The 55129-nt window shown below is 65.7% G+C and carries 59 protein-coding genes (2 of these 59 only partly in view); 27 read left to right on the top strand and 32 right to left on the bottom strand.

Annotated features, from left to right (window positions below; translation table 11 throughout):
* From GSH16_RS15235 to GSH16_RS15260, 6 genes are all read left to right on the top strand, one after another.
* Positions 1-962, top strand: the 3' portion of a protein-coding gene (locus GSH16_RS15235) for an MBL fold metallo-hydrolase (RefSeq protein WP_160856474.1). The gene continues 106 nt to the left of window position 1, outside the view; only the last 962 of its 1068 coding nucleotides appear in the window; the start codon falls outside the window, past its left edge; the stop codon is at positions 960-962.
* A 152-nt stretch (positions 963-1114) separates the two neighbouring features.
* A complete protein-coding gene (locus GSH16_RS15240) occupies positions 1115-1249 on the top strand; it encodes an aa3-type cytochrome c oxidase subunit IV (protein ID WP_160856475.1) in 135 nt (44 codons plus the stop codon).
* Between the two features lie 49 nt (positions 1250-1298).
* Positions 1299-2438, top strand: coding sequence for a Re/Si-specific NAD(P)(+) transhydrogenase subunit alpha (locus GSH16_RS15245; RefSeq protein ID WP_160856476.1), 1140 nt, complete (start codon positions 1299-1301; stop codon positions 2436-2438).
* Entirely contained in the window at positions 2438-2863 is a 426-nt protein-coding gene (locus GSH16_RS15250; protein ID WP_160856477.1) for a proton-translocating transhydrogenase family protein, read from the top strand. Before GSH16_RS15245 ends, GSH16_RS15250 begins: the two co-directional genes overlap by 1 nt.
* 12 nt (positions 2864-2875) lie before the next feature.
* Complete coding sequence (locus GSH16_RS15255; RefSeq protein WP_160856478.1) at positions 2876-4273, top strand: NAD(P)(+) transhydrogenase (Re/Si-specific) subunit beta; 1398 nt, start codon at positions 2876-2878, stop codon at positions 4271-4273.
* An 87-nt stretch (positions 4274-4360) separates the two neighbouring features.
* Complete coding sequence (locus tag GSH16_RS15260) at positions 4361-4990, top strand: hypothetical protein (protein WP_160856479.1); 630 nt, start codon at positions 4361-4363, stop codon at positions 4988-4990.
* 147 nt (positions 4991-5137) lie between these two features.
* On the opposite strand, the gene rpsU is transcribed toward GSH16_RS15260, so the two are convergent.
* Entirely contained in the window at positions 5138-5344 is a 207-nt protein-coding gene (gene rpsU / locus GSH16_RS15265) for a 30S ribosomal protein S21 (RefSeq protein ID WP_160856480.1), read from the bottom strand.
* Positions 5345-5450: 106 nt separating this feature from the next.
* Here rpsU and GSH16_RS15270 point away from each other — a divergent pair, with 106 nt between their 5' ends.
* Genes GSH16_RS15270 through GSH16_RS15285 form a run of 4 tightly spaced genes read left to right on the top strand, consistent with a single transcriptional unit; the run spans position 5451 to position 8317 of the window.
* The gene (locus tag GSH16_RS15270) at positions 5451-6185 is read left to right on the top strand and encodes a COQ9 family protein (protein ID WP_160856481.1); all 735 of its coding nucleotides are present in this window, start codon (positions 5451-5453) and stop codon (positions 6183-6185) included.
* Positions 6186-6203: 18 nt separating this feature from the next.
* Positions 6204-7061, top strand: coding sequence for a branched-chain amino acid aminotransferase (locus GSH16_RS15275; protein WP_160856482.1), 858 nt, complete (start codon positions 6204-6206; stop codon positions 7059-7061).
* Between the two features lie 15 nt (positions 7062-7076).
* The gene (locus GSH16_RS15280; RefSeq protein WP_407941079.1) at positions 7077-8090 is read left to right on the top strand and encodes an NAD(P)H-quinone oxidoreductase; all 1014 of its coding nucleotides are present in this window, start codon (positions 7077-7079) and stop codon (positions 8088-8090) included.
* 20 nt (positions 8091-8110) lie between these two features.
* Positions 8111-8317, top strand: a complete 207-nt coding sequence (locus GSH16_RS15285; protein ID WP_160856483.1) for a hypothetical protein — start codon at positions 8111-8113, stop codon at positions 8315-8317.
* 74 nt (positions 8318-8391) lie between these two features.
* Here the strand turns inward: GSH16_RS15285 and GSH16_RS15290 are convergent, their stop codons facing one another.
* Positions 8392-9042 carry a ribonuclease T2 family protein gene (locus GSH16_RS15290; protein ID WP_160856484.1) on the bottom strand — a complete coding sequence of 217 codons (651 nt, stop codon included), beginning with the start codon at positions 9040-9042 and terminating at the stop codon, positions 8392-8394.
* Positions 9043-9142: 100 nt separating this feature from the next.
* Here GSH16_RS15290 and GSH16_RS15295 point away from each other — a divergent pair, with 100 nt between their 5' ends.
* A complete protein-coding gene (locus GSH16_RS15295; protein ID WP_160856485.1) occupies positions 9143-9898 on the top strand; it encodes a DUF1013 domain-containing protein in 756 nt (251 codons plus the stop codon).
* A gap of 72 nt (positions 9899-9970) precedes the next feature.
* On the opposite strand, the gene GSH16_RS15300 is transcribed toward GSH16_RS15295, so the two are convergent.
* From GSH16_RS15300 to GSH16_RS15315, 4 genes are all read right to left on the bottom strand, one after another.
* On the bottom strand, positions 9971-10777 hold the full coding sequence (locus tag GSH16_RS15300) for an SDR family NAD(P)-dependent oxidoreductase (protein WP_160856486.1): 807 nt from the start codon (positions 10775-10777) through the stop codon (positions 9971-9973).
* A 71-nt stretch (positions 10778-10848) separates the two neighbouring features.
* A complete protein-coding gene (locus tag GSH16_RS15305; protein WP_160856487.1) occupies positions 10849-11865 on the bottom strand; it encodes a class I SAM-dependent methyltransferase in 1017 nt (338 codons plus the stop codon).
* A gap of 15 nt (positions 11866-11880) precedes the next feature.
* Positions 11881-12231 (bottom strand): ATP-dependent Clp protease adapter ClpS, encoded by a 351-nt coding sequence (gene clpS, locus GSH16_RS15310; RefSeq protein WP_160856488.1) that lies wholly within the window; start codon positions 12229-12231, stop codon positions 11881-11883.
* Positions 12232-12356: 125 nt separating this feature from the next.
* Positions 12357-12806, bottom strand: coding sequence for a phasin family protein (locus GSH16_RS15315; RefSeq protein ID WP_160856489.1), 450 nt, complete (start codon positions 12804-12806; stop codon positions 12357-12359).
* Positions 12807-13049: 243 nt separating this feature from the next.
* On the opposite strand from GSH16_RS15315, the gene GSH16_RS15320 reads away from it, so the two are divergent.
* Entirely contained in the window at positions 13050-14609 is a 1560-nt protein-coding gene (locus GSH16_RS15320) for a D-alanyl-D-alanine carboxypeptidase family protein (RefSeq protein WP_160856490.1), read from the top strand.
* A gap of 15 nt (positions 14610-14624) precedes the next feature.
* On the opposite strand, the gene GSH16_RS15325 is transcribed toward GSH16_RS15320, so the two are convergent.
* The 13 genes from GSH16_RS15325 to ffh all read right to left on the bottom strand — a co-directional run bounded on the left by GSH16_RS15325 (position 14625) and on the right by ffh (position 24536).
* Positions 14625-15929: a UDP-glucose dehydrogenase family protein gene (locus GSH16_RS15325; RefSeq protein WP_160856491.1), complete on the bottom strand. Its 1305-nt coding sequence runs from the start codon at positions 15927-15929 to the stop codon at positions 14625-14627.
* A gap of 39 nt (positions 15930-15968) precedes the next feature.
* A complete protein-coding gene (locus GSH16_RS15330; RefSeq protein WP_160856492.1) occupies positions 15969-16778 on the bottom strand; it encodes a division plane positioning ATPase MipZ in 810 nt (269 codons plus the stop codon).
* Positions 16779-16871: 93 nt separating this feature from the next.
* Positions 16872-17093 carry a 50S ribosomal protein L31 gene (gene rpmE, locus GSH16_RS15335; RefSeq protein ID WP_160856493.1) on the bottom strand — a complete coding sequence of 74 codons (222 nt, stop codon included), beginning with the start codon at positions 17091-17093 and terminating at the stop codon, positions 16872-16874.
* 376 nt (positions 17094-17469) lie between these two features.
* A complete protein-coding gene (locus GSH16_RS15340) occupies positions 17470-18810 on the bottom strand; it encodes a hypothetical protein (protein WP_160856494.1) in 1341 nt (446 codons plus the stop codon).
* 209 nt (positions 18811-19019) lie between these two features.
* On the bottom strand, positions 19020-19406 hold the full coding sequence (gene rplS / locus GSH16_RS15345; RefSeq protein ID WP_160856495.1) for a 50S ribosomal protein L19: 387 nt from the start codon (positions 19404-19406) through the stop codon (positions 19020-19022).
* Between the two features lies 1 nt (position 19407).
* A complete protein-coding gene (gene trmD, locus GSH16_RS15350) occupies positions 19408-20277 on the bottom strand; it encodes a tRNA (guanosine(37)-N1)-methyltransferase TrmD (protein WP_160856496.1) in 870 nt (289 codons plus the stop codon).
* Positions 20274-20870, bottom strand: coding sequence for a ribosome maturation factor RimM (gene rimM / locus GSH16_RS15355; protein WP_160856497.1), 597 nt, complete (start codon positions 20868-20870; stop codon positions 20274-20276). Before rimM ends, trmD begins: the two co-directional genes overlap by 4 nt.
* A gap of 1 nt (position 20871) precedes the next feature.
* Positions 20872-21015: a hypothetical protein gene (locus GSH16_RS15360; protein WP_160856498.1), complete on the bottom strand. Its 144-nt coding sequence runs from the start codon at positions 21013-21015 to the stop codon at positions 20872-20874.
* The gene (gene bluB, locus GSH16_RS15365) at positions 21016-21663 is read right to left on the bottom strand and encodes a 5,6-dimethylbenzimidazole synthase (RefSeq protein WP_160856499.1); all 648 of its coding nucleotides are present in this window, start codon (positions 21661-21663) and stop codon (positions 21016-21018) included.
* Positions 21664-21683: 20 nt separating this feature from the next.
* On the bottom strand, positions 21684-22085 hold the full coding sequence (rpsP, locus tag GSH16_RS15370) for a 30S ribosomal protein S16 (RefSeq protein ID WP_160856500.1): 402 nt from the start codon (positions 22083-22085) through the stop codon (positions 21684-21686).
* Positions 22086-22120: 35 nt separating this feature from the next.
* Complete coding sequence (locus tag GSH16_RS15375) at positions 22121-22426, bottom strand: chorismate mutase (RefSeq protein WP_160856501.1); 306 nt, start codon at positions 22424-22426, stop codon at positions 22121-22123.
* Between the two features lie 32 nt (positions 22427-22458).
* Positions 22459-23028, bottom strand: a complete 570-nt coding sequence (locus GSH16_RS15380; RefSeq protein ID WP_160856502.1) for a GNAT family N-acetyltransferase — start codon at positions 23026-23028, stop codon at positions 22459-22461.
* 5 nt (positions 23029-23033) lie between these two features.
* Positions 23034-24536, bottom strand: a complete 1503-nt coding sequence (gene ffh, locus GSH16_RS15385) for a signal recognition particle protein (RefSeq protein ID WP_160856503.1) — start codon at positions 24534-24536, stop codon at positions 23034-23036.
* Between the two features lie 208 nt (positions 24537-24744).
* Between ffh and trhO the strand changes: the two genes are divergently transcribed.
* The 3 genes from trhO to GSH16_RS15400 all read left to right on the top strand — a co-directional run bounded on the left by trhO (position 24745) and on the right by GSH16_RS15400 (position 27066).
* Positions 24745-25647 carry an oxygen-dependent tRNA uridine(34) hydroxylase TrhO gene (gene trhO / locus GSH16_RS15390; RefSeq protein ID WP_160856504.1) on the top strand — a complete coding sequence of 301 codons (903 nt, stop codon included), beginning with the start codon at positions 24745-24747 and terminating at the stop codon, positions 25645-25647.
* Positions 25648-25751: 104 nt separating this feature from the next.
* A complete protein-coding gene (locus GSH16_RS15395) occupies positions 25752-26315 on the top strand; it encodes a peptide-methionine (R)-S-oxide reductase (protein ID WP_160856505.1) in 564 nt (187 codons plus the stop codon).
* Positions 26316-26811: 496 nt separating this feature from the next.
* Positions 26812-27066, top strand: a complete 255-nt coding sequence (locus tag GSH16_RS15400) for a hypothetical protein (RefSeq protein WP_160856506.1) — start codon at positions 26812-26814, stop codon at positions 27064-27066.
* 59 nt (positions 27067-27125) lie between these two features.
* On the opposite strand, the gene GSH16_RS15405 is transcribed toward GSH16_RS15400, so the two are convergent.
* Entirely contained in the window at positions 27126-28370 is a 1245-nt protein-coding gene (locus GSH16_RS15405) for an MFS transporter (RefSeq protein ID WP_160856507.1), read from the bottom strand.
* A gap of 127 nt (positions 28371-28497) precedes the next feature.
* Here GSH16_RS15405 and zapE point away from each other — a divergent pair, with 127 nt between their 5' ends.
* Positions 28498-29616, top strand: a complete 1119-nt coding sequence (gene zapE / locus GSH16_RS15410) for a cell division protein ZapE (RefSeq protein ID WP_160856508.1) — start codon at positions 28498-28500, stop codon at positions 29614-29616.
* Here the strand turns inward: zapE and GSH16_RS15415 are convergent.
* The 7 genes from GSH16_RS15415 to tldD form a co-directional block, all read right to left on the bottom strand.
* Complete coding sequence (locus tag GSH16_RS15415; RefSeq protein WP_160856509.1) at positions 29601-30026, bottom strand: thermonuclease family protein; 426 nt, start codon at positions 30024-30026, stop codon at positions 29601-29603. The two genes, zapE and GSH16_RS15415, sit on opposite strands and share 16 nt — an antisense overlap.
* A 217-nt stretch (positions 30027-30243) precedes the next feature.
* Positions 30244-31503 carry a lytic murein transglycosylase gene (locus GSH16_RS15420; RefSeq protein ID WP_160856510.1) on the bottom strand — a complete coding sequence of 420 codons (1260 nt, stop codon included), beginning with the start codon at positions 31501-31503 and terminating at the stop codon, positions 30244-30246.
* 207 nt (positions 31504-31710) lie between these two features.
* Positions 31711-33981: a ribonuclease R gene (gene rnr / locus GSH16_RS15425; RefSeq protein WP_160856511.1), complete on the bottom strand. Its 2271-nt coding sequence runs from the start codon at positions 33979-33981 to the stop codon at positions 31711-31713.
* 41 nt (positions 33982-34022) lie between these two features.
* Complete coding sequence (locus tag GSH16_RS15430; RefSeq protein WP_160856512.1) at positions 34023-34451, bottom strand: hypothetical protein; 429 nt, start codon at positions 34449-34451, stop codon at positions 34023-34025.
* Between the two features lie 81 nt (positions 34452-34532).
* Positions 34533-37163, bottom strand: a complete 2631-nt coding sequence (topA, locus tag GSH16_RS15435; protein ID WP_160856513.1) for a type I DNA topoisomerase — start codon at positions 37161-37163, stop codon at positions 34533-34535.
* Between the two features lie 145 nt (positions 37164-37308).
* Positions 37309-38478 carry a DNA-processing protein DprA gene (dprA, locus tag GSH16_RS15440; RefSeq protein WP_160856514.1) on the bottom strand — a complete coding sequence of 390 codons (1170 nt, stop codon included), beginning with the start codon at positions 38476-38478 and terminating at the stop codon, positions 37309-37311.
* Positions 38479-38542: 64 nt separating this feature from the next.
* Positions 38543-39970 carry a metalloprotease TldD gene (gene tldD, locus GSH16_RS15445; RefSeq protein ID WP_160856515.1) on the bottom strand — a complete coding sequence of 476 codons (1428 nt, stop codon included), beginning with the start codon at positions 39968-39970 and terminating at the stop codon, positions 38543-38545.
* 188 nt (positions 39971-40158) lie between these two features.
* Between tldD and coxB the strand changes: the two genes are divergently transcribed.
* The 10 genes from coxB (at position 40159) to GSH16_RS15495 (ending at position 49115) form a co-directional block, all read left to right on the top strand.
* Entirely contained in the window at positions 40159-41028 is an 870-nt protein-coding gene (coxB, locus tag GSH16_RS15450; RefSeq protein ID WP_160856516.1) for a cytochrome c oxidase subunit II, read from the top strand.
* 71 nt (positions 41029-41099) lie between these two features.
* Positions 41100-42056 carry a heme o synthase gene (cyoE, locus tag GSH16_RS15455; RefSeq protein WP_160856517.1) on the top strand — a complete coding sequence of 319 codons (957 nt, stop codon included), beginning with the start codon at positions 41100-41102 and terminating at the stop codon, positions 42054-42056.
* Between the two features lie 3 nt (positions 42057-42059).
* Positions 42060-42245 (top strand): hypothetical protein, encoded by a 186-nt coding sequence (locus GSH16_RS15460; protein ID WP_160856518.1) that lies wholly within the window; start codon positions 42060-42062, stop codon positions 42243-42245.
* Complete coding sequence (locus GSH16_RS15465; RefSeq protein WP_160856519.1) at positions 42242-42823, top strand: cytochrome c oxidase assembly protein; 582 nt, start codon at positions 42242-42244, stop codon at positions 42821-42823. Before GSH16_RS15460 ends, GSH16_RS15465 begins: the two co-directional genes overlap by 4 nt.
* 28 nt (positions 42824-42851) lie before the next feature.
* The gene (locus GSH16_RS15470; protein WP_160856520.1) at positions 42852-43658 is read left to right on the top strand and encodes a cytochrome c oxidase subunit 3; all 807 of its coding nucleotides are present in this window, start codon (positions 42852-42854) and stop codon (positions 43656-43658) included.
* A gap of 73 nt (positions 43659-43731) precedes the next feature.
* Positions 43732-44406: an SURF1 family protein gene (locus tag GSH16_RS15475; RefSeq protein WP_160856521.1), complete on the top strand. Its 675-nt coding sequence runs from the start codon at positions 43732-43734 to the stop codon at positions 44404-44406.
* A 23-nt stretch (positions 44407-44429) separates the two neighbouring features.
* Positions 44430-45824 carry a threonine synthase gene (gene thrC / locus GSH16_RS15480; protein ID WP_160856522.1) on the top strand — a complete coding sequence of 465 codons (1395 nt, stop codon included), beginning with the start codon at positions 44430-44432 and terminating at the stop codon, positions 45822-45824.
* A complete protein-coding gene (locus GSH16_RS15485; protein WP_160856523.1) occupies positions 45821-47080 on the top strand; it encodes a M16 family metallopeptidase in 1260 nt (419 codons plus the stop codon). Before thrC ends, GSH16_RS15485 begins: the two co-directional genes overlap by 4 nt.
* A 4-nt stretch (positions 47081-47084) precedes the next feature.
* Complete coding sequence (locus GSH16_RS15490) at positions 47085-47672, top strand: GNAT family N-acetyltransferase (protein WP_160856524.1); 588 nt, start codon at positions 47085-47087, stop codon at positions 47670-47672.
* 24 nt (positions 47673-47696) lie between these two features.
* Entirely contained in the window at positions 47697-49115 is a 1419-nt protein-coding gene (locus GSH16_RS15495; RefSeq protein ID WP_160856525.1) for an FAD-binding oxidoreductase, read from the top strand.
* 28 nt (positions 49116-49143) lie between these two features.
* On the opposite strand, the gene GSH16_RS15500 is transcribed toward GSH16_RS15495, so the two are convergent.
* The 4 genes from GSH16_RS15500 to GSH16_RS15515 all read right to left on the bottom strand — a co-directional run bounded on the left by GSH16_RS15500 (position 49144) and on the right by GSH16_RS15515 (position 52351).
* A complete protein-coding gene (locus GSH16_RS15500) occupies positions 49144-49683 on the bottom strand; it encodes an adenine phosphoribosyltransferase (RefSeq protein ID WP_160856526.1) in 540 nt (179 codons plus the stop codon).
* Between the two features lie 56 nt (positions 49684-49739).
* The gene (locus GSH16_RS15505) at positions 49740-50756 is read right to left on the bottom strand and encodes an AAA family ATPase (RefSeq protein WP_160856552.1); all 1017 of its coding nucleotides are present in this window, start codon (positions 50754-50756) and stop codon (positions 49740-49742) included.
* 86 nt (positions 50757-50842) lie between these two features.
* A complete protein-coding gene (locus tag GSH16_RS15510) occupies positions 50843-51727 on the bottom strand; it encodes an S-methyl-5'-thioadenosine phosphorylase (RefSeq protein ID WP_160856527.1) in 885 nt (294 codons plus the stop codon).
* A 12-nt stretch (positions 51728-51739) separates the two neighbouring features.
* Positions 51740-52351 (bottom strand): flavin reductase family protein, encoded by a 612-nt coding sequence (locus GSH16_RS15515; protein ID WP_160856528.1) that lies wholly within the window; start codon positions 52349-52351, stop codon positions 51740-51742.
* Between the two features lie 161 nt (positions 52352-52512).
* Here GSH16_RS15515 and GSH16_RS15520 point away from each other — a divergent pair, with 161 nt between their 5' ends.
* Positions 52513-53034 (top strand): GNAT family N-acetyltransferase, encoded by a 522-nt coding sequence (locus GSH16_RS15520; protein ID WP_160856529.1) that lies wholly within the window; start codon positions 52513-52515, stop codon positions 53032-53034.
* 12 nt (positions 53035-53046) lie between these two features.
* Here the strand turns inward: GSH16_RS15520 and ptsP are convergent, their stop codons facing one another.
* Positions 53047-55129: the 3' portion of a phosphoenolpyruvate--protein phosphotransferase gene (gene ptsP / locus GSH16_RS15525; protein ID WP_160856530.1), read on the bottom strand. 185 nt of this gene lie beyond the right edge of the window; the window shows 2083 of its 2268 coding nt (coding positions 186-2268); its start codon lies off the right edge, out of view — the gene reads right to left on this strand; it ends in the stop codon at positions 53047-53049.

Genomic DNA, 55129 nt, shown 5'->3' on the forward strand with positions numbered 1-55129 from the left:
CGATGGCGCTCGATCATGTGAACATCTACGCGCTCGACGATGGCGACGGCTGGACGGTGATCGACACGGGCATGTCCTCACGCCGGTCCAAGGCGATCTGGCAGGCGCTCCTGGTCGGGCCGCTTGGCGGCAAGCCGGTGCGGCGGCTCGTGGTCACCCATCACCATCCGGATCATGTCGGGCTTGCGGGATGGTTCCAGACCGAACTGGGGGCCGAGCTTCTGACCAGCCGCACGGCATGGCTGATGGCGCGGATGCTGGTGCTCGACGAACAGGCGCTGCCGACCCCCGAGGCGATGCGTTTCTATCGTGCGGCCGGCACGCCGGAGGCGGTGCTGGCAAAACGCAGCACGGAACGGCCTTTCAACTTTTGCGACATGGTCGACCCGATGCCGCAGGGTTACACGCGGCTGGCCGGGGGCGACCGCCTGTCCATGGGCGGGCGCGACTGGATCGTGCGCACCGGCAACGGCCACGCGCCCGAACATCTGACCTTCTGGAGCGCGGACGGCGACCTCGTCATCGCGGGCGACCAGATTCTGCCGGGCATCTCGCCCAATCTGGGCGTCTATCCCAGCGAGCCGGAAGCCGATCCGGTGGGCGAATGGCTGGAAAGCTGCACCGCGCTGAAGGCCCATGCGACCGAGGCGCATCTGGTGCTGCCCGGCCACAAGCTGCCTTTCACAGGCCTGCCGGCGCGGCTTGGCCAGCTGATCGACAACCATCATGGCGCACTGGAGCGCCTGCGGTCCCATCTGGCAACGCCACGGAGCGCCGTGGACTGTTTCCCGGCGCTGTTCCGTCGCGAGATCGGCGAAGCGGAGTTCGGCCTCGCGCTGGTGGAGGCCGTGGCGCATCTGAACCACCTGCACCGTCTGGGGCAGGCCGCTTTCGAGACCGACATGAAAGGTGCGCGGATCTGGCAGGCAACGGATGCCTGCCTCCGGGCGGCAGCGTCTTGATCCGGCGCGTTTCCAGCTGGCCCGGCAGGAGCGTCTGGCCTGCCAAAACGGGCTGCGGCGCACCCTGCGACAGCGTCGGACCTTTGCAATTCGACCGGAGTTGACTATACGTCACCCCAAAAAAACAACCCACCATCCCGAGGACGAAAGACATGAGTGACTACAAACCTGGTGAAATGGACATCACCGAGCAGGAGAAAACCTTCGTCGGCTTCATCAAGGTCGGCATCTGGACCGGAGCAGCGGCGATCGGCGTTCTGATCTTCCTCGCCCTCTTCAACTCCTGACCACCGGCCCGCGTCGCAGCGCGGGCCATTTCAAAAACCGGGACATATCATGAAAATAGCGATTCCGAAGGAAACGCGCGCTGATGAAACGCGCGTGGCGGCCGTGCCTGAAACGGTCAAGAAATTCCTGAAACTCGGCGCAGAAGTGACCGTGCAGGCCGGGGCAGGCGCGAGCGCCAGCATCCCCGATGCGGCGTTCGAAGATGCCGGTGCGACCATTGCCAAGACCTACGCCGCGACGCTCAAGGGCGCGGATGTGGTGCTCAAGGTGCTCGCTCCGACCGAGGCCGAGGTGAAATCGCTGGCGAAGGGCCAGAAGCTCTTCGCGATCATGGCGCCCTATGGCGACCCCGAAATCATGCAGGCCTGCGCCGACAAGGGCGTGGATGCGTTCGCCATGGAGTTCATGCCGCGCATCAGCCGCGCCCAGTCGATGGACGTGCTCTCGTCACAGTCGAACCTTGCGGGCTACAAGGCGGTGATCGAGGCGGCCAACAGCTACGGCAAGGCAATGCCGCAGATGATGACGGCCGCGGGCACGGTTGCGCCGGCCAAGGTCTTCGTCATGGGGGTCGGCGTGGCCGGCCTTCAGGCCATCGCCACCGCCCGCCGTCTCGGAGCAATCGTCACGGCAACGGACGTGCGCCCCGCGACCGAGGAACAGGTGGCTTCGCTCGGTGCGAAATTCATCGCCGTGAAGAACGAGGAATTCGAGCAGGCCCAGACTTCCGGCGGCTATGCCAAGGAAATGTCCGACGATTACAAGCGCCAGCAGGCGGACCTGGTCGCCGGTCACATCGCCAAGCAGGACATCGTCATCACCACCGCGCTGATCCCGGGCCGCAAGGCGCCGGAACTGGTCAGCGCCGACATGGTCGCGTCGATGAAGCCGGGTTCGGTGCTGGTCGATCTGGCTATCGAGCAGGGCGGCAATGTCGCGGGCGCGAAGCTGGGCGAAACCGTCACCACCGACAACGGTGTGTCGATCATCGGTTATCCCAACATGGCCGGGCGGCTTGCGGCGGATGCTTCCGCGCTCTTTGCCCGCAACCACTACAATTTTCTGGCCCAGTTCTTCGGCGAGGAGGGCTTTGCCTTCGACCCGGAGGACGAGCTCGTCAAGGGCATCCAGCTCACCGGCGGCGGCGCCGTCATCCACCCCAATTTCGCCGAGAAGGAGGCTGAGTGATGGCCGGACCCCTTGATCAACTGACCGAAGCGGCCAATGCGGCCGCGGACGCGTCCGAGCGGGTTGCGGAACTCGCGCAGGAACTGGCCGTCGCCGCTCCGGAACTGGGTAGCGCCATGGGCCACGGGGCGGGCGTCTCGCCCTTCCTCTACCTGTTCGCCGCCTTCGTTCTGGCCTGTTTCGTGGGCTATTACGTCGTCTGGTCGGTGACGCCCGCGCTGCACACGCCGCTCATGTCGGTGACGAACGCCGTGTCGTCGGTGATCGTCGTGGGCGCGCTTATCGCGGTCGGCGTCGATACGGACCTCGCATCGGGCTGGACGCCGCTTTTCGGCTTCATCGCCACGGTGCTGGCCTCGGTCAACATCTTCGGGGCCTTCATGGTCACCGAGCGGATGCTGGCCATGTACAAGAAAAAAGACTGAGGGGGCTGAGATATGGCCAATTTCGCAGCCTTCGCCTACCTCGTTGCAGGCATTCTTTTCATCCTGACGCTCCGTGGTCTGTCGCATCCGACGACCTCGCGGCAGGGCAACAAGTTCGGCATGGCCGGCATGACCATCGCCGTGCTGACCACGCTCATCGCCCACCCGCCCGCGGGTATCGGCGTGCTTCTGGTGCTGCTCGCGATCGCGCTGGGCGGCGGTGTCGGCTTCGTCATCGCCAAGCGGATCGAGATGACCAAGATGCCGCAGCTGGTGGCCTTCTTCCACTCGCTCGTGGGTCTGGCCGCGGTCTTCGTGGCGGCGGGCGCCTTCTATTCGCCCGAAGCGTTCGGCATCGGCTCGGTCGGTGACATCAAAGCCGGGTCGCTCATCGAGATGAGCCTCGGGGTCGCCATTGGTGCGATCACCTTCTCGGGGTCGGTCATCGCCTTTGCCAAGCTCGACGGGCGCATGTCCGGCGCGCCGATCCTGCTGCCCTCGCGGCACATGATCAACATCGCGCTGGCCGCGGCCATCGTGATCATGGTGATCCTGATGATCACGACGCAGGCGACGATCTGGTTCTGGCTCATCGCGATTGCCGCGATCGTGCTCGGCGTGACGCTGATCATCCCGATCGGCGGCGCGGACATGCCGGTGGTTGTCTCGATGCTGAACTCCTATTCCGGCTGGGCCGCCGCGGGGATCGGCTTCACGCTTGGCAACCTGGCGCTGATCATCACCGGCGCGCTCGTGGGCGCATCGGGGGCGATCCTGTCCTACATCATGTGCAAGGGCATGAACCGGAGCTTCATCTCCGTCATCCTCGGCGGTTTCGGCGGCGACGATGCTGCCGCGGCCGCTGCGGGCGGCGGCGAGCAGAAGCCGGTCAAGCGCGGCTCGGCCGATGATGCGGCCTTCATCATGCAGAATGCCGGCTCCGTCATCATCGTGCCGGGCTACGGCATGGCGGTGGCGCAGGCCCAGCATGCGCTGCGCGAGATGGCCGACAAGCTGAAGGAAGCCGGTGTGGACGTGAAATACGCGATCCATCCGGTGGCCGGGCGTATGCCGGGGCATATGAACGTGCTGCTGGCAGAGGCCAACGTGCCCTATGACGAGGTGTTCGAGCTGGAAGACATCAACGCCGAGTTCCCGCAGGCCGACGTGGCCTTCGTCATCGGCGCCAATGACGTCACCAACCCGTCTGCCAAGACCGACCCGAATTCGCCCATCGCGGGCATGCCGGTGCTCGACGTGGAAAAGGCCAAGACGGTTCTGTTCGTCAAGCGCTCGCTCGGCTCGGGCTATGCCGGAATCGAGAACCCGCTCTTCTTCATGGACCAGACGATGATGCTTCTGGGCGACGCCAAGAAGATGTGCGAGGACGTCGTCAAGGCGATGGATTAGGGCCACAGGTCACGGAAAATTCACGAGGGCGGGCTGGTCATCAGCCCGCCCTTTTGCATACCAATTCACATACTGGAAACTTTTTGCATGACGAATTTAGGGGGACTGCCGATGATCCGCGCCATAGCCGCGATTGTCCTGCTGACGCTTCTGGGGGCCTGTGCCGACAATACCGCCTCGCCGCCCGAGGAGATTGCCCGCGCCGCTTATCAGAGCGGCGAACCGCCCTATATCGAGGTCCTGTCGATGGTGTCGGAGAAGACCGGCCAGTCGGACCATACCGGGGTGGTCGTCAACGCGCCCTCGCAGCGTGTGCTCTATGATCCGGCCGGCAATTTCAAACATCCGTCCATGCCCCACAAGGGCGATGTCTTCTACGGCGCGTCGGACCGGATGGTCGATTATTACAAGCGGTTCCACGCGCGGTTCGGCTTCTATGTCCAGTCCCAGAAAGTCTATGTGAGCGCGTCTGAGGCGGAACAGTTCCTGCGCGAGATCGAGTCCCGGCCGCCGACCCGCAACGTTTTCTGCGGAGCATCGACGGCGTCCGTGCTGCGCACCGCGCCCAGCTTCTCGGACTATATGAGCGCCTGGTTCCTGCCCGAGACGGTGCGGATCAACGTGTCGCGCATGCCCAATGTCGTCACGACAGACTTCTACGAGAATGACCGCGGGAAGAACCTGGTCATCTCCAGCGCCGATACGGCAGCAGAGTAGCGCGCGCCATGGGGTGGGGCATATCGGATGTGATGCCCCGCCTGCCGGACATTCGCTCATTCTTGTCCCTGAAAATGACAAACCCCCGGGCCAGGCCGCGGGGGTCGTCGTCGTTCAACGGGGCGGGGCCCCGGTGGCACGCATGTCTTACAGAAGACCTTCGCGCTGCAATTTCTTCCGCGCCAGCTTCCGCGCACGGCGGACGGCTTCGGCCTTTTCACGGGCCTTTTTCACGGACGGCTTTTCGTAATGCTGCCGAAGCTTCATTTCACGAAACACGCCTTCGCGCTGCAGTTTCTTCTTCAGCGCACGGAGCGCCTGATCGACATTATTGTCGCGAACCATTACCTGCATGTGGTGTCACCACCTTTCTAAGTTGGATTTGCAAGAATTGCAGGAACGCGCTGTATAGCAACCGCGGGGCGGCTTGTCTATACTGCCCGCCCGAAGGGAGCCGGACATGACCGACACGCCACAGACGCCTGAAAACAAAGGGCCCGCGGGCGATGCGCCCGGGGCGGACATCCGCGACCGCATCTTGGACGCGGCGCTGGTCCATGTTGCGTTCGACGGCTGGTCGGCCGACGCGATCGCGGCCGCCGCGTCCGATGCCGGTGTCGAGCCCGCGGCCGCGCGCGCGGCCTTCCCGCGCGGGGGCGTCGATCTGGCCCGCGCCTTCCACCTGCGCGGCGATGCGCAGTTGCGCGCCGATCTGGAAGCTACCGATCTGGGCACGATGCGGTTCCGCGATCGTGTCGCCTATGGCGTGCGGCACCGGCTGGAACTGATCGAGGGGGACAAGGAGATTGTGCGCCGCGCCGCCGCGCTCTTTGCGCTGCCACAGAATGCGGCCGACGGGACCGCGCTCGTCTGGAACACGGCGGATGTGATCTGGTCGGCGCTCGGCGACACATCACAGGATGTGAATTGGTACACGAAGCGGGCGACGCTGTCGGGCGTTTATTCGGCAACGCTGCTCTACTGGCTGGGCGACGATTCGGATGGCCATGCCCGCAGCTGGGCCTTCCTCGACCGGCGGATCGAAAATGTCATGCAGTTCGAGAAATTCAAAGCAAAGTTGCGCGAGAACCCGATCGCGCGGCGCTTTGAAAAAAGCCCCTTCAACCCGCTTGAATTGATCCGGGCGCCTCGCCAATCTGCCGCGCAAAACCTGCCGGGGTCACCCCGGCGCTAAGGCCGGGAGGGACCACGCATGGCTTTGGGATCGCAGATCGTCACCTTTTACGAGGGGCGCTGGCACGAGGGCAACGCACCGATCATCGGGGCCGCGGACCATGCGGCCTGGCTCGGCAGCCAGGTGTTCGACGGGGCCCGCCAGTTCGAGGGCGTGCGCCCGGATCTCGACCTCCATGCAGAACGGATCATCCGGTCCGCCCGCGCGATGGGCATGGTGCCGAAGGTGACCGCCGACGAGGTTCTCGGCCTGATGGAGGAGGGGGCAAAGAAATTCGCCCCCGATCAGGCGCTCTATATCCGGCCGATGATGTGGTCGCGTGAGGGCACGCCCGGCATCATCGACATCGATCCCGACAGCACCGGCTTCGCGCTCTGCCTTGAAACCCTGCCGATGCCCGAGCCGGGCAATTTCTCGCTCACAGTGTCGCCCTATTGCCGCCCGCGACAGGACATGGCGATGACCGAGGCCAAGGCGGGATCGCTCTATGCCAATAACGGGCGGATCATGGCCGATGCGCGCGCGCGTGGCTTTTCCAATGCGCTCTCGCTCGACATTGACGGCCATGTCGCGGAAACCGCCTCCACCAATGTGTTCATGGTCCGCGACGGGGAGATCCTCACCCCGGTGCCGAACGGCACATTCCTGAACGGGTTGACCCGCCAGCGGGTGATGAAACTTCTGGCGGCCGAAGGCCATCCGGTCACCGAGGCGTCGCTGACGGTCGAGGATTTCGCGAAGGCCGACGAGATCTGGGTGACCGGCAATATCGCCAAGGTCATGCCGGTCGCGCGGTTCGAGGAGCGCACCCTGCCGCAGGGGCCGATGACGACGCTGGCCCGCGAGCTTTACTGGGCCTACGCCCACGGCAACTGAACGGGGGAGGGACCCATGCTGCCAGCCACGATGCGTGCCATCGAGATCACCGCACCGGGCGGGCCGGAGGTGCTTCGCCCGACCGAACGCCCGGTGCCGGAACCGGCCGCCGGGGAGATCCTGATCCGCATTTCGGCTGCGGGTGTGAACCGGCCCGACGCGCTGCAGCGCGCGGGCGCCTATGATCCGCCGCCCGGCGCCTCCGACCTTCCTGGGCTGGAAGCGGCGGGTGAGGTCGTGGCGGTCGGGGGCGGCGTGTCGCGCTGGTCTGTGGGCGACCGGGTTTGCGCGCTCCTGCCCGGTGGCGGCTATGCGGAATATGCGACAACGTCCGCCGACCATGCATTGCCGGTTCCGGACGGGCTCGGGATGGAGGAAGCCGCCGCGCTTTGCGAGACCTATTTCACCGTCTGGACGAACGTGTTCATGCGCGGGCGGCTGAAAGCGGGCGAGGTGTTTCTGGTCCATGGCGGCAGTTCGGGCATCGGCACCACGGCGATCCAGTTGGCGCGGGCCTTCGGGGCGCGGGTCTTCGCCACCGCCGGCAGCGCGGAGAAATGCGCCTTCTGCGAGACATTGGGGGCCGAGGCCGCCTTCAACTATCGCGAAACGGATTTCGGGGACGCGATCCGCAAGGCCACGGACGGGCGCGGAGCGGACCTGATCCTCGACATGGTGGGCGGCGACTATATTCCGCGCAATCTGAAGGCGCTGGCGCTTGACGGGCGGCTGGTGATGATCGCGTTCCTCGGCGGGGCGGTGGCGAAAGTGAATTTCGCCCAAGTGATGGTCAAACGCCTGACCGTGACCGGATCAACCTTGCGTCCGCAGTCGGTGCAGGCCAAGGCCGAGATTGCCCGCGCCCTCGAAGAGCAGGTCTGGCCGCTCCTGTCGTCCGGTGCGGTCGCGCCGGTGATGGACAGCCGCTTTCCCTTCGACCGCGCGGCGGACGCGCATGCGAGAATGGAAAGCTCGGACCATATCGGTAAGCTTGTGCTCAGCGGTTGGCAGTCCGCCGATTCGCAATGAGCAGCAAGAAAGGACTATCCATGAGATTGACTTTAGCCGTTGCCGTCCTGGCCTCAGGGGCCATCCTCAGCGCCTGTTCGGAGCCCGAACCGGTCGACCCGCTCGTCGCGGCCTGCGAGGCCAAGGGCGGAACGCTTGAATATCGTGTCGGCAAGACCGGCACTGCACCGGTCTGCACGCTGGCCGACGGGTCCGAGGTGATCCTGCGCGCCGTGCCCTCGTCCTGACCGGCACATCCATAGATCGAACGGATAACGGCGCTCCATCGGGGCGCCGTTTTGGGTTTCAGGGGGGGCGCCAGTCAGCGAATCGCGGGGAAGAGCGCCTCTCTCATCCGGCAGGCACGGGTGGCGGACGCCCCGCAGTCGACCGGTGCGCGCCCGTCCCGTGACAGGCAGACCCGCACCTCCGCGATGCGCCCGTCCCGGCAGGTCACCCACAGGTTTTCCGGCGCAAGGTCCGGATTGGCCTCCAGAAAGGCCTCCTCGACCAGATCGGCGGGCAGGCGGATGTCACGGTCGAGGTCCCGCAACAGCCCCGGCCGTGTGATCCGGCCAAAGGCATCGCGCGCCAGATCGAAATAATCCGCCGGATCGAGCCCCGCGCAGCGGCCATGTTTCTTCCACTGGTACCAGGCCTGTCCGGCGCCGCCCATGAGCGGCCCCATCGCACCGGTTTCCGCCCGGGACGGATCGCGGGTCACGCGCGGGCAATGCTGCGGCCAGCGTCCATCATCATATTGCGGCCAGAGCCCGTGAAGGATGAAGCCTGTCCCCGCGCCGGGGGCGCATTGATCGGCCCCGCGCGCGGCGCCCTCGGCGGCGCACCAACTGGGCGACCAGGACAGGGCGAGCACGTAGAAATCGAAGTCGCCGGGCCGTTCACCATCGGCAAGGGCCGGTCCCGCGAGCAGCGTGAGCAGGCAAGAAAAGGACTTTAACAATCGCCGCATCTGGCCTATATACGGCGCGGAATTCCCCGCGAAAACCTCTAACAGCGCATGGCGCAACCGAGTTTTCGGACCGGGATGGATATGCGTAAGGAGATGTCTCATGGCACTGCCCCTGATGGCGAAAGCGACTGCGGTCTGGCTGGTGGACAATACGACCCTGTCCTTCAAGCAGATTGCCGAATTTTGCGGTCTGCACGAACTGGAAGTGAACGGCATCGCCGATGGCGAGGTCGCGGTGGGCGTCAAAGGGTTCGACCCGATTGCCAACCGCCAGCTGACGGCGGAGGAAATCGAACGCTGTGAGGGCAACCCCAAAGCGTCGCTGAAGCTGATGTACAACCCCGCTGCCGAGGGCGAGACCAAGCGCAAGGGGCCGCGGTACACGCCGCTGTCCAAGCGTCAGGACCGCCCGGCCGCGATTGCCTGGCTGGTGAAGTTCCATCCGGAGCTGACCGACGGCCAGATTTCCAAGCTGGTCGGCACCACCAAGCCGACCATCCAGTCGATCCGCGAGCGGACGCACTGGAACATCGCCAACATCTCGCCCATCGATCCGGTGGCGCTCGGCATGTGCCGGCAGACGGAACTGGATGCCGCCGTTGCCAAGGCCGCGAAGGCCAAGGCCAAGGACGGCACGCTCATGTCGGATGACGAGCGGATGAAGCTCGTCTCCACCGAACAGTCGCTGCAAATGGATGCCGAGCCGCGCGTGCCCTCCAATCTCTCGGGGCTGGAAAACTTCACGCTGGGCGAGTCGGAGCCGGAGAAGAGCGAAGAGACACCCGTCGATGCGGAAAGCCTCTTCAACCTGCCGTCGAGCAGCGACGAGGATGAAGATACGGACAAGGACAGCTGAGCGGCTGCGCTCACCTGACACGCTAAAGGGCCCCGCGGGGCCCTTTTTCATGGGTAGCGACCGGCCGGGCTGTCAGTAGGCGGGGCCGTCGAGCGGATCGAGCAGGGTGCGTCCGCCATCCACCGCGAGAATCTGCCCGGTGACGAAACTGGCCTGCGGCGAGGCAAGAAACAGCGCGGCTTCGGCCGCTTCCACCGGCTCGCCGATCCGGCCGAGCGGGGTCACGTCTCGGACCTGATCATGCAGGTCCTCATGGGTCGAAAGCGCATCCTTCAGCGATGTCGAGAGGACCGAGCCAAGCGCCACCGCATTGACCCGGATCCCGTGACCGGCCAGCGAGACGGCGAGCGCGCGCGTCAACTGGTCGACGGCCGCGCAGGCCACCGAATAGGACATGAGCGAGGGCAGGGTGCGTTCCGCGGCGATCGAGGTGATGTTGACGATAGAGCCGATACATTCCCCGTCCTTGGCGTCGGGGCATTGCTTGATCATCTTGCGTGCCACAGCCTGACTGAGCCGCAGAGGCGCGATCACGTTCTGCTGCATGAGCGGCTCGAAAATATCCGTCTCCGCATCCAGCGGATCGGCGGACATGACGGTCCGGCTCGCATTGACCAGAATATCGATCCTGTCGAACGCATCGGTAGCCGAGGCGATGAGATTGGCAACCGCCAGCTTCTCGCGCAGATCGGCGGAGAAGACCTGAACTTCCGCCCCGTCTTCCGTCAGCTGTTCGGCCTCGGCCTTCAGCTGCGCCTCGTCGGTTCCGGCCATCACGACGCGGGCGCCGGCTTCGGCAAATCGCCGCGCCGTGGCCAGGCCGACGCCCGATGCGGCGCCGGTAACAATGGCGGTCTTGCCGGTAAGTGGGGGGGTCATGTCGGCTCCTGTCGGCTCATATGGGCGCATGGTAGGGGAGTTTGGTGCGCGAGGCGAGCCATGGCCGTCTGTCAGACCTTGGATCGCGGGCGGATCGCCTCGATCACCTTGTAGGTGCCAGTCTGTTCCAGCACCTGTGTATGGCGGAAACAGCGGTCGAGTTCGGCCTCGTAGGGCAGCTGCCGGTTGGCAACCATCAGGAATTTGCCCTGCGGTTTGAGGATGCGCGCAGCGGCAAGAATGAATGCCTGGCCGAGGCTCGGGTCGGGCTTGCGGCCGGTGTGGAAAGGCGGGTTCGAGATCACCCGGTCATAGGCCGGATCGGGCGCGCTGAGGCTCGTCGCATCGGCCCAGATCACCGTCGCGCGCGGATCGGTCACGTTGGCGCGGGCCGCCTGCACCGCCTGATGCTCGGCCTCGATCAGGTCAATGGCGGTGATCTCGGGATTGCTGTCGAGCGCCTGCAAAGCCAGCCAGCCCCAGCCGGCGCCGAGATCGGCAACCTGCCCGCGCAGTCGCCCGGGCAGCACCTGCGCCAGCAGCGCCGATCCGGGATCGGGATGGTCGGGGCTGAACATCAGGCTCGATGTCTGGAACCCGTCGGGGTTGGCCGACAGGTCGAGCGCGCCGTGCCAGCCGGCCTCCTGCGGGAACGGGGTTTCCTTCGGCGCGGTCCACGCGACCTTGCCATGGGCCTTGGAGATGGTCTGGTCCACCGGTACCCAAGTCCTCAGCGCTTTCAGGAGGCTGTCGATCCCGTCCGTCTTCGCGCCGTCGATCACCAACCGCCCGCCGGGGCGCAGCCTGTCCCAGGTACGGGCGATCAGGCTGCGGTTGGCGTCGCGCTGGCGGGTGATGTGCAGGATGGCGAGCCCGTAGAGCCCCTCGGCCTCCGGCGTCACCTCATGTCCGTCCGACAGCAGGCGGTCGACCGCGGGCCGGAACCCGTGCTCGACGGTCAGCCCCTCGGGCGCGAACCGGCCGAGGCCGGGATTGGGCTCGGGGCGAACCACCAGCACCGGTCCGGCGCCGTCGAGCGACAAGTGCCCGTCGTCGAAGGGCATGAGGAACCGTTCAATGGGCTGCATGGCGCGCCGCGCGTCCTATTCTTTTTCCATGGTGCACTGGAGCGGGTGCTGGTTGCGCTGGGCATAGTCCATCACCTGCGTCACTTTGGTTTCCGCGATCTCGTGCGAGAAGACGCCGACCACGGCCAGCCCCTTGCGGTGCACGGTCAGCATGATGTCCACCGCCTGCTGGTGGGTGATGCCGAAGAACCGCTCCAGAACGTGGACCACGAATTCCATCGGCGTGTAATCGTCATTCAGGAGAAGCACCTTGTAGAGCGGCGGCCGCTGGGTCTTGGGCCGCGTCTTGGTCGCAAGCTGCGCATCGCCCTCATCCTCGTGATCAGGGCCGGCAGACAGGACAAGGTCGTGAACCGTTTGGGTCATCGGACTCCGCTCGCGATCTCAAGAAACCGGAACAGAGTATATAATCCGGCGGGCAAAAAGAGAAAAGGGGGCGGCTGCCCCCTTTTCCGTCATCGCTGGGTCACGGCCCCGTGGGGCCGCGGCGCTCAGGCGTTGTAGGTCTTGACCATCTCGGTCGCGGCGGTCATCCGCTCGGTGACCGGAGCGGTCATGTCTTTCGCAGCCGCAGCGAACATTTCGTTCATCTTGGTCGACTGGGCGACGAAGCCTTCGAAATAGGACTGGGCGAAAGCGGTCTGCTTCTCGACCAGCTCGCTCACGGTCTTGGACGCAGCGAAGTCTTTGGCGGCGGCAACCGATTCGTCGAAGGATTTCTTCGCGAAGGCGGTGTATTCGGCGTTCATGCCTTCAGCAGCCTTGGCGGCGACTTCGGACGATTTCACGAGCGCGTCGACGTTCTTCTGCGAGAATTCCGAAATTTCCTCAAAGCCTTTGGTGGCTTTGTCGAACTGTTCGGTGACCATTTTCTGGGTGTCGGCAGCCAGGTCTTCAACCTTGGCGGCGGCAGTCTTGGTAGATTTAGAAGCGGTAGCCATTGTTAGTCTCCTTGGCGACAGATGTCTCTGCCGCAGTATATAGGGCATTTGTTGCGCCGCGTCAAAGTTTTTTGTTGCAGCGCACCATCGCGGGGCTGCGGCGCATCCGCAACGGTCCGAAATGTCAATAAAACAAAACTGTTTTCGCCCCGCCGGACCCGTGTTACCGTTCTCGCAATCACAAAAATAACGGCACCGTAAAAGCGGGCCGAGAGGCAGAGTTCGAGCAACGTCGGGGTTCCGATGACAGTACAGGCAGCGCGCCGGTTTGGTCTGGCGCTGGTTATTTCCCTATTTGCAACGGTGGCCGGGGCGGCGCCCTATGCCGCGCTCGTGATGGATGCACGCAGCGGCAAGGTCTACCATTCGGAAAATGCGGACACGCGGCTTCACCCCGCGTCTCTGACGAAGATGATGACACTCTATATCGTCTTCCAGGAAATCCGGGCCGGGCGCATGTCGCTCGACCAGAAAGTCACCATATCGCGCTATGCGGCTGGCAAGCCGCCCTCGAAGCTGGGACTGCGGCCCGGGCAGAAGATTGCCTTGCGCTACCTGATCCGGGCTTGCGCCGTGAAATCGGCCAATGATGCGGCAGCGGCTCTGGCCGAGGCCGTGTCGGGCAGCGAAAGCGCCTTCGGGGTCAAGATGACCGAGGTGGGCCGCGCTATCGGCATGAAGAAGACCACCTTCAAGAACGCCTCCGGTCTGACGCAGAGCGGACATCTGTCCACGGCGCGCGACATGGCCATTCTGGGGCGGCAGCTCTTCTACGACTTCCCCGAATATTACAACCTCTTCTCCCGCCGCTCGACCTCGGCCGGGATCAAGACGGTCTATAACACCAACCGCCGCCTGCTCGACGCCTATCGCGGCGCGGACGGGATCAAGACCGGCTATACCAACGCGGCCGGGTCGAACCTCGTGGCCTCCGCCGAGCGGGGCAGCGAGCGGATCATCGTGTCGCTCTTCGGCGGCTCCAGTTCCGCGGCGCGCAACAAGCGTGTGGCCGAGCTGCTCGACTACGGGTTCCGCAAGGCGCCGAGCCGCGTGGCGATCGCACGGCCTGCGACGATCAACTACCGCGCCGTCGCCGGCGCGCATCGTGCCGTAACGGCGATTGCGGCTGCTGCGCGCAGCCAGCGCCCGATCCCGCGCCCCGCCGCATTCATGTCGCCGTCCGGCAACGTGCAGCTGGCCGCGCTCGACACGGGCAGCACGGCAACGCCCACGGCTGTCGCAGCCGTTCAGACCACGTCCGGCCAGCCTGCCACCGTCACGGATGCCGTGGCGCAGGTAATGCAGGTCGCGATGGTGTCGCAGGACGGGCGTGATCTCCGCCCGAACCAGACCCCGGCGCCGGCAATTTCGGCTGAAGTGCGCGAGGAGGTCGACAAGGCCGTGGCCGTGGCGGTTGCCACCATGCCCGACGGTCCCGATTTCCCGCTCGGCCGGCCGATCCCGCGCGGCGGCGTGCGTGTGGCCTCTGCCGCAGCTACCGTCAGCCTGCCGCAGATCCAGCCGGAGGAACCGCAGGTCGCGCGCCAGAGCGGCGACAGCTGGGCCGTCCAGATCGGCGCCTACAACACGCGCAACAAGGCAGAGCGCTCGCTTGTGATTACCGCGCTGCAGGACCTGCAGGCGCTCGAAGGCGCGACCCGGTCGGTCAAGCCGGCCGTGGTGCGGGGCACGCAGCTCTATCAGGCGCGGTTCGACGGACTGACCGAGGACAAGGCCATGAAGGCCTGCGAGCGGCTGCGGGCGCGCGCGTCCAACTGCGAGATGATCGCGCCGGGCGGCTGACCCGCCCGGTTCGGCTCAGGACCGGCCGATCGAGATATAGGTGAAACCAGCGCCCCGGGCATCGTCCGGGGCGTAGATGTTTCGCAGGTCCGCCATGGCCGGTACCGCCATCGCATCACCCAGACGCTGCAGATCGAGCGCACGGAACGCGTTCCATTCGGTCAGGATCACGACCGCGTCGGCGCCCTCGGCCGCCTCATAGGCATCCTCGTGCCAGCTTGCGCCGGGCAGCAGGGCTGCACCTTCCTTCTGGCCCTGCGGGTCGACGATCCGCACTTCTGCGCCGCCACCGACAAGCGCAGGCACCACGACCAGCGAGGGCGCATCGCGCATATCGTCGGTATTGGGTTTGAAGGTGACGCCGAACACCGCGATCCGCTTGCCGTTCACCGACCCGCCGCACAGGTCGAGGATTTTGTCGACCATGGCTCGCTTGCGATTGTCGTTCACCCGGATCACGGTCTCCACGATCTGCACCGGACGGGCATGGTCCTGTCCGATCCGGGCCAGCGCCGATGTGTCCTTGGGGAAGCAGGAGCCGCCATAGCCCGGCCCCGCATGAAGGAATTTCGAGCCGATCCGGTTGTCGAGCCCCATGCCGCGGGCGACATCCTTGATGTTCGCACCCGTGACCTCGCACAGATCGGCCATTTCGTTGATGAAGGTGATCTTGGTCGCAAGGAAAGCGTTGGCCGCATATTTGATCAGCTCGGCGCTTTCCAGATCGGTGAACTGGATCGGGGCTTCGCGCAGCGACAGCGGCCGGTAGATATTGTGCATCACGTCGCGCGCGCGGTCCGAGGTGCAGCCGACGACGACACGGTCGGGCCGCATGAAATCCTCGATCGCCGCGCCTTCGCGCAGGAATTCGGGGTTGGAGGCCACGTCGAAATCGGCCTCCGGCGCGGCCTCGCGGATGATCCGCTCGACCTCCTGGTTGGTGCCGACGGGCACGGTCGATTTGGTGACCACGACCGTGTAGCCGCGCAGGTTGGCCGCGATCTGGCGTGCCGCCTCGTAGACATAAGTCAGGTCGGCATGGCCGTCGCCGCGCCGGGTGGGCGTGCCGACCGCAATGAACACCGCGTCGGAGGCCGCCACCGCCGCGCCCAGATCGCCGGTAAACGCCAGCCGGTCGGCCGCCATGTTGCGGGCCATCATCTCGTCGAGACCGGGTTCATAGATCGGCACTTCGCCGCGTTTCAGCTTCTCGACCTTGTCGGGCTGGTTGTCGACGCAGGTCACGTCATGGCCGAAATCGGAAAAACAGACGCCGGAGACAAGTCCCACATATCCGGTGCCGATCATGGAAATCTGCATAAGCCCGCCCTCAATGAATAAACAAACACTCAGGAAGTCTTAGAAAGAAACCTTCACGTTTGGAAGGGAAAGGGCCCGCAACAGGTCGCGCAGTTCCTGTCGCGCGGCGAGGTTCGACATGTTGAGCGACCCCTGGCCCACGTCGCGCAGGTCCAGAAGCGTCAGGCCGTTGAGGAACAGTTCGCGGAATATGACCCGCTCGGAGAAGCCCGGCACGATCCGGAACTGGATGCGTGGGGCCAGTTCGGTCAGCGCATCGCCGACACGGGCCCGGTTATGGGCGTTCACATGCGCCATGCGGTTGCGCAGGACCACCCAGTCGAGCGGTTTCAGTCCCGCCTTCATCCGCATCTGCCGCGCTTTCCAAACGCCTTCGGCATAGACCGACGGGCCGAGCACATCGCCGCTGGCCGGATCGAGCCGCGCCAGCAGGTCGAAATCCACCAGACTGTCATTCATCGGGGTGATGAGCGTGTCCGCCGCGGCATGGGCCATGCGGGCATAGCGGGTATGGGCGCCGGGGCAGTCGATGACGATGAAATCGCAGCTCTGGTCGAGCCGGTTCAGAACGGCTGCGAAATTCTCCTCCTCCTCGGCCAGCGCGTCGGCTTGGCTGTCACGGGTGGAGAGCGCCAGCACGCCCCGCTCCGGCTCGGGCAGGGCAATGCCTTCCCGCGCGACGAAGGCGCGGCGGTTGTCGAGATAGCGGAAGAGGCTCGTTTGGCGCAAGTCGAGGTCGATGGCCCCGACCCCCTTGCCGGCGCGCTGCAAGGCGGCGATCAGGTGCATGCAGGTGGTCGACTTGCCCGAACCGCCCTTCTCGTTGCCCAGCACGATGATATGCGCCATCTGCGCCCGCTCCGTCCGTCACCCCGACATGAAAAAACGCGCCCCGGCTGGAGCGCGTTTCCGTCATACCGCAACCGCCCGAAGGCGGGAAGATCAGAAACCGAGACCTTCGTATTTCTTTTTGAATTTGGACACGCGGCCGCCGGTATCCATCAGGCGGGCGCCGCCGCCGGTCCATGCCGGATGCGCGGTCGGGTCGATTTCGAGTGCGAGCGTGTCGCCCTCTGCACCGTAGGTGGATTTCATCTTCACGACCGTCCCGTCGGTCATTTTCACGTCGATGACGTGATACTCGGGATGAATGTCTTTTTTCATGGTCTCGCTCCGATATGCCGGACTGAACGCGCCACGGCGGCCTGATGCCCCGGGAAGCCCGTCGCCCGACGGAAAACTGAAGCCGCGTCTTTACCCGCCTTGGGCAATCTTGGCAAGCGGTTTACCTTTGTGGAGGAAATGTGGTGCCGAAACCATGATGAAACCCAATTTGCGTCAAACGCTCGCCGCTTCCTTGGGCAGAATGACAGATGTGTAACGAGTGACAGAACGTGTGGTGGGGACCAGTGAGGGACGTTCGTGATCCAGCCATGCCGCTGGCCGGGTCACCTCTCGCTACACACTTTCTGCTTTTCGGTCTCGGAGGAACGGGCGCCCCTGTCTGCGCGTCCGTTCCTCGATCTCCGCCCGCGCTCCTTCAGCGCTGGTCGGGCTTGTCGAGATATTTTCCCAGCCAGTCCGGATCTTCCTCGGCATCTTCGTCCGATGTCTGCGGCTGAGGCGGTGCCTCTGCCGGAGCCGGCGGCGCGGGCTCCGGCGCGATATCCGGTGCAGTATCTGTGAGCGGCAGCGGGTCCGGCGCGGGCGTGTCAGTTGAAGCGGGCACCGGGTTCGGATCGTAGATCTCGTCCGTTGCCGGGTCGTCTTGTGGCAGGGGCGCGGCGGTTGTGTCGGCCGGATCTGCCACCGGGTCCGATACCGCTACCGGGTCGCTGGCTGCCGCCGGGGTGGGTGCCGAGCCGCCCACAAGGGTCTTTGCCTGTCGTTCGGCCATCAGGGCCTTGAAATCGTCCGCCGCTGGCGCGTTCCGGTCGATCAGTTCGATGGTCTGGCGGTGCCGCTCGTGGGCAATCTCGCGATGGGCCTGGTAGGCGAGGGCGCAGCCGGCCGCATAGATGAAATTGCTATAGAGGCTGAAGGCCAGCCCGATGAAGATGAAGATGGACAGCGACTTCAGCTGGTCGAGGCTTTCGGGCACCTCGTCGCCGGACAGGAGGTCCATCGTTTGCGGTGCCAGCGCGAAGAAGAAGGCAGGCACCAGAAACAGGGTGAGATAGAGCAATGTGAGCCGCAGCCATTGCGCGCCCATGCCGAAGATCAGGTCATGGCGTTCGCCGGTCCGCCCCACATTCACGGCTGTTGCGGCCATCGGCACGCCGAAAATCCCGTAGACGGCGCCCGCGATCAGGTAGATGGGCAGGCTCACCCAGAGCGGATTTCCCTCCAGCATCGCCAGAACCGGGTCCATGTTGAAGAACGGGCGGCGCTCGGTCTCGGCCGTCGGCGTGACGGTGACGGATTTCGCGCCGGTGCTCTGGGTGTTGCCGCGCAACGGATTGTCGACCGGCGTGCTGGTCTGGCCCGTGTCCGCGGCAGGCGCCGACAGGTCAGGGACGGACACGTCGGGCAGCGCGAAGGACAGGCCGACAAGGACCACGATGGACGCGAGGATCATCAGGATGCCCGCGGGCAGCAGATGCGCGAACATCATGCGCAGCGTGCCCATCATTAGGCCCTTGAGCGAATAGGCGCCGGTGCAGCGCAGGTGGATCAGCCCGCCGCGGAGGGTACAGAGCCAGAGAAAACTTGGCAGGAACAGCCCGGAGGCGATCAGCAGACCGACGATCACGATCTCGTTCGGTATGCTCCAGATCAGGATGCCGAGCAGTCCGAAGGTGAGCAACAGGATCGGAATCATCCGGATGAAGACGATCACCGACAGCGCGTAGGACCGCGCCAGAAATTTCATCATGCCCATGCCTCTCGTCCCTCGTATCGTCGGGGTTTGAGGCAGAGCCTATCATGTAGACCGGCATCCTGTCGCCCGTCGGGCAGCGCGAGCTGGCGGAACATGCTGAAACCGTTGCGCTTTTGCGCAGGTCCGGCGGTGGCGAACGCCGGGGGCTGAAACGAAAACGGGCGGCCCGAAGGCCGCCCGCGTCAAATCCTGTGTCCGGAGACCGCCGATCAGGCGTCGGACTTGTCCGCAAGCGGACGGTAGTTGGTCTTCTCGGCGATACGGGCCGATTTACCGCGGCGCGAGCGCAGGTAGTAGAGTTTCGCGCGGCGAACCTTACCGCGGCGCACGACGGTGATGCTGTCGATGTTGGGCGAGTGGAGCGGGAAAACACGCTCGACACCTTCGCCGAAGGAGATCTTGCGCACGGTGAAAGCCGCGGCGATGCCGTCGCCGCCCTTGCGGGCAATGCAGACGCCTTCGTAATTCTGGACGCGGGTACGGGTGCCCTCGGTCACTTTGTAGCCGACACGCACGGTGTCACCGGCTGCGAAATCGGGAATGTCCTTGCCGAGACCGGCAATCTGCTCAGCTTCGAGCTGTTCGATAATGTTCATTTCAATCGTCCTTTTGCTCGCCTTTTGCGGCGATGATCTGCGCGTCCGAGAGCTCATGGTCTCTCACCGGGTCCTTGCCTTGACGTTCAAGGTAAGCCCGCCAGAGGTCGGGACGACGTTCCTTGGTGAGGTTTTCGGACTGGGCGTGCCGCCATTCGGCGATCTTCGCGTGATGTCCGGAAAGGAGAATTTCCGGGATCGCGCGGCCTTCCCATTCCGTCGGCCTCGTGTAGTGCGGGTGTTCGAGCAATCCGTCGGAGAAGCTTTCCTCTTCCGTGGATGCCTGATTCCCAAGCACGCGCGGTATAAGTCGAACCGTGGCATCAATCAAGGCCTGAGCGGCAATCTCTCCGCCGGTCAGGACGAAGTCGCCGAGCGAGACCTCCTCGACATCGCGCGCATCGAGCACGCGCTGGTCGACGCCTTCGAACCGGCCGCAGAGCAGGGTGACACCCTTGGCACCCGCCAGGCGGTGCGCGGTCTGCTGGTCGAACCGACGCCCGCGGGGCGAGAGGTAGATGACCGGCCAGTCGGCGCGCGGCAATCCGCTGTCGGCCGCGTCGAGCGCAGCGGCAACGATATCGGGCTTCAGCACCATGCCCGCGCCGCCGCCCGCAGGCGTATCGTCGACCGTGCGATGCCGGTCGGTGGCAAACTGGCGGATATCGACCGGATCGAGCGACCAGAGCCCCTCATCCAGCGCGCGGCCGGTCAGCGACTGGCCGAGCACGCCGGGAAACATGTCCGGATAAAGCGTCAGCACGCGCGCGGTCCAGCTGTTGGCCAGTTCCGGCCGCGCGGTCATCAGGTCGCGCGGCTGGGCGGACAGGCGGATCGACTTGCGCCCGTGGGATCGCGGGCGGTCGGTCATCGGCCCTTGCTCCGCGACGGGGTCCGGGCTCCGCCATCGGCCCCGTCGGGCGCATCGTCCTCACCCTCGCCGGGCTTCAGACCCTCGGGCGGGTCGGCGATGATCCGGCCTGCGGTCAGGTCGACGGTCGGCACGACTTCCCGCGTGAAGGGCAGAAGCAGTGTGGTGCGCAGGCCCGGCCCGAACACTTCCAGCAGGTCGCCCGCGCCGTGATCGTGGATTGCGCGGACCCGGCCGAGCCGTTCGCCTCCACTGTCGACCACTTCCAGCCCGATCAGGTCGGAATGATAGAACTCGTCATCGGGCAAAGCCGGCAGGGCGGACCGTTCCGCATAGAGCCGCGTGCCTTTGAGCGCTTCCGCCTCCTCCCGCGTGGAGACCCCGCCGAGCCGCGCGGCAAAGGCGCTCTTGACCGGACGGACCAACCGGACAGAGAAGCGGCGGCTGCCATCTTCTGTGGTGAGCGGCGCATAATCGGCAATGGCCGCCGGCTCGGCGCAGAAGCTTTTCAGCCGCACCTCGCCGCGCACGCCGAACGCGCCCGCAATGGCGCCGACACAGATCCGGTCATTGGGTCCCGTTTTGGCATTCATCTCAATTCACTCCAAGGCAGACGCCGCGCCAGCCATCCCATTTTCCGCCCGCATCGAGGCAACTGTCTTTCGCGATGAACGCATGCATCGTCCAGCCAAGCCAGATGCCGCCGACCAGCGCAACAAGGATCAGAAGACGCCGCATTCAGCGCACATCCATCACAATTTCGGCGGACCGCGTTTCCCAGCCGGCCCGCGCCAGCTCGGGTTCGGTGCTGTCCTCTGCCGGATAGCCGACGCAGAGATAGGCCACCAGACGCCAGTCCGGGTCAACCCCGAGGTCCCGCACCACGCGGTCGGGATCGAGGATCGACACCCAGCCGATGCCGAGCCCCTCGGCCCGCGCCGCCAGCCAGATCTGGGTGATCGCGGCCACGACCGAATAGCGCCGCATCTCGGGCATGGTGCGCGCTCCGAGCCCGCTGCCGCTGTCGGTGGCCTCGTCGCAGAACACCGCCCAATGGACGGGTGCATCGTCGAGGCCCGAAAGTTTCAGACCCGCATAAAGCTGCGCCCGCTCGCCATCATATCCGGCGAGCGCGCGTGCATTTTCGGTCTCGAAATTGTCGCGCATCTTCGCGCGTGCCGCGTCGCTTTCCACAGAGACGAAACGCCACGGTTGCGACAGGCCCACGGATGGGGCCAGCGCGGCGAGACCCGCGAGGCGCCGGCAGGTCTCTGCCGGCACCGGGTCGGGACGGAAGCGGCGCACGTCGCGCCGCCACCGCATCAGCTGGTCGAACTGGTCCCTGAACCTGTCGGAGAATTCCGGCGGGGCAGTGTCTTGGCCCATGATCGACCGTCGCCCCGGCCTTACTCGGCCGCGGCTTCTTCTTCCACCGGAGCTTCGGCAGCAGCGGCCTCGGCTTCAGCCGCTTCGGCAGCCTTGGCGGCTTTCTCTTCGGCGCGTTCGGTGGCTTTCTTGCCCGGCTTGGCTTTCTGCGGGTTGTTGCGCTCGGCCTTTTCCTTGACGCCGGCCGCTTCGAGCATGCGGGCCACACGGTCGGTGACCTGCGCGCCTTCGGACAGCCAGTGGTTCACACGGTCCATGTCCATTTTCACGCGCTCTTCGCTGTCCTTGGGCAGGAGCGGGTTGTAGGTGCCGAGCTTCTCGATGAAGCGGCCGTCACGCGGCATGCGGCTGTCGGCAGCCACGATGCGGTAGAAGGGACGTTTCTTGGAGCCGCCACGGGCGAGACGAATTTTGATGGCCATTTTGAGTTTCTCCTTACATAGCCGGTTGCGGACGGTCAGCCGTCCGAATTCTTGATCTGGTGGTGATGCCTGATGACTTCGGAAATGATGAAGGTCAGGAATTTCTTTGCGAAGGCGGGGTCGAGATCTGCCTGTTCGGCCAGTTCTTCGAGCCGCGCGATCTGCTGGGATTCGCGGTGCGGGTCGGAGGGCGGCAGCGCATGGCCGGCCTTCAACTCGCCCACGGCCTGCGTGTGCTTGAACCGCTCCGCCAGCGTGAAGACGAGGATCGCATCCAGCCGGTCGATACTGTCGCGATGGTCCTTGAGCAGCTCGGCCGCGCGTGTGGTTGCATCGGTCATGGGGGCCTCCGTTTGGCTGTCGGGCGTATGGGTCATGCCGATCCCTCCGGCGGCAGGACGGCCAGGTCGCGCGCGTAGCGGTAGACGCAGGTCCGCGGGGTCGACGAGGCGTCGAGCGTTCCACCGAGCCGTTCGGCCAGTGCGCGGGCACGGGCATTGCCCGGTGCCACGAAGCTGAGGATCGACGGCGCCCCGATGGAAAAGAGGTGGTCGCGTGCGGCGGTTGCAGCCTCGAAGGCGAGCCCGCGGCCCTCTGCGGCGGCGCTCATCATGAAGCCCAGTTCGATGCCCCGGTCCTTCGGCTCGCAGCCTGCGAAGATGAACCCGACCGGCGTGCTGTCTTCCGTGACGGTGAACATGCCGTCCCCGCGCAGGAGCCAGCCGGCGCTGTAATTGGCAAAATCATACCAGGATTGGAGCTCGTCCTGCGGTCCGCCCATGAAGCGCGCCCGGTCGCCCGACAGTAGGTCGGCAAAGAGCGCGAAGTCGCCAAGCTCGGGCGCGCGCAGCACCAGCCGGTCCGTTTCCAGAACCGGAAGCGCGGCGCGGGCCGATGCTGCAATCGCAGCGCCGGGCGCGGGCAGGTGGACCGGGGCGAGCATGGCGGTCATTTCTTCTTGCCGAACCCGCTGAGGCCCGGCGGCAGCGCGCCACCGCCCGGCATGCCGGGGAAGCCCGGGGGCAGGGACGCAGGTGCATCGCCAGCCGCACCAGCACCGGGCAGGCCGCCGGGCATTCCGCCGGGCGGCATACCGCCCTTGCCGAACATCTGGCCGAGCGCGCCGCGCATCATGCCTTTTTTGCCCATCTTGCCCATCTTCTTCATCATGTCGGCCATCTGCCGCTGCATCTTGAGCAGCCGGTTCAAGTCCGACACTTCAAGGCCGGCGCCGGCGGCCACGCGCTTCTTGCGGCTCGCCTGCATGATCTGCGGATTGGCGCGTTCCTTCTTGGTCATCGACTGGATCAGCGCGATCTGGCGGCGGATGACGCTGTCATCCATGCCCGACTCTTCCATCTGCTTGGACAGTTTGCCCATGCCCGGCATCATGCCCATGATGCCCTGCATGCCGCCCATCTGCTGCATCTGTTCGAGCTGCTTCTTCAGGTCGTTCATGTTGAACTGACCCTTCTGGAAGCGTTTCATCATCCGCTCGGCCTGCTCGGCCTCGATGGTTTCCTGCGCCTTTTCCACGAGCGAGACGATGTCGCCCATGCCCAGGATGCGACCGGCGACGCGTTCGGGGTGGAATTCCTCCAGCGCGTCCATTTTCTCGCCGAGGCCCACAAACTTGATCGGCTTGCCGGTGACAGCGCGCATCGAGAGTGCCGCACCGCCGCGCCCGTCACCGTCCATCCGGGTCAGCACGACACCGGAGATGCCGACCTGACCGTCGAACTGTTCCGCCACGTTGACAGCGTCCTGACCGGTCAACCCGTCGACGACGAGCAGCGTCTCGTGCGGCTTGGTCGCGTCGCGCACGGCGGCGACTTCGCCCATCAGTTCGTCATCGACATGCAGGCGGCCGGCCGTGTCGAGCATGACGACGTCATAGCCGCCGAGCGTGGCCTGCTGTTTGGCGCGCTTGGCAATCGCGACCGCATCCTGACCGGGCACGATCGGCAGCGTGTCGACGCCGATCTGGGTGCCAAGGACGGCCAGCTGTTCCATCGCCGCCGGGCGGCGCGTGTCGAGCGAGGCCATGAGCACGCGCTTCTTGTCGCGCTCGGACAGGCGTTTGGCGAGTTTCGCGGTGGTGGTGGTCTTGCCCGAGCCCTGAAGGCCGACCATCAGGATGGACGCGGGCGGGCTGTCGATCTTCAGCGCGCCGATATCGGCCGCATCGCCGGCCAGCACATGCACCAGCTCGTCATGGACGATCTTGACGACCTGCTGTCCGGGCGTGACGGATTTGGTGACGGCCTGACCCTCGGCCTTGGTCTGCACGGCCTTGACGAAATCGCGGGCCACCGGAAGCGACACGTCGGCTTCGAGCAGGGCCACGCGGACCTCGCGCAGGGCGGTCGCCACATCGGCTTCGGACAGCGCCCCCTGTTTGGTGAGCTTGTCCAGGACGCCGGACAGGCGGTCTGACAGATTTTCAAACATCCGCGTCCCTCCTAGAGACCGTGTTGCAAACCGGAACGGCACCCGTGGGCGCAACGCGCTGACGGATGGCGATCCTGCTCATGAGCCAGGACCGGAAGGGTCGAGCTTCCGGAATTCCTGCGGGCCTTACACCCGTTGATCCCGAAGATCAAGGGCCGAGGGCCCGCACCGCTTGGCAACCGTCCGGCCCGCTGGTAAGAGCGCGCCCATGACATATGTGGTTGCTGCCTTCTATCATTTCACCCGGTTCGACGATCCCGCCGCACTGCGCACGCCGCTGCAGGCAGTCTGCGACGGCGCGGGCGTGCGCGGCTCGCTCCTGATCGCGGGCGAGGGCGTGAACGGGACCATCGCCGGCAGCCGTGACGGGATCGATACGGTGCTCGCGCATCTGCGCGGCCTGCCGGGATGCGCCGCGCTGGAGCATAAGGAAAGCCACGCGTCGGAGATGCCCTTCCTGCGGATGAAGGTGCGCCTGAAGCGCGAGATCGTCACCATGGGCCAGCCCGATGTCGACCCGCGCGCGCATGTCGGAACCTATGTCGCGCCCGAGGACTGGAACGACCTGATCGCGCAGGATGATGTGGTCGTCATCGACACGCGCAACGATTACGAGGTCGAGATCGGCACCTTTCGCGGCGCGGTCGACCCGCAGACCAAGAGCTTCCGCGAGTTTCCCGCCTGGTGGGCGGAAAATGCCGAACGGTTCCACAACAAGCGCGTTGCCATGTTCTGCACCGGCGGTATCCGGTGCGAGAAATCGACCAACTACCTGCTCGGTCAGGGCGTCAGCGACGTGTTCCACCTCAAGGGCGGCATCCTCAAATATCTTGAAGAGATTCCGCAGGAAGAGAGCCTCTGGGACGGGGAATGTTTCGTCTTCGACGGGCGGGTCTCGGTCGGGCACGGGCTGAAGGAAGGCCCCTTTGGTCTCTGCCATGCCTGCCGCCGCCCGATCACCGACGCGGACCGCGACGACCCGCGGTTCGAGCGCGGCGTCAGCTGCCCGCGCTGCCATGATGAAACCGACGCGGCCCGCAAGGCCCGGTTCCGCGAACGGCAGAAGCAGGTCGACCTTGCCGCCGCACGCGGGGAGAGGCATCTGGGCTAGCGCATCACGGTGCGCAGCACGGCAAGGATACAGCCGGCCCTCACATGGGCTTGTTTCGCAGGTGATGCTCCGAATCGCTATATTGGATAGCAGGAGGAAATCCTATGTCCGCTCATATTCAACATGATCAAGATGGCCCCCGCTCTCGGAACGGTGGCCCGACGCGGCGCACGGTTCTTCTGGCTGGCGGCGCCGCGATGGTGCCGCTCGCGAACGCGGCCGAGGCCGCCGTTGTCCCCGGCCAGGATGGGTTCATTTATGAGGTGACCCGCAGCGACGGCGACTGGAGATCACGGCTCACGAAGAACGAGTTTCTGGTGCTGCGCCGTGGCGACACGGAACTGCCCAAAAGCTCACCCTTGTGGAACGAGACCCGCGACGGGTCCTACAGTTGCAAAGGCTGCGCATTGCCGCTCTACCAGTCACGCTGGAAGCAGGAACTCGATGTCGGCTACGTCTTTTTCCACCATTCCGTGCCGAACGCCGTGCTGATGGATATCGACGGGGCGCCGGCCGATGGCGGTCCGGTGCCCGATGGGGTGAAAGTGATGATCGAGGCGCATTGTCGCCGCTGCGGCAGCCACCTTGGCCACATCGTCAAGGTGGAGGGGCTGCTCCTGCATTGTATCAATGGCGCCAGCCTCGATTTTGCGCCGCAGGACGCCTGACGCATCCGCGCATGCCCCCGCGAATCGGGACCGGCCCCGCCCACCGGACCGGTCCCGACACACATGTTCCAACGCTGAAAAAGGCCCGCAACCGGCCAAACCGGACGCGGGCCCGAGTCACGCAACAAAAGGGGCGGCGCCGCCGTTCCCTCAACCTATTGTGACCGTGCGAAATGCCGATCACATCGCGCGTGAACGGCCCGTCGGGAACGCAAGGAACCTGTCGGAAACAATGGTGAACCGGACCGCGGATTGCTCCCATTTTCGGGATCGATGTTTCAAGGCGCGAACCAATCTCCCGTATTGCTTGGCATTTCCGCGACTCAGCCTTTGGTTCCACGGTTGTGACAGGATCGTGAAGAGGGCCGTCAACGACACGCTTGCGTGAGGATTCCCGCCTCCAAACGTGAGTTGAGACGGGCCGAACCCGTACCCATTCTCTCCTCATCGCCGGCTGCCAAAGCCGAAACGCAAACTGAATATGGGAGACTATGATATGACCAAGAAGCTGACCGCACTCGCAACTGCTGCTGCCCTGTCCTTCTCCGCGATGATGCCGATGGCGGCGTCCGCGATGGACGAAGAGCTGACCATGCTGGAAGCGGCTGTGAACAACCAGCTGGAGATCCTCGGCATCGAGACCGACATCATGGCTCTGACCGTTGGCCAGCTGACGGAGATCAAGGGTGTCCTGTCTTCTGACGATACCCAGACCGAGAAGAAAGAACGCGTGATGGCGATCATCGAATAATAGCGATCCGGTCTTCGGACAGGGGCGTGCCTGCAAGGGCGCGCCCCTTTTCTTTTGCGTCAGGCCGTGCCGACCCGCCCGCGTGCCAGCGGCAGTTCCCGGATCGGCAGGTGTACGATGGCCGAGAAGAGCCCGACACCGACGCCGACCCACCAGACCAGCGTGTAATTGCCGTAGAGGTCATAAAGCTCGCCCCCGAGCCAGACGCCGATGAAGGCCCCGAGCTGGTGGGAGAAGAAGACGATCCCGTAAAGCGTGCCCATGTAGCGCAGCCCGTAGATGTAGCCGACAAGACCGGAGGTGAGCGGCACCGTGGCCAGCCAGAGCGCGCCCATCATGATCGAGAAGATGATGACGGTTGCCGGCGTCATCGGCACGATGATGAACCAGGCCGCGACGATGGTGCGCGCGAAGTAGATGCCCGCGAGCAGGTATTTCTTCGTGAACCGCTTCCCGAGCCAGCCCGCTGCCAGCGTGCCGGCGATATTGGCCGCGCCGATGAGCGCGATGGACAAGGCCCCTAGTTGCGAGGTGGTCGAGATGCCGAGGCCCGACAGGATCGAGCCGGGGTCGATGGGGCCGCACACTTCGGTCACGAAGGCCGGAAAATGCGCGGTGATGAACCCGAGCTGGTAGCCGCAGGAAAAGAAGCCGACGAAGATCAGGCTGTAGCTCGGGTCGCGGAAGGCGCGGCGCAGGATCTCGCCCATGCTCTCTTCCAGGCTGCCCGCATCCGCCATGGCCGGCGTGCGCATCAGCGGCAGCACGAGGATCACCAGCAGGATGATCGCCGCGAAGACAAGGAACACCCCGCTCCAGTTCATCACGCCGAGCAGCATTTCCGCAAAAGGCGGCCCGACCACCTGACCGGCCGAGCCGGCGGCGGTGGCGATGCCAAGCGACATGGACCGGTGCTCGTCGGAACTGGCGCGGCCGACGACAGCCAGCACCACGCCGAACCCCGTGCCGGCCACACCGAAGCCGATCAGGACCGACAGCGCCTGATGGCCGAGCGGCGTCGTGGCAAAGGCGGTGAGCGCCAGACCCGCCGCATAGACCAGTGCGCCCAGCAGGATCGCCCGCCTGTCGCCGAATTTTTCCGCGAAAGCCCCGAAGAGCGGTTGCCCAATCCCCCAGGCGAGGTTCTGGATCGCGATGGCGAGTGAGAACTCGGCCCGCGGCCAGCCGAATTCCTCGGCCACGGGGATCTGGAACACGCCGAACGAGGCACGGATGCCGAAGCCGATCAGCAGGATCAGGCAGCCGCCGATCAGGACCGGCGTGAAAATGTTGGTCTTCTGCATCGCGTGCGCACCCTTTTGCCCCTTGGGGCGGCAACTTTGGCCGCACGGCGTGCGTTGGTCAAAGCAATATACTTTATCCAGCCCATGACATGTGCTTATGAACGGGCATGATACGAGGCGTGCAGGCATGAGTGACGGACCGCTCCAGCAATTCCGCGACCGCGTCGCCTCGGGCGATCTGCGCGACGATGCGGCCCAGCGTCTGGCGGTGGAAAAGCTGCAACTTCTGCACACGCGGCTGCAGGGTTACGACCCGCGGAAACCTGCCCGCGTCGGCCTCGCGCTGTTCGGATGGGGGCGGGAGAAGATCAGCCAGTCCGACATTCCCGGCCTCTATATCTATGGCGGGGTTGGCCGCGGCAAATCCATGCTGATGGACCTGTTCTTCGACGGTGCACCGGTGGCGGCCAAGCGGCGGGTCCATTTCCACGCTTTCATGCAGGAGGTGCATGCCGGCATGAAGGCCGCCCGCGCCGAGGGGCTGGATGATCCGCTGGAACCGGTCGCTGCGCAGGTGGCGGAAGAGGCAGTGCTCCTGTGCTTTGACGAGATGCAGATCACCGACATTGCCGATGCGATGATCGTCGGCCGCCTGTTCGACAAGCTGTTCGCGCGCGGCGTGATCGTCGTGACGACTTCCAACCGGCACCCGGACGACCTCTACAAGGACGGGCTGAACCGGCAGCTCTTTTTGCCCTTCATCGACCGGATCAAGGAAAAGCTCGACATCCATCATCTGGAAAGCCCGACCGATCACCGGCAGGGGCGCCTGCAAGGGCAGGAAACCTATTTCACGCCACTCGGGCCGGAGGCCACGGCCAATATGGATGCAGCGTGGGAGGATCTGGCGGGCGGTGAGGGCGGCCCGCTGTCGCTCATCGTGAACGGGCGGCGGATCGAGATCCCGCATTTCCGCAGCGGGGTCGGCCGAGCAAGCTTCGAGGCGCTGTGCGCCAAGCCGCTCGGACCGGCTGACTATCTGGCGATGGCGGATGCGGTCAAAGTGCTCCTAATCGACCGGATCCCGACCCTGTCGCGGGCGAAGAACAACGAGGCGAAGCGTTTCGTGACGTTGGTCGATGCGCTCTACGAGGCGCGGGTGCGGCTTGTCTGCTCCGCTGCCGCAGAGCCGGAAGCGCTTTATGTGGACGGGGCAGGGGCGTTCGAGTTCGAGCGCACCGCGTCGCGACTGCGCGAGATGCAGGCGGCGGACTGGCCGCCCGCGCCGGATCAGCCCCGGCAGTAGCCCGGAAAGGGCAGTTCGCGCGACGCGCTGGTTTCATATTCCCGGTAGCGCCCGCCGGAATAGCGCGGGCAGTCGCGGGCTAGTCCGGCCGCGATGATCGCCGCAGACAGGTTCGTTCGGTCCAGATAGCAGGTGCCGATCATCCGGTCGTAGCTGACTTCGCCGTTCAGTTCGCAGGTCACATGCCTACCGTCGATCCATTTCTGCATCTGCAACCGCGCCATCTCGCCGGCACGGGTCTTGCGTTCCGGCGCGGCGACACCGTTGAAGCGCACTTTCACATTGCCGACGCGGATCGTGTCGCCGTCGATGGTGCGCGCAATGCCCGACAGGTCGGTTGCGGCGGCCGGCGTCGACAGGAACAGCGCGGCGAAAGTCACCAGGCGGGCGATGGGTTTGGAAAGACGCATTGGAAATCCGGGGGTCAGTACAGGTAGATCAGGGTCGTTGCGGTCAGGCTCGCAACGGCGGCGAGGATCAGGGTCAGGTCGAAACGGTCGCTCATGGGTCAACTCCCTCAGATGACGTAAAGGTCAAATGGGATATTGACGCCCGGCTGGCTTGCGGGTTCTGGCCAGAATTGCGGGAATTCCGGCCAGAAGCGCGCCTGTTACCGGGCAAGCGCGGTCAGCGCAAGCGGTTCAGAAGCTGTTTCGAGGCATAGCCGTCGGGCACGAGCCCGGCGGACCGCTGGTAGCTGCGGATCGCCGAGATCGTGTTCGGACCGATCTTGCCGTCCACGCCGCGGGTCGAAAAGCCCCTTGCGGTCAGGCGTTTCTGCAACTCCACTTTCTCCGACCGCGACAGCGGTTGGTCCCCGCGTGGCCATTTGGCACGGAAATCCGGCCCGCCGGCAATCCGGTCGCCCAGATGGCCCACGGCAATCGCGTAGGAGGTGGCGTTGTTGTAGCGCTTGATGACGCGGAAATTGTGGAACACGGCGAAGGTCGGCCCGCGCGCGCCAGCAGGCGCGATGATCGCGGCCTCGCCATAGTTGGGCAGCGGCTGCCCGTCCGTCAGCCGTACGCCACGTGCGTTCCAGGTCGACACGGCCTGCCGGTTCGACTGGTCGGCCTGCGCATAGTCGAAGCCTGCGGGCAGCACCACTTCAAGACCCCACGGATGGCCTTTGCGCCAGCCATGTTTGGCCAGATAGTTGGCGGTGGAGGCCAGCGCGTCCGGCGGATACCAGATGTCGCGCGTGCCATCGCCGGTGAAATCGACCGCATAGGCCTGGAAGCTCGTCGGGATGAACTGCGTATGGCCCATCGCACCGGCCCAGCTGCCGAGGATCCGGTCGGGATGCTTGTCGCCTGACTGGACGATCTTCAGCGCCGCGATCAGCTGTTCCTCGGCGAACTTGCGGCGGCGGCCGTCATAGGCGAGCGTGGCGAAGCTCTCGATCACCTTGAAGTCGCCGGTGTAGCTGCCATAGGCCGATTCCAGCCCCCAGATCGCCACGACCACTTTGGCGTCGACCCCGTAGCGGGCCTCGATCGCGCTCAGGCTCTGCTTCCATTCGTTCCAGCCCGCGCGGCCATTGTTGATCCGGCTCGCGGACACCGCGCTGTCGAGATAGTCCCAGAGCGATTTGGTGAATTCCGACTGTTTGCGGTCACGCCGCACCACGTCGGGATTGTAGCGGACATTGCGGAAGGCAAGGTCGAAGGTCGCGGGCGAGATGCCCGCGCGCAGCGCCTTGGCGCGGAACTGCTGCTTCCACTGGTTGAACCCGGCCTGGCTCTGGGCGACCTGCACGCCTTCGGGTGCGGAGGCGTCAGCGGGGGCCATGGCCGGTCCCTGCGGTGCGGCCTGCGCCGGCACGCCAAGCTGGAATGTGACGGAAAGGGCAGCCGCGAGGGCCGCCGGGAATAATTTGCGCGACATGAACTGCTCCTGCCAATGGTCTTGGCCTGTTTTTTACCTGCCCCCATGATAGCGGTTCGGCGACGTTGCGGAAACCAATTTCACAAGGCTGAAACATGTCGGCGAAGGGCTGCCGAAAGCCGTTGTCCCGCAAGGAAAATCAGCCGCGCGCGCGGGGGCGTTTGCGCGGCGGGGCGTGCAGAGCCGGTCTGACAATCGCGTGAAGCGTCAGCCGCGGCTGCCCTTGCGGACCTTGTTGCGCTTGATCTTGTGGCGGATCTGCTTGCGCTTGCCGCTTGCCGGACCGCTGCGGCGGCCCTTGCCGGCCCGCCGGCCCTTGCCCCGCGGCAGGGCCTTGCCCTCGATCGACAGAAGCTCAAACAGAAGCCCGCCGGTCACCGGCACCGCTTCGGACAGGCGCACCGTGGCCGGCATGCCAAGGCCGATCACGCGCCCCGACTGCTCGCCTGTCAGGGTCTGGTCGTCGGGATCGTGGCGGAAATATTCGTGCCCGAGGGCGGAGACGGGGATCAGCCCGTCGGCGCCGGTCTCGTCGAGTTTCACGAAAAGCCCGAATTTGGCGACGCCCGAGACGCGCCCCTCGAACTCCGCGCCCACGCGGTCGGCGAGATAGGCCGCCAGATAGCGGTCGTTCGTGTCCCGTTCGGCCAGCATGGAGCGCCGTTCGGTCTGGGAGATTGCCTCGCCGATCTCCTCCATCTGCTCCTCTTCCTCGGGCGTCAGCCCGTCGGATCCCCAGCCGAAACTGGCGATGAGTGCACGATGCACGAGCAGGTCGGCATAGCGCCGGATGGGCGAAGTGAAATGCGCATAGCGTTTCAGGTTCAGCCCGAAATGGCCGAAATTGCGCGGGCTGTAATAGGCTTGTGTCATCGAGCGCAGCACCGAGAGCGACACCATCTCCGCATCTTCGGTGTCAGCGGCCGCATCGAGCAACCGGTTGAACTGGGACGTCTTCAGCACCTGTCCCTTGGCCAGCGTCAGCCCGACCTCTTCGAGCACCGCGCGCAATGCCTCGATCTTGTCGGGATTCGGTTCTTCATGGACACGGTACATGGTCGGGCGGCGGCGCTGTTCCAGCGTCTCGGCCGCGCAGACATTGGCGAGCACCATGAATTCCTCGATCAGCCGGTGGGCATCGAGCCGTTCCTTGAAGGCGACCGACGTGACGCGGCCCTCGTCCGACAGGATGATCTGGCGTTCCGGCAGGTCGAGATGGAGCGGCGCGCGCCTGTCGCGGGCCTTTTTCAGCGCGGCATAGGCCTGCCAGAGCGGCGCGATGACCTCTTCGGCCAGCCCGTCAGGCACGGCCGACGCATCGCCGTCTGCTGCCGCCTGCGCGGCCTCGTAGGCGAGCGAGGCGCGCGAGCGCATCAGCCCGCGGGTGAACCGGTGGGCACGTTTCTCTCCGTCCGCGCCGATGACGATCCGGAGCGCCATGCACGGCCTCGGCACATCGGCATGGAGTGAGCAGAGATCGCCCGAGAGCGCATCGGGCAGCATCGGCACGACCCGATCGGGGAAATAGGTGGAGTTGCCGCGCTTGCGCGCCTCACGGTCGAGCGCGGAGCCGGGACGCACGTAATGCGCCACATCCGCAATCGCCACCCAGAGGATGAACCCGCCTTCGTTTTCGGGATCGGGGTCGGGCAGGGCGCAGACAGCATCATCGCGGTCCCGCGCATCGGCCGGATCGATGGTCAGAAGCGGGATGTCGCGCAGGTCCTCGCGCCGTCCGGGTTCGGTGACGGGTTCCGCCTTCGCCGCCTCTTCCAGCACGCGGTCTGGGAAGCTGTCGGGGATGCCATGTTCGTGGATCGCGATGAGCGAGACCGATTTCGGCGCCTGCGGGTCGCCCAGCCGTTCGGTCACGCGGGCCTTCGGCAACCCCATGCGGTTGCGCGGCCCGATCTGGATCGCCTCGACCAGTTCCCCGTCCCGCGCGCCGTTCCGGTCGCCCGGTTCCACCCGCCATTCATGGCCGGATTTCTTGTCCACCGGTTCAATCCGGCCGCCGAAATCGGCCTGCCGGAAGATGCCGAGCACGCGGTTGGGCGCGGACCCGATCTTGCGGATGAGCCGGGCTTCGAGCGGCGGATCGCCCCCTTCGACCGGGCTGAGCCGGCAGAGGATCCGGTCCCCGATACCGAGCGCCGGTCCGCCCTTCTGCGGCACGAACAGCGCGCGCGGCGGCGTGCCCTTGCCCTCCCAGACGGTGGGTTCTGCCAGAAGGTCGCCATCGTCGGTGCGGGCGATGACCTGCAACAGCTCGACCGGGGCCAGCCCGTCGCGGCCGCGGTCGCTGCGCTTGCGGCCGGGGATCGCGCCCTCGGCCGTCAGTTCACGCAGGATCCGCTTCAGTTCGATCCGGCCCGCGCCCTTGATGTTGAAGGCGCGCGCCACGTCGCGCTTGGAGGCGCGGCCGGGATTGTCGCGGATCCAGTCGCGGATCTCGTCCTTGGTCGGAAAGGGTGTCATGCCTCCGGCCTATCACGGGCGCTGCGGCCCGTCATGCGGTTTCAGCGCGCGATGCCGAACACGAAAACGGCAACGGCGATCGTCAGAAGCACCGACAGGCGCAGCCAGGACGCGATGCGTTTCAGCCGGGCGCGGTCGGGCGGTGTGCCGGCGCGGGCCGCGGCCATCGGGAGCCATGTGAGCGCAAGCAGCAGCACGGTCGTGACCGCGGCCAGCGCAAGCTTCAGGTAGAAGGCCGGACCGAGCGCCCATGTGCCATATTTCAAGGCAACCAGACCGACACCGCTGATCCAGAACAGGGCAATCGCGACCAGACCCGTCTTGCGGAATGTGGCCATGGCCTGCGGCACGAGTGGCGGCGGCGGACCGTCGAGCGCCTCGGCACGCGCGCCGAGTATTGCATTGCCCAGAGACGCGCCGCCGCCAAGAAACAGCGCGATCATATGGATGAATTTGAGCAGGAAAATCACGAAACAGTCCCTCCGTTTTCGGGCCACTATGCCCGAAAACGGAACGCTGTCCTACTGCCCGTCCGCAAGGCGCAGCTGCGGTCAGGCGTCTGCCTTGCTGCTTTTGGCTGCGGTTTTCTTCTTGGCCGCCGGTTTCTTCGCGGCTGTTTTCTTGGTGGTCTTTTTGGCGGCTGTCTTTTTCGCCGGTGCCTTGCGCTTCTTGGTGCCGGCCTTGGCCGTGATCAGCGCCACGGCCTCGTCCATCGTGACGGATTGCGGATCGCTGTCCTTGGGCAGCGTCGCGTTGACCTTGCCCCATTTCACGTAAGGGCCATAGCGTCCGTCCATGACGTTGACAGGGCCGCCCTCGGTCGGGTGTTCGCCCAGTTCCCGCAAGGGCTTGGCCGTCGATCCGCGCCCGCCGCGCGCAGCCTTCTGCGCCAGCAGTTCGACCGCGCGGTTCATGCCGATGGTCAGCACTTCCGCCGGGTCCTTGATGTTGGCGTAGATCTTGGCGGGCTTCCCGCCTTCTTCTGCCGCGGGTTTGGTGTGCATCACGTAGGGCCCGAACCGTCCGATGGATGCCTCCACCGGGCCGCCCTCGGGATGTTCGCCAATGAGCCGCGGCAGCGACAGAAGCTCCAGCGCCCGCGCCAGATCGATGTCGCCCAGATCCATGCCCTTCGGGATGGAGGAGCGTTTGGGCTTCGGGTTTTCCTCTGTCAGTTCGCCCAGCTGGACGTAAGGCCCGAAGCGGCCGGTGCGCAGCGTTACCGGCTCGCCGTCATCGTCATGGCCGAGCAGCTTGCCGTCCGGACCGGCGATATCGCCGCCTTCCAGCTCGCCGGCAAGCGGGCGGGTGTAGCGGCATTCGGGATATTCCGAACAGCCGATGAAGGCACCGCCCGAGCGCGCGGTGCGCATCGACAGCCGGCCCTTGCCGCAGTTGGGGCACAGGCGCGGATCGCTGCCATCTTCCTTCGGCGGGAAAAGATGCGGCTCCAGAACCTCGTTGATCTTCTCCAGCACATCGGTGATGCGCAGTTCCGAGGTCTCGGCAATCGCGGCGGAAAAATCCTTCCAGAACCGGTCGAGCACGGTCTTCCAGTCCACCGATCCGGCGCTGACCTGATCGAGTTCGTCCTCCAGATTGGCAGTGAATTCATAGCCGACATATTTGCGGAAATAGTTTTCAAGGAAAGCCGTCACCAGCCGGCCCTTGTCTTCGGGGATCAGCCGGTTCTTGTCCTTGCGCACATAGTCACGGTCCTGAATCGTCGTTACGATCGACGCATAGGTGGAGGGGCGGCCGATGCCGAGCTCCTCCATCCGCTTGACGAGCGTCGCCTCCGTGTAGCGCGGCGGCGGCTGGGTGAAATGCTGCTCCGGCGTGACCGAACGCTTGTCGAGCGCATCGCCCGTGTCGATCTGCGGCAGGCGGGCATCGTCATCCTCGACCACATCGTCGCGGCCTTCCTCGTAGACGCGGATGAACCCGTCGAACTTGACCACCTGTCCGGTCGCACGCAGGCCGATCTGCTCGTCCTCGGAGCGGATTTCCACCGTCGTGCGCTCGAACCGGGCCGCTTCCATCTGGCTGGCGATCGTCCGTTTCCAGATCAGGTCATAGACCTTGCGCTGGTCGGGTTCGAGCCGGCCGAGGCTGGCGGGATCACGCGACATGTCGGTCGGGCGGATACATTCATGCGCTTCCTGCGCGTTCTTCGCCTTGTTCTTGTACATGCGCGGCGATTTCGGGACATAGGCGTCGCCATAGCGGTCGCGCACCACATCGCGGGCCGACATGACCGCCTCGGGCGCCATGTCGATCCCGTCGGTTCGCATATAGGTGATATAGCCCGCTTCATAGAGGCGCTGGGCCGCGTTCATCGTCTGCCGCGCGCCCATCCCGAACTTGCGCGACGCTTCCTGCTGGAGCGTGGACGTCATGAAGGGTGCGGACGGGTTGCGGGTTGCGGGCTTCGCCTCCACCGAGGCGACGGTGAGCGCGCGCGAGGAAATGGCGCTGACGGCCAGCCCCGCCTTGTCCTCGGTGCCGAGGTCGAATTTTTCGAGCTTCTTGCCGCCGAAAATCGTCAGGCGGGCGTCGAATTCCTGCCCGCGCGGGGTCGCGAGCCGGGCCGATACACTCCAATATTCCTGCGCGCGGAAGGCTTCGATCTCCATCTCGCGCTCGACGATCAGCCGCAGCGCGACCGACTGGACGCGACCGGCGGATTTCGCACCGGGCAATTTGCGCCACAGGACCGGCGAGAGGTTGAACCCCACCAGATAGTCGAGCGCACGGCGCGCGAGATAGGCTTCCACCAGTTCCATGTCGATCTCGCGCGGGTTGGCCATCGCCTCGGTGACCGCATTCTTGGTGATCGAGTTGAAAACCACGCGCGCGACATCGGTGCTCTTCTTCACTGCCCGCCGTTTGCTCAGCGCTTCGAGCAGGTGCCAGGAAATCGCCTCCCCCTCGCGGTCGGGGTCGGTGGCGAGGATCAGCCGGTCGTCATCCTTCAGCGCGTCGGCGATCGCGCGCACATGTTTCTGGGATTTGCTGTCCACCTCCCACTTCATGTCGAAGGCGTTTTCCGTGTCGACCGACCCGTCTTTGGGCGGCAGGTCGCGCACATGGCCGTAGGAGGCGAGCACGGTGTAATCGTCACCGAGATATTTGTTGATGGTCTTGGCCTTGGCAGGCGATTCGACGACAACAACGGCCATGCGGGGTCTCCGGATTCTGGACGTGGAATTTGGGCGGGGAAGATGTGGGTGGAAGCGACCGCTTGTCAATGGGCGCTGTTTCACCGGTTTCGCTCACCCGTAGGGTGACTTTTTTGAGAGGGCCGGATGCGTCGCGCGGGCGCGGTCAGGGCAGGGCGGCGACCTGACCGCCGGCGATCCGTTGCACACGGCCCTGCAGTTCGAGCGTGACGAGTGCGCTGGCGAACCGGTCGGCGGGAAGCCGGCTGTCGGACTGGACGCGGTCCAGCGCAACCGGGCTCGGCCCGAGCAGGCGCATCAGCCGCGCACAATCATCCTCCGGTTCGGGAGGTTGCTCCGGTTCCGCCTGTGGCGTCGGTGTCCGCTTTGCGACGGGAACCGGGTCCGGCGACGTTGGCTGCAGGCTTTCACAAGAAAATTGGGCCAGAATATCCTCCGCGCCGCGCACAAGTGTCGCCCCGTCGCGGATCAGCATGTTGCACCCGCCAGCGCGGGCATCCATCGGGTGGCCGGGCACGGCCATCACATCGCGCCCCAGATCGAGCGCGGCGCGCGCCGTAATGAGCGAGCCTGAACGCGTCGCGCCCTCCACCACCACGAGCGCGCCGGCCAGTCCGGCAATGATCCGGTTGCGCTGCGGGAAATGCCGCGGCTGGGGCTGGAGGTCCGGGGGCATCTCGCTCAGAAGCAGCCCTTCCCGCGCAATCCGTTCGGCCAGCGGGCGGTTGGCCTGCGGCGCGATCCGGGTCAGCCCGCCCGCGATGACGGCCACCGTGCCGGTGGGGCAGGCGGCGTCATGGGCGGCGGCGTCGATCCCGCGTGCAAGCCCGGACACGATCCCTATACCGGCCGCGCCGAGGTCGCGGGCGAGGCGCGCGGCCATGCGCATCCCAAGCGCCGAGGCATTGCGCGCGCCCACGAGTGCGACAAGCGGCTGCCCGAGCAGGTCGAGCCGGCCGGCCGCCCAGAGAAACGGCGGCGCGTCGGGCGCATCGGCAAGGTGCGCCGGATAGTCCGGCTGGCCGAGAAAGAGCGGACGGTGCCCGAGCCGTGCGGCCCGGTCCCATTCCGCCTGCGCATCGGCCTCGGAACAGGGGCGATAGGCGGCAACGCCGGCGCTGCGGGCAATATCGGGCAAGGCAGCGAGTGCCGCCGGGGCCGATCCATGTTCGGCCATCAGGCGGCGAAAGGTCATCGGCCCGACCCGGTGCGACCGGATCAGGCGCAGCCGCGCCAGCTCTTCCGCCTCGGAAGCGGGTGGCGCGGGCAGGAAATGGCGGCTTTCCTCTTCGAAAAAGGCGAGGTCGGACAACATGACCCGAGCCTCGCGCGGCTTGGTTAATGGAGCGTGAAGCGGTGCCCGGCCGGGGCAGTCCGCGTCAGGCGGCGCTGCCGCCCACGGTCAGGCCGCCGATGCGCAGCGTCGGCAGACCGACACCCACCGGCACCCACTGGCCCTGCTTGCCGCAATTGCCCATGCCCGGGTCGAGCGCCATGTCATTGCCGATCGCACGGATCTGCTTCAGCGCAGTGGCCCCGTCGCCGATCAGCGTCGCGCCTTTCACCGGCGCGCCGACTTTGCCGTTCTTCACCCGGTAAGCCTCGGTGCAGGAGAAGACGAACTTGCCGTTGGTGATGTCCACCTGTCCGCCGCCGAAGCCGACGGCGTAAAGCCCGTCATCGAGCCCGGCAAGGATCGCGGCCGGATCGTCCGACCCGCCCAGCATGTAGGTGTTGGTCATCCGCGGCATCGGCGGGTGGGCATAGGATTGGCGCCGCCCGTTGCCGGTCGGCTCCACCCCCATCAGACGGGCATTCTGCCGGTCCTGCATATAGCCCACGAGGATTCCATCCTCGATCAGCACATTGCGCTGGCTCGGCGTGCCTTCGTCATCGAAGGAGATCGAGCCGCGCCGGTCGGGGATCGTCCCGTCATCGACGACGGTGACGCCGGGCGCGGCGACCCGTTCGCCCATCAACCCGGCGAAGGCCGAGCTTTTCTTGCGGTTGAAATCGCCTTCCAGCCCGTGGCCCACGGCCTCGTGCAACAGGATGCCGGGCCAGCCGGGCCCGAGCACCACATCCATCACCCCGGCGGGTGCGGGTTCGGCATCGAGGTTCACAAGCGCGACGCGCAGCGCCTTGTCGGCGGTGCTTTTCCAATGGTGACCGTCGAGCAGCGGCGCGAGGCCGAACCGCCCGCCGCCGCCGGCGCTGCCGCTCTCGCGGCGGCCGTTCTCCTCGACGATGACAGAGATGTTGAGCCGCGTCATCGGACGCGCCTCGGCCAGACGCAGCCCGTCGGGGCGCAGGATCTCGACCTCCTGCATGCTGGCCGCGATGGTGGCCGAGACCTGCACGACCCGGCTGTCGCGCTCGCGGGCATAGGCGTCGATCTCGCGCAATGTCTCCACCTTCACCGGGAAGGTGGCGTCATCGAACGGGTCTCGATCGGTATAGAGCCGCTGGTTCGTGGGTTTCGGCGCATGGGCCATCTTGCCGCCGCCATCTCCGACCGCAAGCCGCGCGGTTTCCGCGGCGCGCTTCAGCGCGGCGTCAGACAGTTCTGTGGAATGGGCATAGCCCGCTGTTTCCCCGCGCACAGCCCGCAGACCGAACCCTTCGGAGGCGTCATAACTCGCGGTCTTCAGCCGCCCGTCATCGAAGACGAGCGCTTCGGACCGGCGGCGTTCGAGGAACAGTTCCCCGTCATCCGCGCCATCTGTGGCCCCGCGCAAGACTTTCAGGGCCGCGCCCTCGTCCAGATCGGTCTCGAAGGGGCGGAAACGGGAATTGTCATCGGACACGTCACTCTCCTCCTGCCGCGCCGATCCGAAATGCTGGACTTTAGCGGCCGAATGCCGCAAAGGGTCCGCTTGAGATCGGGGCCGTGATGTGGTTCTTCATAGCTAGGGTACAACTGGGGATTCTGCCAGACCTGTGGCATTGAATTCCACGAGCGGCGCTCCGCGTGCAGAAAGACAGGAAGACAGAAATGCAGCTTCGCAAGACTATGAGCAGCGTCACGGCATTTGCATCGGGCATGCTGGTGGCCGGGGTCGCCTTCGCACAGGCAACCCTGCCCGAGCTGGAAACGATCGGCAAGCCGGTGGACGGCGCGATGGGCTTCCAGCCTGCCGTGACCGAACTGGCGGAAGACATCCACTGGCTCGACAATATGCTTCTGGTGATCATCACCTTGATTTCGCTCTTCGTCGTGGCCCTGCTGGCCTATGCGATCGTGCGTTACAACAAACGTGCCAACCCCGAGCCGGCGCGCTTCACCCACAATACCGCCATCGAGATTGCCTGGACGCTGATTCCGGTCGTGATCCTGATCTTCATCGGAGCCTTCTCGCTGCCCGTCCTGTTCAAGCAGCTGAACGTGCCGGAGCCCGACGTGACCATCAAGGCCACCGGCAACCAGTGGTACTGGTCCTACGACTATGCCGATGCGGAAACCGAGTTCACCTTCGACGCGCTGATGCTGGCGAAGGACGAACTGGCCGAATATGGCTATGACGAGAGCGACTATCTGCTGGCCACCGACAATCCGGTCGTCGTGCCGGTGAACAAGGTCGTGCACATGCTGGTGACCGCCTCGGACGTGATCCATGCCTGGACCATCCCGTCCTTCGGCGTGAAGATCGACGCCGTTCCGGGCCGCCTGAACGAGACCTGGTTCAAGGCCGAGAAGGAAGGCATCTATTTCGGCCAGTGTTCCGAACTGTGCGGCAAGGACCATGCCTACATGCCGATCGTGGTGAAGGTCGTCTCCGAAGAGGCCTACGCCGCGTGGATCGAAGGCGCGATCTCCGAATTCGCGGGCCTCGACACGCCGATCGAACTGGCCAAGGCCAACTGAGCTAGGCCGTTCCGGCCGGCATTGTGACACCCCGTGCGGGGCCTTCGGGCCCCGTTCGCTGATGGATGAACATGACTGACGCGACATATATAGAGCAGGCGGAAGCCAAGGATGCGGAGTTCGGCGACTACATCGAGCTTCTGAAGCCGCGCGTGATGCGGCTGGTGATCTTCACCGCCGCGGTGGGCCTTCTGGTCGCGCCGGTGCCAGTGCATCCGGTGATCGCGCTGGCCGCGATCCTCTGCATTGCGGTAGGTGCGGGCGCATCCGGTGCGCTCAACATGTGGTGGGACGCCGATATCGACCGCGTGATGGGCCGCACCAAGGGCCGCCCGATCCCTTCGGGCCGCGTGACCGAGGGCGAGGCGCTGGCCGTCGGCCTTGGCCTGTCCGGTCTGTCCGTGGTGATGCTCGGGCTCTTCGCCAACCTGCTGTCCGCGGCACTTCTGGCCTTCACGATCTTCTTCTACGCGGTCGTCTACACGATGTGGCTGAAGCGCAGCACGCCGCAGAACATCGTGATCGGCGGCGCGGCCGGGGCTTTCCCGCCGATGATCGGCTGGGCCGTGGCCACGGGTGGCGTCAGTGTCGAGAGCGTGCTGATGTTCGCGCTCATCTTCCTGTGGACGCCGCCGCATTTCTGGGCGCTGGCGCTCTTCCGGAACGAGGATTACGTCGCCGCCAAGGTGCCGATGATGCCCGTGTCGCGGGGCGGCCGGTCAACCCGCCGGCAGATTTTCGTCTATGCGCTGGTGCTCGCACCGGCGGCTCTGGCGCTCGGGCTGACCGAGATCGGTGGCCCGGTCTACGGGCTGACCGCGCTGGTGCTGAACGCGGGCTTCGTGGCTGGCGCGTGGCGTGTGTCGCGCCGTTCGGGCGCGGCCGCAGAGGCAGACGGGTTCAGGGCCGAGAAACGGTTCTTCGGCTACTCGATCCTCTATCTTTTCCTGCATTTCGTGGCGCTTCTGGCCGATGCCGGCCTGCGGGCGCTGGAACTTGCACCGACCGGCTGGCCGGTCCTGATCTGAGGCATGGCAATGCGCGAGGACCATGAACTTCACAAACGCCGCGCCGGTCGCAACGCCTGGCTCGGTCTGACGCTGGGCGCCTTCGTGGCGCTGATCTTCGCGGTGACGATGGTCAAACTGTCGAACCCGCAGAGCGAGGATCACAAGGCGCCGAACTATGTGCCGGCAACCGCGGGGGACAGCCAGTGAGCGACCGCAACACCCGCCGCACTGTCTGGACGCTTCTGGGCGTCGTGGCCTTCATGGGGGCGATGTCCTTTGCCGCTGTGCCCTTCTATGACTGGTTCTGCCGGGTGACCGGCTATGGCGGCCAGACCAATACCGCCGCCGCCGAGAGCGACGAGATTCTCGATCAGGAGATCCGTGTCCGGTTCGACGCCAATGTCGAGAAGGGCATGCCCTGGGTCTTCAAGCCGGTGCAGAAGGAAATGACGCTGCGGATCGGCGAAACGGGGCTGGCCTTCTACGAGGCATCGAACCCAACAGACCGGCCGGTGGCGGGCACCGCGAGTTTCAATGTCGCGCCCTATTCGGCCGGATACTTCTTCACCAAGATCGAATGTTTCTGCTTCACCGAACAGGTGCTGGAGCCGGGACAGTCGGTCATGATGCCCGTGACCTTCTACGTCGATCCCGAGATCGTCGAGGATCGCGAGGCCAAGCGTGTTCATACGATCACGCTCTCCTATACATTCCACCAGACACCCCTGCCGGAGACCGACATTAGCCTTGCTCCGGGCGGGGAAAGCGACAAAAAGGTCAACTAAGACCGCCTGACCAAGTGAGGGATTCCGCATGGCGCACGAAAAGAACCACGACTATCACATTCTGCAGCCAAGCATCTGGCCGTTCGTCGGTGCCGTTGGTGCCTTCGTGCTGCTCTTCGGCTCGGTCCTGTTCTTCAAGGATTACGGCCCGTGGGTCATGCTTATCGGCCTCGCCCTGACGCTCTACACCATGTACGCATGGTGGTCGGACGTTGTGACCGAAAGCCAGGCTGGCGACCATACGCCGGTCGTGCAGCTCGGCCTGCGCTACGGGGTCATCCTCTTCATCACCTCCGAGGTGATGTTCTTCGTCGCCTGGTTCTGGTCCTTCTTCAAACATGCGCTCTACCCGATGGGCGAGATCGAGGGCACCGAGGTGGTGCCGGGTGTCTGGCCGCCGGCGGGGATCGAGACGTTCGACCCGTGGCACCTGCCGCTCATCAACACGCTGATCCTGCTCTGCTCGGGCTGTGCGGCAACCTGGGCGCACCATGCGCTGGTGCATGACAATGACCGCAAGGGTCTGGTGAACGGCCTGATCCTGTCGATCGTGCTGGGCGTGCTCTTCACCATCTTCCAGATCTACGAATACAGCCACGCGGCCTTCGGTTTCTCGGGCAACATCTACGGCGCCAATTTCTTCATGGCGACCGGCTTCCACGGCTTCCATGTCGTCGTCGGCACGATCTTCCTGTTCGTCTGCCTGCTGCGCGCCATGCGCGGGCATTTCACGCAGGAGAAGCATATCGGCTTCGAGGCTGCCGCCTGGTACTGGCACTTCGTGGACGTGGTGTGGCTCTTCCTCTTCGCCGCGGTCTATATCTGGGGCGGCTGACCCGCAGCCCTGTCAGGTGAGAACGGAGAAACGCGGGCAGGGCCCGCGTTTTTCATGAAAGGAGACCGCCACCATGTCCCGCCGGATGATCTTTCCGCTGCTGCTCGGCCTCGTCGGGGCAACGGTTCTGGTGTCGCTCGGGGTCTGGCAGATGCAGCGGCTCGACTGGAAGCTTGGCGTGATCGCTGCCATCGAGGCGCGGATCGACGAGGCGCCTGTCGCGATCCCCGACAGCCCGACGGAAGCGGATGACGAATATCTCGCCGTACGCGCGGAAGGCCGGATCGGCGGACCGGAACTGCATGTTCTGGCTTCGACGCGTGCGGCCGGGGCGGGCTTCCGTATCATTCAGGCGCTCGACACGGATGACGGGCGGCGCATTCTTCTAGATCGCGGCTTCGTGCCGGAGGTGCAGAAAGATCTGTCCCGCGACACGGGCGCGCGGATCGAAGTGACCGGCACGCTCCTCTGGCCCGATGACCGGTCGGATGCGACACCGGCGCCGGATCTGGGCCGGAACATCTGGTTCTCGCGCGATATCGACGCCATGTCGGCGGCGCTCGACACGGAGCCGGTCCTGCTGGTCGTCACGCAGAGCAGCGCGGCGCCGCCGCCTTTCCCGCAGCCGGTGACGGTCAACATCCGGAACGACCATCTGCAATATGCGATCACGTGGTTCGGTCTGGCTGCGGTGTGGATCGGGATGACAGGCTATCTTCTTTGGCGTATCAAACGCCGGACCGACTGACGCTTAGGCAAGAGCAGGGCACGATGAAATATGTCTCCACCCGGGGTGCGGCACCGGACCTGAATTTCGAAGAGGCGATGCTGACCGGGCTCGCACGCGACGGCGGGCTCTATGTGCCGGAGAGCTGGCCGCAGATGAGCACCGACGAGATCGCCGCGCTCGCCGGCCTGTCCTACGAGGAGGTGGCCTTCCGCGTCATGCGCCCCTTTATCGGTGACACGTTCACCGATGCCGAGTTCCGCGACATCATCGCGCGCGCCTATGCGAGCTTCGGCCATGCGGCGCGGGTGCCGCTCAGCCAGCTTGATCCCAACCTCTTCCTGATGGAATTGCACCACGGCCCGACGCTCGCCTTCAAGGATGTGGCGATGCAGCTGATCGGCCAGATGTTCCAGGTTGCGCTGGCGCGGCGCGGGCAGCGGGTGACGATTGTCGGCGCGACCTCCGGCGATACCGGATCGGCAGCGATCGAGGCCTTTCGCGGGCTCGATGCGGTGGATGTGTTCATCCTCTTCCCGGACGGGCGTGTCTCGGACGTGCAGCGCCGCCAGATGACGACCCCGTCCGAGGCCAATGTTCATGCGCTGGCGGTGAAGGGCGATTTCGACGATTGCCAAGCCCGTCTGAAGGACATGTTCAACGATTTCGCGTTTCGCGACGCGGTCGGGCTGGCGGGCGTCAATTCGATCAACTGGGCACGGGTGCTGGCGCAGGTGGTCTACTATTTCACCGCTGCCGTGTCGCTCGGTGCGCCGCACCGCAAGGTCAGCTTCACTGTGCCGACCGGCAATTTCGGGGATATTTTCGCGGGCTATGTCGCCAAGCGCATGGGCCTGCCGATTGACCGTCTGGTGATTGCCACCAACCGGAACGACATCCTGCACCGCACGTTGGAGACGGGGCGCTATCAGACCGAAGGGGTCACGCCGTCGATCTCCCCGTCGATGGACATTCAGGTCAGTTCCAATTTCGAGCGTCTGCTCTTCGATCTCTATGACCGCGAGGGCGCGGCGGTGGACCAGCTCATGTCCGACCTGAAGAATGGCGGGTCTTTCGCGCTCAGCCAGGGCGCTGTCGACCGGCTGCGCGAGGAGTTTGACAGCGGCCGCGCGGACGAGGACGAGACGCGCGCCACCATCACGCGGGTGCGCCAGACCACCGGCCAGATCGTCTGCCCGCACACGGCCGTGGGCATCAAGGTGGCGGCCGACAGGCGCGGTGATCCGTCTGTCCCGATGGTGGTGCTGGCAACCGCCCATGCCGCGAAATTTCCCGACGCGGTGGAAGCCGCGACCGGCCTGCGGCCGGCGCTGCCGCCCCGCATGGCCGATCTGTTCGACCGGCCGGAGCGGGTCACGCAAGTGGACAACGACCTCGCGGCCCTGCAGGCGACCATTCGGGAGGGACGCCGCGCATGACCGTTCAGGTTCACCGGATGGGCAACGGCCTGCGCGTCGTCACCGAGCGGATGCCGTCGATGAAATCCGCCTCCATCGGCGTCTGGGTGCTGGCGGGCGGCCGGCACGAGGCGCCCGAGCAGAACGGGATCGCCCATTTCCTTGAACATATGGCCTTCAAGGGCACGAAGACGCGCAGCGCGCTCCAGATCGCGGAGGCGATCGAGGATGTGGGCGGCTATATCAACGCCTATACCAGCCGCGAGATGACCGCCTACTATGCCCGTGTGCTCGAAGAGGATACCGGTCTCGCGCTCGATGTGATCGGGGATATCGTGCTCAATCAGGTCTTCGACCCCAAGGAGATCGAGATCGAGCGCACCGTGATACTGCAGGAAATCGGCCAGAGCCACGACACGCCGGATGACGTGATTTTCGACTGGTTGCAGGAGGCAAGCTACCCTGCCCAGCCGATGGGGCGCACGATCCTCGGTCCGGCCGAGCGGGTGCGGGCCTTCAACCGCAGCGACCTGCAACGGTTCGTCGGTGAATATTACGGTCCGGGCCAGCTGGTCATCGCGGCGGCGGGTGCGGTCGATCATGATGTGATCGTCCGGCAGGCGGAGGAGCTCTTCGGTCATCTGGAGCCGCGGACCCCGCCGGCGGAGCAGGGCGCGCACTATGTCGGCGGTGATGTGCGCCGCGAGAAGGACCTTGAACAGGTGCATTTCGCGCTGGCTCTGGAATCGCCGGGCTACCGCGCGGCGGATGTCTATGACGCGCAAATCCACTCCGTCGTGCTCGGCGGCGGCATGTCCTCGCGGCTCTTCCAGGAAGTGCGCGAGAAGCGCGGCCTCTGCTACACGATTTTCGCGCAGGCAAGCGCCTTTGCCGATAGCGGGCTTCTGACCATCTATGCCGGCACCGGTGCCGACGATCTGCCGCAACTGGCGGAACTGACGATCGACGAGCTGCGCCGCGTGGCCGACGACCTGCGCACGCCCGAACTGGACCGTGCGCGCAGCCAGATGAAAGCCGGGCTGCTGATGGGGCTGGAAAGCCCGTCGAACCGCTGCGAGCGGCTGGCGCGGATGATCGCCATCTGGGATCGCGTGCCGACGCTGGATGAGACAGTGGCGCGGATCGACGCGGTGACACCAGACAGCTTGCGTGCCTATTCCGAGCGGGTCTGCGCTGGCGCCCTGACGCTGGCGCTCTACGGGCCGGTCTCCAAGGCCCCGTCCTACGAGGACCTGCAGGCAAGGTTGGTGGCCTGATCCGATGTTCCTGCGCCGCAGCCGCCTCTCCCTCGAAACCGAACGGCTGGTGCTGCGGCTGCCCGACATGCGCGATCACATGGACTGGGTGGAGTTGCGCCGCGCGTCCGAGCGGTTCCTGAAACCGTGGGAGCCGACATGGGCGCCCGACCATTTCAGCCGCGCTGCCTTCCGCAACCGGGTCTATTGGGCGCATCGCAGTTTCGATCAGGACCGGTCGGTGCCGCTCTTCCTGTTCCGCAAGGCCGACGGGCGGCTTCTGGGCGCGATCACGCTCGACAATATCCGCCGCGGACCGGCGCAGGCCGGCAGCGTCGGCTACTGGGTCGGCGCGGAGATGGCTCGCAAGGGCTATATGCGCGAGGCGCTGGCCGCCGTGGTGCACCATGCTTTCACGACCGTCGATATCAGCCGGGTGGAGGCTGCCTGCCTGCCCGAGAACCAGCCCTCCCGCGGGCTGCTGGAAGTGTCAGGTTTCAAATATGAGGGCGTGGCGCAGAGCTACCTGCAAATCGCCGGGCGCTGGCGGAGCCATGTGCTCTACGCGAACCTGCGCCGCGACCGGCGGGGGCGGACCGATGCGGGGCAGTGAACACGTGAACCGGCGGGCGATCCCGTGCTGAAGGCGCCCGACAGCGACTTTCTGGCCCGGCTGGAGGCCCGTCTCGGTCCTGGAGGTCTGCGCCCGGCCGAAGGTGCCTGGCTTGAAGAGCCGCGCGGACGGTTGCACGGGCAGGGCGCGGCGGTGGCCCGTCCGAAGGACCGCGACGCCGTGGCCGCCGTGGTCGAAGCCTGTGCCGCCGCCGGTGTCGGGATCGTGCCCTATGGCGGCGGGACGGGGCTCGTCGGCGGGCAGGTCCAGACCGAAGGGCCAGCGCCGGTCATCCTGTCGCTCGACCGGATGCAGGCGATCCGGCTGGTCGACCCGCTCGACAATGTCGCGATCGTCGAAGCCGGCGCGGTGCTCGCCGATGTGCAGGCCGCCGCGGCAGAAGCTGACCGCCTGTTCCCGCTGGCCCTTGCCTCCGAAGGGTCCTGCCGGATCGGCGGCAATCTGGCTACCAATGCTGGCGGCACGCAGGTGCTGCGCTACGGCACGGCGCGGGATCTCTGCCTCGGGGTGGAGGCCGTGATGGCGGATGGCAGCCTGTTCCACGGGCTGCGCCGGCTCCGCAAGGACAATACCGGCTATGATCTGCGTCACCTGCTGATCGGCAGCGAAGGCACGCTTGGCATCATCACGGCGGCGGCGCTGAAGCTTTTCCCCGCCCCGAAGGAACAGGTGACGGCGCTGCTAGCCGTTGCGGACCCGTCCGGCGCACTTGACCTGCTTGCGGGCCTGCGCGACCGGCTGGGCGAGGCGATCACCGGGTTCGAACTCATGCACCGGCAGGGGCCGGCCTTTCTGGCGGAAACCGGCATTGCCCATGTCCGGCCCTTTGGCGACTGGCCCGACTGGCTGGTGCTCCTGCAACTCGACAGTGGTGCGGAAAGCGCCCTTCAGGCACGCAGCATGGCGGCCCTCGAACAGGCGGCGGAAGCCGGACTGATTTCCGATGCCGTGGTGGCCCAGACCGGCCAGCAGGCGGCTGATTTCTGGGCGTTGCGCGAATCCATCCCGGCCGGCAACCGCCGCGTGGGCGCAATTGCGTCCCACGATATCTCGGTGCCGGTGAGCGCGGTGCCCGCCTTCATCGATGCGGCGGGCAGGGCAGTGGCGCGGATCGATCCGACGATCCGGATCAACTGTTTCGGCCATCTCGGCGATGGCAACCTGCATTACAACGCCTTTCCCGCCACGGGCCGGAGCCGGGAGGACTATGACGCCTGCAAGGCGGATGTGACCCGCGCGGTCCACGACACTGTGGACCGGTTCGGCGGGTCGTTCAGCGCCGAACATGGTGTCGGGCGGCTCAAGGTCGGCGAACTGGAACGTTATGGCGACCCGGCGAAACTCGCCGCCATGCGGGCGGTCAAAGCCGCGCTTGATCCCAAAGGCATCCTCAACCCCGGGGCTGTGTTGCGGGCGGAGTGACCGCCCGCTTCCTCTGAAAAGCCGGCCGTCAGTCGCCCTCGAACGCGCAGAGCGCATGCACGTCCATGCCCATCGCTTCCAGCCGCGCGCGCCCGCCCAGATCGAGCAGGTCGATGATGAAAGCGCAGCCGATCACCTCTGCACCAAGCCGCTCGATCAGCTTGATCCCCGCCTCGGCCGTGCCGCCGGTCGCCAGAAGATCGTCGACAAGGAGCACTTTCTGGCCGGCTTGCAGCGCATCCTCATGGATCTCGACCACTTCCGCGCCATATTCCAGCGTGTAATCCTGCTGCAGCGTCTTGCCCGGCAGCTTGCCTTTCTTGCGCACCGGCACGAACCCGACCGTCAGCTGGTGGGCGATCGCGCCGCCAAGGATGAAGCCGCGCGCTTCCAGCCCGACAACCGCGTCGATCCGCTGGCCCGCATAGGGGTGCAGCAACTGGTCGACCGCCATGCGGAACCCGCGCGGATTGCCGAACAGCGTCGTGACATCGCGGAACTGGATGCCGGGTTTCGGGAAGTCCGGAATGGTGCGGATATAGTCTTTGACGGTGGCGTTGGCCTGCATGGTCTTCTGCCCTTTCGGCATGGGTCTGGACGGGGGCCGGTCGGACCGGCGCTGGATCAGGGGTTTGGCGTGCGCGGCGATGCCGCTTCGGCATGGCGGGCGGGGCTGGCGAGCATCTCCTCGACCGTCGCGATGCCCTGGGCCTCGCGCGCGGCCCAATCGCCGGAAACAATGCGGTAGGTCGCGCCATGCGCGTCGAGCTTGCGGCGGATCAGGTCGTAGAAAGTCTTGCGGGCCTCGTCGCGGGCGAAATAGCGGATCGGGTCCTCCGCCCACGGCACGTCAGGGTCGAGCAGCAGGTAGAGGTCCGGCAGCACGATCCGCGCCTCCAGATCGGGCAGCGACCGGTCGAGGAGCATCTCCGCCCAGACCGAGGTGAGCAATTCGTCCGTGTCCTCGAACAGGATCGGCCCCGCCTGCCGCGCGATGGCCTGCCGGTGGGCGGCATGGCCGCGGGCGATCTCGTGCAGCTCTTCGGCCGCATAGGGTCCCTCGCGGCGGTATTTTTCGAACGGGCGGCCATATTCGGGCACGAAGGGTCCGCCGAACCGCTCTGCGAGCAGCCGCGTCAGATGCGACTTGCCGACCGATTCCGGCCCGACCAGCGTCAGCCGTTTCTGGTAGTGCGGGCGCACCACGGGCGGCACGAAAGACCAGACCGCATACGGGTTGGTGCGGATCCGGGTGGAGGAGATCGGGAAGGCCACGCGCATCGGGTCGAGCACCGTATAGGCGGCACCGAGCGCATCGGCGAGCCCGACGCAATATGCTTCCGATCCGACCACCCGGTCGACGGGACCGTCGATCAACTGGCCGATCCGGTCAGCCCAGCGAGTCGCGAAATCGGGTGTTTCCTTGGGGCTTTGCGGCATCGGCCCGTCACACAGATGCAGGATGGCTGCCGGGCACATGGCCGCGATCCAGTCCCGCCGGAGCGTCGCCGGGATGGCATCATCCACCCGGTCCTCGATCAGGATATGGAGCCGGTCCTCCAGCGCCAGCGCGGCCTCCCACAGGGCCAGATGCCCCGTATGCGGGGGCATGAAACGGCCGATGATCACGGCTTGGGTCATGGGCGCTCCTTGGCCTTGGACGGGGCGAGTTTAGGCCGGACGGGCGGCTTTGGGCAGGGGGTATGGCATCGGAGCGGTGCGCACCGTCATCCGGCTGCGGCGAGCACCCGCCCCGCCACGGCATCGAGCTTGGCGACCAGCGCCGGATCACGCTCTGCCGGCTGGGTCAGGATCGCATATTCCAGCGCCCGGTCGCAGCCATGCGGGCAGGCGTCACGGGTGGCGCCGAGAAGCGACGGAAGCCGGGCCACCATGTCCCGTGCCTTGTCGGCATTGCCAAAGAGCGTGCGGATAATGTCGTTCACATCCACCTCGCCATGGTCGGGATGCCAGCTGTCATAGTCGGTGATCATGGCAACGGAGGCGTAGCAGATCTCCGCCTCGCGGGCGAGTTTCGCTTCGGGCATGTTGGTCATGCCGATCACGTCACAGCCCCAGACCTCCCGGTAGAGGCGGCTTTCGGCGAGCGTGGAGAATTGCGGTCCCTCCATCGCCAGGTAGGTGCCGCCACGGTGTGTTGTGATGCCCGCCGCGCGTGCCGCGGCCTCCGCCGCGTCGCCGAGCCGCGGGCATGTCGGATGGGCGACCGAGACATGGCCGACACAACCCGCGCCGAAGAAGCTCTTCTCGCGCGCAAAAGTGCGGTCGATGAACTGGTCGACGATCACGAAATCGCCCGGCGCCATCTCCTCGCGGAAACTGCCGCAGGCGGAGACGGAGAAGATGTCGGTGACGCCCAGCCGCTTCATGCTGTCGATATTGGCGCGGTAGTTGATCGAGCTTGGGCTCTGGACATGACCCCGCCCGTGGCGCGGCAGGAAGGCCATGCGCACCCCGTCGAGCCGTCCGGTCAGGATCTCGTCCGACGCGTCGCCCCAGGGGCTGTCGACCGATTGCCAGGTCGCCTCTTCGAGCCCGTCGATCTGGTAGAGGCCGGAGCCGCCGATGATGCCGATGCAGGTGTCCGTCATGGGAGGGCTCCGTCAGGTCTGGCCGGGGCGGTTCAGGGGAAAGAGCGTCTCGACCGCGGCATAGTCGCGATAGCCGAGCCGCGAGAGCGGCTTGTAGAGCGTCAGGTCGATCATCCCGTTGACCAGAACCTCGTCCCGGATGTGGATGCCGGTGACCTGCCCGATGGTCATAACATTGGTCTCGCCCGGCAGGTCGATGATCTTCCAGACCTTGCATTCGAGGGCTGCGGGCGCCTCCGCCACGAAGGGCGGCGCGACGGTGCGGCTCTCGCCCTTGGTCAGTCCGGCCAGCGCATATTCGTCGACCCCGGCCTCATAGGCGCCGGAGCTTTTGTTCATCGCATCCCGCAGCGCGTAGGAGACGATGCTGACGGTAAATTCGCCGGTCTCGCGCAGGTTGGCGATCGTGTCCTTCACACCGCCGATGCCGACCTTTTCGCCGGTGGAACTGTACATGATCATCGGCGGCGTATCGGCCACGGCGTTGAAGAAACTATAGGGTGCGAGATTGGCATTGCCATCCGCGTCGAGCGTGGAAATCCAGCCGATCGGGCGCGGCGCGACGATGGCCTTGAACGGGTTGTGCGGCAGACCGTGATCGCCCGTGTCGGACCGGTAGAACATGTGCGGGGCTCCGTTTCTTCGTTTGCGCCCATTGCTAAGGCCGTGTAAGCCGGATGTCGAGGCATCTCGGACAGGGGCAGGGCAATGTTGGGAACGGTTTGGCGACGGCGCCACTGAACGGACGCACCCCCGCCTGACCACGCCCCGGAGCCCTTCCCCGCATGCTTTCCATCACCACAGAAACCGACGACGACTGGTACGAGGTCGAGGCGCTCTATGACCTCTGCTTCGCGCCCGGCCGATCGGCGTTGAGTTCCTACCGGCTGCGCGAAGGCGTGGCGCCGGTGGCGGCACTCAGCCGCGTCGCGCGGGACGATTACGGGTCGGTCGCCGGTGCGATTCGCTACTGGCCGGTCCGGATCGGAGACAGCGGCGCACCTGCGCTTCTGCTCGGACCCGTGGCGGTCCACCCGACCCATCAGGGCGAGGGGCTCGGGGGCGGTCTGATCCGCGAAAGCCTGTCCGGGGCCGGAGCGCTCGGATGGCAGCGGGTGCTGCTCGTGGGCGACGAGCCCTATTACGGGCGGTTCGGCTTTTCACGCGCTGCGGCCCGGTCGCTCGACTTTCCGCCGCCGACGAACCCCGACCGGCTTCTGGCGCGCGGTCTGGTGGACGGCGCGTTTGACGACGTAGCGGGGCTGGTGCGCGGCTGGGGGGATGGTCCGGTCGCGCCGCAGGGCTGACCGGCGCGGCGGTCAGTCGGGCGTGTCGAGCGGCGGCAGGTTCCGAATATAGTCCGACAGGGCAGGCCGCACCGATTGTGCGCCGTCCGAGATCGCACGGTCGATCACCGCGCGGGCATCCGCGATATTGGCGCGGCGCAGCAGATGCTTGACCGGACCGATGGAGGCCGGACGCATCGAGAGGTTCCGAAGCCCCATGGCGACAAAAGCCAGCGCATCGATGGGACGGCCCGCATCCTCGCCGCAGAAGGAGACCGGCGTGCCGAGCGCGTCGCAGCGTTTCGCGATATGTTCGATGAAGGTCAGGAAGCTGACATTGAGCGTGTCATAGCGGCGCCGGACGCGTTCATTCTCGCGGTCGGCGGCGAAGAAGAACTGTTTCAGGTCATTGCCGCCGATCGACAGGAAGTCGACCATGCGGAAGAACCGGTCCGGCGCATAGGCAAGGCTCGGCGTCTCCAGCATCGCGCCGATCCGCAGCAGCTCGGGCGTGACATGGCCGAGCGACCGTTCGCGGTGCACCTCGTCGAGCAGCCGCTTGCGGGCTTCGATGAACTCGTCCATCTGCGCGACGAAGGGGAACATGACGTTGAGCGGGCGGCCTTTCGCGCCGCGCAGGAGCGCCTGCAACTGCATCCGCATGACGCCACCGCGGTCGAGGCCGAGCCGGATGGCCCGCCAGCCCATCGCCGGGTTCGGCTCGTCGGTGCGGCGCATGTAGGGCAGCACCTTGTCCGACCCGATATCGAGCGTGCGGAAGGTGACGGGCCGGCCGTCGGCCGCGTCGAGCACGCGCGAATAGAGATCGGCCTGTTCGGAGCGCCGCGGGACCGAGGCGCGCAACAGGAACTGCAACTCGGTACGGTAGAGCCCGACGCCCTCCGCGCCCGAGCCCTTCAGGCTGGGCAGGTCGGCCATCAGACCCGCATTCATGCACAGGCTCACGGTCACATCATCGCGTGACCGCGCCGGGCGGTCGCGCAGGCGGGTATAGACCTCTGCGGCCTGAGCGTTCATCGCGATCTTCTCGCGGAAGGCCTTGATGACGCTTTCCTCGGGGCGCAGATGCGCCAGCCCCTGATCCCCGTCGACAAGGATCGGGTCGCCGTTCAGCGCTTCGCGGGTGATTCGCGGCGCCTGGATGACAAGCGGGATCGCGAGCGCGCGAGCGACAATGGCCGCGTGGGAGCCGACCGAGCCTTCCTCCAGCACCACGCCGCGGATTTTGGACCCGTAGTCGAGCAACTCGCCGGGACCGATGTTGCGGGCCACGAGGATCGCGTTGCGCGGGATCTCGGCCTCGGCATCCGCGCCGCGGCCGGTCAGGATGCGCAGCAGCCGGTTGGACAGATCATCCAGATCGTGCAGCCGTTCCCGCAGGTAGGGGTCGGGCACGCGGGCCATGCGGGTGCGGGTCGCGGACTGTTCCTTCTCCACCGCCACCTCGGCGGCCAGACCGCTGTCGATCCCGTCCTCCATGCGGCGCAGCCAGCCCTTGTCATGGGCGAACATGCGGAAGGTTTCCAGAACCTCGCGATGCTCGCCTTTCACCATGGCGGCATCGGTGGCGAGCATCTCGTCCACGTCGCGGCGCAGGACCTCCATGGCTTCGTGCAGGCGGGCTTTCTCCGATGCCGGATCGTCCGCCACCGGGTTGGAGATGACGATTTGCGCCTCGTGCAGGTAGACGACGCCTTCGGCCACGCCCTCCTGACCGACAACGCCACGGGCGAAGAAGGGCCGGCGGTGCGGGGCGGCCATGGCCATGGAACCGGGACCGGTAAACGCGCCCAGTTCGGTCATCTCGGCGATCACCATGGCGACCACTTCAAGCCCGTAGACCTCATCCTCGGTATAGTTGCGCGACGCCTTGTTCTGGATGACGAGCACGCCGAGCACTTCGCCCAGCCGCTGGATCGGCACCCCGAGGAAGGAGGAATAGCGTTCCTCCCCGGTCTCGGGCATGTAGCGGAAGCCCGGCATCGAGGGCGCATCGGGCACATTGATCGGGGTGGCGGTCTCGGCGATGATGCCGACGAGCCCCTCGCCCACGCGCATCCGCGTCTCGTGGACGGCTTCCTTTTTCAGGCCCTCG

Origin of the sequence: Oceanomicrobium pacificus (assembly GCF_009833495.1) — a bacterium.
Lineage (GTDB): Bacteria > Pseudomonadota > Alphaproteobacteria > Rhodobacterales > Rhodobacteraceae > Oceanomicrobium > Oceanomicrobium pacificus.

Bases quoted from the DNA above. Each gene is read 5' to 3' on its own strand.
- GSH16_RS15240 (WP_160856475.1), top strand. From the start codon at position 1,115: ATGAGTGACTACAAACCTGGTGAAATGGACATCACCGAGCAGGAGAAA.
- GSH16_RS15245 (WP_160856476.1), top strand. From the start codon at position 1,299: ATGAAAATAGCGATTCCGAAGGAAACGCGCGCTGATGAAACGCGCGTG.
- GSH16_RS15250 (WP_160856477.1), top strand. From the start codon at position 2,438: ATGGCCGGACCCCTTGATCAACTGACCGAAGCGGCCAATGCGGCCGCG.
- GSH16_RS15255 (WP_160856478.1), top strand. From the start codon at position 2,876: ATGGCCAATTTCGCAGCCTTCGCCTACCTCGTTGCAGGCATTCTTTTC.
- GSH16_RS15260 (WP_160856479.1), top strand. From the start codon at position 4,361: ATGACGAATTTAGGGGGACTGCCGATGATCCGCGCCATAGCCGCGATT.
- rpsU (WP_160856480.1), bottom strand. From the start codon at position 5,344: ATGCAGGTAATGGTTCGCGACAATAATGTCGATCAGGCGCTCCGTGCG.
- GSH16_RS15270 (WP_160856481.1), top strand. From the start codon at position 5,451: ATGACCGACACGCCACAGACGCCTGAAAACAAAGGGCCCGCGGGCGAT.
- GSH16_RS15275 (WP_160856482.1), top strand. From the start codon at position 6,204: ATGGCTTTGGGATCGCAGATCGTCACCTTTTACGAGGGGCGCTGGCAC.
- GSH16_RS15280 (WP_407941079.1), top strand. From the start codon at position 7,077: ATGCTGCCAGCCACGATGCGTGCCATCGAGATCACCGCACCGGGCGGG.
- GSH16_RS15285 (WP_160856483.1), top strand. From the start codon at position 8,111: ATGAGATTGACTTTAGCCGTTGCCGTCCTGGCCTCAGGGGCCATCCTC.
- GSH16_RS15290 (WP_160856484.1), bottom strand. From the start codon at position 9,042: ATGCGGCGATTGTTAAAGTCCTTTTCTTGCCTGCTCACGCTGCTCGCG.
- GSH16_RS15295 (WP_160856485.1), top strand. From the start codon at position 9,143: ATGGCACTGCCCCTGATGGCGAAAGCGACTGCGGTCTGGCTGGTGGAC.
- GSH16_RS15300 (WP_160856486.1), bottom strand. From the start codon at position 10,777: ATGACCCCCCCACTTACCGGCAAGACCGCCATTGTTACCGGCGCCGCA.
- GSH16_RS15305 (WP_160856487.1), bottom strand. From the start codon at position 11,865: ATGCAGCCCATTGAACGGTTCCTCATGCCCTTCGACGACGGGCACTTG.
- clpS (WP_160856488.1), bottom strand. From the start codon at position 12,231: ATGACCCAAACGGTTCACGACCTTGTCCTGTCTGCCGGCCCTGATCAC.
- GSH16_RS15315 (WP_160856489.1), bottom strand. From the start codon at position 12,806: ATGGCTACCGCTTCTAAATCTACCAAGACTGCCGCCGCCAAGGTTGAA.
- GSH16_RS15320 (WP_160856490.1), top strand. From the start codon at position 13,050: ATGACAGTACAGGCAGCGCGCCGGTTTGGTCTGGCGCTGGTTATTTCC.
- GSH16_RS15325 (WP_160856491.1), bottom strand. From the start codon at position 15,929: ATGCAGATTTCCATGATCGGCACCGGATATGTGGGACTTGTCTCCGGC.
- GSH16_RS15330 (WP_160856492.1), bottom strand. From the start codon at position 16,778: ATGGCGCATATCATCGTGCTGGGCAACGAGAAGGGCGGTTCGGGCAAG.
- rpmE (WP_160856493.1), bottom strand. From the start codon at position 17,093: ATGAAAAAAGACATTCATCCCGAGTATCACGTCATCGACGTGAAAATG.
- GSH16_RS15340 (WP_160856494.1), bottom strand. From the start codon at position 18,810: ATGGGCATGATGAAATTTCTGGCGCGGTCCTACGCGCTGTCGGTGATC.
- rplS (WP_160856495.1), bottom strand. From the start codon at position 19,406: ATGAACATTATCGAACAGCTCGAAGCTGAGCAGATTGCCGGTCTCGGC.
- trmD (WP_160856496.1), bottom strand. From the start codon at position 20,277: ATGACCGACCGCCCGCGATCCCACGGGCGCAAGTCGATCCGCCTGTCC.
- rimM (WP_160856497.1), bottom strand. From the start codon at position 20,870: ATGAATGCCAAAACGGGACCCAATGACCGGATCTGTGTCGGCGCCATT.
- GSH16_RS15360 (WP_160856498.1), bottom strand. From the start codon at position 21,015: ATGCGGCGTCTTCTGATCCTTGTTGCGCTGGTCGGCGGCATCTGGCTT.
- bluB (WP_160856499.1), bottom strand. From the start codon at position 21,663: ATGGGCCAAGACACTGCCCCGCCGGAATTCTCCGACAGGTTCAGGGAC.
- rpsP (WP_160856500.1), bottom strand. From the start codon at position 22,085: ATGGCCATCAAAATTCGTCTCGCCCGTGGCGGCTCCAAGAAACGTCCC.
- GSH16_RS15375 (WP_160856501.1), bottom strand. From the start codon at position 22,426: ATGACCGATGCAACCACACGCGCGGCCGAGCTGCTCAAGGACCATCGC.
- GSH16_RS15380 (WP_160856502.1), bottom strand. From the start codon at position 23,028: ATGCTCGCCCCGGTCCACCTGCCCGCGCCCGGCGCTGCGATTGCAGCA.
- ffh (WP_160856503.1), bottom strand. From the start codon at position 24,536: ATGTTTGAAAATCTGTCAGACCGCCTGTCCGGCGTCCTGGACAAGCTC.
- trhO (WP_160856504.1), top strand. From the start codon at position 24,745: ATGACATATGTGGTTGCTGCCTTCTATCATTTCACCCGGTTCGACGAT.
- GSH16_RS15395 (WP_160856505.1), top strand. From the start codon at position 25,752: ATGTCCGCTCATATTCAACATGATCAAGATGGCCCCCGCTCTCGGAAC.
- GSH16_RS15400 (WP_160856506.1), top strand. From the start codon at position 26,812: ATGACCAAGAAGCTGACCGCACTCGCAACTGCTGCTGCCCTGTCCTTC.
- GSH16_RS15405 (WP_160856507.1), bottom strand. From the start codon at position 28,370: ATGCAGAAGACCAACATTTTCACGCCGGTCCTGATCGGCGGCTGCCTG.
- zapE (WP_160856508.1), top strand. From the start codon at position 28,498: ATGAGTGACGGACCGCTCCAGCAATTCCGCGACCGCGTCGCCTCGGGC.
- GSH16_RS15415 (WP_160856509.1), bottom strand. From the start codon at position 30,026: ATGCGTCTTTCCAAACCCATCGCCCGCCTGGTGACTTTCGCCGCGCTG.
- GSH16_RS15420 (WP_160856510.1), bottom strand. From the start codon at position 31,503: ATGTCGCGCAAATTATTCCCGGCGGCCCTCGCGGCTGCCCTTTCCGTC.
- rnr (WP_160856511.1), bottom strand. From the start codon at position 33,981: ATGACACCCTTTCCGACCAAGGACGAGATCCGCGACTGGATCCGCGAC.
- topA (WP_160856513.1), bottom strand. From the start codon at position 37,163: ATGGCCGTTGTTGTCGTCGAATCGCCTGCCAAGGCCAAGACCATCAAC.
- dprA (WP_160856514.1), bottom strand. From the start codon at position 38,478: ATGTTGTCCGACCTCGCCTTTTTCGAAGAGGAAAGCCGCCATTTCCTG.
- coxB (WP_160856516.1), top strand. From the start codon at position 40,159: ATGCAGCTTCGCAAGACTATGAGCAGCGTCACGGCATTTGCATCGGGC.
- cyoE (WP_160856517.1), top strand. From the start codon at position 41,100: ATGACTGACGCGACATATATAGAGCAGGCGGAAGCCAAGGATGCGGAG.
- GSH16_RS15460 (WP_160856518.1), top strand. From the start codon at position 42,060: ATGGCAATGCGCGAGGACCATGAACTTCACAAACGCCGCGCCGGTCGC.
- GSH16_RS15470 (WP_160856520.1), top strand. From the start codon at position 42,852: ATGGCGCACGAAAAGAACCACGACTATCACATTCTGCAGCCAAGCATC.
- GSH16_RS15475 (WP_160856521.1), top strand. From the start codon at position 43,732: ATGTCCCGCCGGATGATCTTTCCGCTGCTGCTCGGCCTCGTCGGGGCA.
- thrC (WP_160856522.1), top strand. From the start codon at position 44,430: ATGAAATATGTCTCCACCCGGGGTGCGGCACCGGACCTGAATTTCGAA.
- GSH16_RS15485 (WP_160856523.1), top strand. From the start codon at position 45,821: ATGACCGTTCAGGTTCACCGGATGGGCAACGGCCTGCGCGTCGTCACC.
- GSH16_RS15490 (WP_160856524.1), top strand. From the start codon at position 47,085: ATGTTCCTGCGCCGCAGCCGCCTCTCCCTCGAAACCGAACGGCTGGTG.
- GSH16_RS15500 (WP_160856526.1), bottom strand. From the start codon at position 49,683: ATGCAGGCCAACGCCACCGTCAAAGACTATATCCGCACCATTCCGGAC.
- GSH16_RS15505 (WP_160856552.1), bottom strand. From the start codon at position 50,756: ATGACCCAAGCCGTGATCATCGGCCGTTTCATGCCCCCGCATACGGGG.
- GSH16_RS15510 (WP_160856527.1), bottom strand. From the start codon at position 51,727: ATGACGGACACCTGCATCGGCATCATCGGCGGCTCCGGCCTCTACCAG.
- GSH16_RS15515 (WP_160856528.1), bottom strand. From the start codon at position 52,351: ATGTTCTACCGGTCCGACACGGGCGATCACGGTCTGCCGCACAACCCG.
- GSH16_RS15520 (WP_160856529.1), top strand. From the start codon at position 52,513: ATGCTTTCCATCACCACAGAAACCGACGACGACTGGTACGAGGTCGAG.